This is a genomic window from Colwellia sp. RSH04 (assembly GCF_003545765.1).
Taxonomy (GTDB): domain Bacteria; phylum Pseudomonadota; class Gammaproteobacteria; order Enterobacterales; family Alteromonadaceae; genus Colwellia.
The window spans coordinates 1-57,671 of record NZ_QXIO01000009.1; the positions used below are offsets into that span (position 1 = coordinate 1).

Sequence of the window (57,671 nt, forward strand, 5' to 3'; positions counted from 1 at the left end):
TCAAATCGGACACGTAACAGTTGGCCATCGCTTCGCGATTATAGCCAATGTTACTTTGCCGTTTAATATAAACGTTAGTTGCTTAGGGAAATTTGGGTGTAAATATCCAATATAATGGAGTATCAATGAAAATCGACTCATCAATAGCCATAATTATTGGATGCACAATTATTGCTGCTTCAATCTATTTTAGTCTGACTGCTCATAAGTCATCATTTATGAAAAGCTGTAAAATTGAATTAGGCAAAAACTTCAAAGATAAGAATATACCTGTTTCACCACATGATTTACGCTGGACATGTGAAACTATGTTCTTAAATAACGGGAAGTTGTATTAATCAGCAACTAACAAGGCAATCAAGCAGGACTAAAAACAGTTGGCTCGCGCTCGTGCCTCGCTAATTTTAGCCAACAATTTTTAGCCTCTTATTGAGGCGTTATGTGTTACAAAGAGTTATGCGTAAAATTCTACTTTTAAGTTTTTTAACAGTGTTGTTATTCGGTTGTAAAACAACAGGCACTTACGAACAAACAAGTCTCGAATTAACTGGTTTAGAATTAATAGAACCACATTGGGGCTATCATAAATCATGGGCGCCACTGGGTAGTAAAGATGGTTATGATATGACTGATGCTCAAAAAGAGCAGCAAATAAAATCGTTAAATCAATGTGTCAAAAAACTAAAGAATTCACATACCAACAAGCCTACTCATGCTCTTCGCTCTGTTCAGCTTATAAGTTGCATGGAAAGCTTTGGCTGGCACTTGGTCGTAGAGGAACTGTTTATAACCACGTAACACATAACAAGGCGCTTAAGAACGGACAAAAAACAGTTGGCTTTTGCTCGTTCCTCGCTAATTTTAGCCAACAATTTTTTGCCGCTTAGCGTGGCGTTATATGCACTAAGGATAGTATGAAGCTTCACGATATCTTGCTGAAAGAACAAATCTCAGAGAAATTTAAATCGCCAGTTACTTTTCAACAGTATGGTGTGGATTACATAGATAAAATAGCTGAGAAAGACCCCCATATTTTATTTGAAATTGGTGCGCAAGCTTGGATGTTACATGTTGAATCAGGAGCTAAAGTTAATCCTCAAAAACTTTCGGGTGATTTTGATTCCTCAAATCCTATGCTTTATAAAAAAGTAGAAAAAATCATCAAGCGTAAAGTTATACAGGACATTTCATTTTCATACGCTGAAATAAATGATGACACAATAGATTCATCTGGTTGTATACAGTTATCACTTTGTAGGATGTGGCCTAACGATCTATATATTGCAGATGTGATCTTTTATAACCCTTATGAACCTGTTGCCGAAGACCAAAAAAAATATGAACTTCACTATTTTAAATCGTTAAATCTATTCTCAAATCATTTGGAAGTAATAAAAATTTACTGCAAAGAAAATAGAATACCAAGGATTACGTTAACAACATCGTCAAATGAGCAAATCCCATATTTTGAAAAGTTAGGGTTCAAAATAGAGAATAATAATTTTGCCAAAACAGCTTTGGAAATGGGGTTAAGCGTACCAATGTATTTAACGTGCATATAACAAGTCGTTTAAGCGGGACTTTTAACAGTTTGCCGAGTTTCGCTTCGCTCCACATTTTGGCAAACTATATAAAAGCCCCTTAACGAGGCGTTATATTACTAAATCAAAATGGAGTTCACTTCGAATATGGAAGTTAAAATTTTTACTAAATCATTAAAGCCAAAATTAAACTTTTGGATGAAACCTCTTGAAAATATCGATTGTGGCTTAGAGGATGATATTAATACTTGGTTATCGCTAAATCCTTCCATTGAAGTAAAAGAAATAATACAAACTCAAAGTGGTGGTTCATGGATGCCTTCAACAATCGTGGTAAGTGTTTGGTATCAAAAGTAATATAACAAGTCATTAAAGCAGGAAAATTTACAGTTGGCTGTTTTCACTGCGTTCAACATTTTAGCCAACTATAAATTTCCTCTTAATGAGGCGTTAGTTGCCGCAACTTGTTCGAGTTAATTTATTTATTAAACGTGCGGCATTTCACATCAAAGGATTGGTGTTTGTTTCCTTCCTTTGTTGTTTCAATTTTTAGTTTTATAAAGTCGATTTGTGCTTTTGGCTACACAGTTTTCGCCTTTGTTCTGCAAGGTAAAAACAATTAGCAAAGGCGTAAACGGCTCAAAGTTCACGTGTGGCGGCAAAGTTGCGGTGAGAGTTCTTTGATTCTTCCGTCTATTCCGTAAACGTGGTAACTTATTGTAAGTTATGTGATTTAACGCGCAGCAACTAACAAGGCAATCAAACGGACACGTAACAGTTGGCTCGGTTCCGCTTCGCTTCACATTTTAGCCAACAATTACTTTGCCGCTTATTGTGGCGTTAGGTTTAAATGAATATTCAGTGCCCAAATTGCCAAAGTATTTTGTTATCTAGAAACGACGTAAATAAGCTTTTACCTCTTAAACGATTTGGGTTATCTGAAATAAAGTGTAAAAGCTGTGGTAAATCATCCGTTTCAACGCAAACATCTAGAAGTATTTGGTTTGTTGTATTTATGGTTACCCTAATTGGTGTAATGCTTACAGGGAAACAAGTAGTAGAAGTTACAGGCCATAGCTCTGAGTTAAGCTTTATTGTTTTAGTTGTTGTTTATTTTTTTGTTAATTGGCTCTTTTCGTATATTTGGCCAAAAGTGATATCAATAGAGTTAAAGGACAGTTCGGAGTAAATTAAACCTAACAAGCAAATTAATCAGGACAAATAACAGTTGGTTTTTGCTCCTGCGTCGCTTATTTTAACCAACTGATATTTGCCCATTATTAGGGCGTTATATGCTAATAAAAATTAGCTTTAAATAAAGTGCTTTCTAGTTTAGTGTTTTACGCTAAAACTAGATTGCATCAGCATTAATAAGCATTGCCTCTTTTACCTTTTTCAAAGGTGGCAACGCTATTAATTTTTTTCAACCTTTCGTGTGTAGCGTAAAAGTTCACGGTCAGGTTTTTATATTACGGGTGACTTAAGTTCGTGCAGTGTTTGGCTACAACCACCGCTGCATATAACAAGTTGCTCAACAGGACAAATAACAGTTGGCTCGCGCTTCGCGCATTATAGCCAACCATTATTTGCCCATTAGCAAAGCGTTATGTTTTAAAGGAAAGATCGGCATGGAAGTCAACTTAATTCAAAGTGATACTAATGGTGGAAAAATAACTTCTGAGAAAATAGATTTGATTGCTAATTGTGATGAGGTTAGTAATTTAAAAATATCAGGGTTGCACCAAGACACACTTGAATATTTAATTAACAATTACGCTAGAAAAATTCATAAAATTGAATTATTCAAATGTCCTAAGGTTGAAGACCTTTCTCCTTTAGAAGATTTAATAAGCGCAAAGGTAATCGTAGTTTGGTGGAATCAAAAAGCGAAGACATTGTGGGATGTATCAAAAAATAAATGCCTTAAAAAATTACAGTTAACTGATCTTCAAAAGGTTCACAATTTAGATGAACTCAGTAATTCAACAACAATTGAAAATATACATATACAAAGTGGTATGTGGAAAGCGAACTTATATGAAACTATTGAACCGATCTCTAGTATAAAAAATTTAACTTCTTTTGGCTTTGCTGCAAATATACAAGATAACAGAATCGAGCCAATTTCTAAGATAGAAAAATTACAGGAGCTATGGTTACCACCAAAGCAATTTAAAATGGAACAGTTGACTTGGCTTAAAGCTAAATTACCAAGCAGTGTTAAATCTGATGTTTTAGCTCCATTTAAAGAAAATGCAGATTTGGGTGATGTAGTTTTATTTAATGGTAAGCGAAAACCATTTGTAAATAGAATTCAACACCCTGATAAGTTTAGGAAACTTATAAAAAAGTTTGAAGACTCTTATAATTTCTATTTAAAAAATCAAGATGCAATAGAGCCAATTTAAAACATAACAAGCCATTTCAGTGCGGGACTTTTTGCAGTTGGCTTCTCTCACTGCGTTCGTTATTTTAGCCAACAATAAAAAGCCCCTGAATGGGGCGTTATGAGTAAATGGAGTTATGAGTAGAATTTTAGTATTGGTTATAATCTTAATTCTACAAGGTTGCGGTGAATCCCAAGAACCTTGTGGTGAAGCTCGTCGATACTATGAAATAAATAATGTCACTATTTGCCCTGTTTCAATGATCAACTTGATTGCTACTCCTGAAAAATATGATGGTAAAGTTGTTTCTGTTACTGGATTTTACGCACGAGGTTTTGAACTTTCAGGTTTATTTTTTCATAAAGACGATTTAATCATCAGAAATAGGTTTAATGCCTTATGGGTTAATACAAGTTCTGATGATTCACTTCGTAATTGGGTTCCTGAAAAAGGTTCGGTGAATGAAGAGTGGTTAAGTGGTTTAGTAAGCAAAAAGGATGCAAGTGGCAACTATGTTTCAGCAATAGGTGTTTTTCGTGCAGGTGCTGCTGGCCACTTAGGAGCTTTTAGCGGGGAACTGGAGCTAATGGTTGACCTCGAACTTGTGAAGTAGTTTACTCATAACAAGCCAATAAAGATGGGACTGCTAACAGTTTGCTCGGTTCCGCTTCGCTTCACATTTTAGCAAACTATTATCAGCCCCTTATTGGGGCGTTAGGCTACTTTCATATACGGAGTTCAAATGTCAGAGTATTTTGCCAAAATCAATTGGGTTAGAGATAGCACTGAAAGTTATGTTGATAACAAATATAGCCGAGGGCATGAATGGGTTTTTGATGGTGGTGTAACCGTTCAAGCCTCTTCTTCACCTCACGTAGTTCCTTTACCTTATTCCGTTGAAGCAAATGTAGACCCAGAAGAAGCATTTGTTGCGTCTCTCTCTAGTTGCCACATGTTGTTTTTCTTATCAATCGCAGCCAAAAGAAAATATGTTGTAGATTCATATGTAGACGATGCTGTAGGTATTATGGAGAAAGATAGCGATGGTAAAATTTCAATGACTAAAGTTACACTTAGACCACATGTTCAGTTTTCGGGTGATAAAAAACCAACGATGGAGCAACTTGAAAAAATGCACCATCAATCACATGACCAATGTTTTATTGCTAACTCAGTAAAAACTGAAATTGTTACGGAAATCGTAGCCTAACAAGTCATTTCAAAGGACAAAAAACAGTTGGTTTTTGCTCCTGCGTCGCTTATTTTAACCAACTATTTTTTGCCTCTGAATGAGGCGTTAGCACTACAAGGAGATAGCGTGCGTAAATCCATATCATTTTTACTTCTAATTATTTCATTAGTTTCTTTTTCACTAAAAGCTGAAAATCATGATTACGAGGTAAATAAAGTCGAATATAAAAACTTAGTTGCTAACTTATATTTACCAAAAACTGAGAAAAAACTTCCTGTGGTAATTGCCTTTGGTGGCTTTGAGGGCGGATTAGATACTGGTAATGCTAATGGTGAAATGATCGCACCTCACGGTGTTGCTGTATTAGGATTAGCTTATTTTAAAGAAAAAGGTATTTCTCAAACGCTAGATCAAATACCAATGGAGTATTTCATTGATGCAATTAACTATTTAGAAACGCACCCTTTAATAGACTCATCTAGAATTGGTGTGGTTGGTGGCTCTAGAGGTTCAGAGGCTGCATTTTTATTAGCAAGTATGGATTCCCGTATAAAATCTATAGTTGTTACAACTCCAAGTAAGGTTGCTTGGTATGGCCTAACAATACCGAAGTCAGCTTGGACAATTGAAGGTCAAGATATTCCAGCTTTAGGCCTAGAGTTGGATTCAAATGCTAAGTTAATCGACAGATTTACTGTTGCATTAGAAAATAAAACTAACGTCAATAAGTCCTTATTTAAATTTGAAAATATTAATGGTCCAATACTTCTGATTTCAGCAGAAAGTGATCAAGTTTGGCCATCTTTTCAAATGTCTAAAGACATAGAGGTTTATTTAAAAAACAAGCATTTTAAGCATAAAGTAGTTCATAACTCTTATAAAACTGGTCACGGTTTCAGCCAAGATACAGCCCCAGAAATTAAAAAATCTATAATTAATCACTTTGTGAGTACATTGTAGTGCTAACAAGTCGTTTAAAAGGACAAAAAACAGTTGGTTTTTGCTCCTGCGTCGCTTATTTTAACCAACTATTTTTTGCCTCTTAGCGAGGCGTTATGTACTCAAGGAGAGTTAAGCACATGGATTCTAGTCCTAATTTTAATAACTACACACTAGATGAACTTTTAGATGTTCAAAATAATATTGATTCAAAGCAATACCCTGAAAGAGCTAAAGAAATTGAGCTAGCTATTTCTAATAAAATGAATGACCCAGCGGCTAAAGCCGAAATTGAAAAACTACAAGAATTAGATAAGTACGCTACATTTGGCCCTCGATTTTGGGCATCAATTATTGATGGAGTTGTTATCAGTGTTCTATCAGCAATTCTTGTTTTCTTAGGAACCCAAGCAGGAGGAGGAATACAAACAATATTAGGTTATATCGACACTGTGCAATTTGCCGTTTATTCAGTTGCTCTTCATACTCTTTACGGGCAAACCTTTGGTAAAATGGCATTAGATGTAAAAGTAGTTGATTATCTAACAGAAAATCACATTAGTTTTAAGCAGGCCTTCTTACGAGATTGTGTACCTGTCGTAATGTTAATCTTGTTATTGATTGCTTCTATATTTGTGCCAGCAGAACAGGCAGGTGAAACACCTGATTGGTTAATTTATGCAATGATGGCTTTTGGTATTTCATACTTTCTCTGGCACCTACTTGAAATAATCACAATGCTTTTCAATGAAAAAAATAGAGCGTTACATGACTTTATTGCAGGTACGGTAGTAATCCGTACATAACAAGAAAATCAACAAGGACACGTAACAGTTGGCTACGTTTCGCTTCGCTACACAATTATAGCCAACCATTACTTAGCCTGTTATTTAGGCGTTATATACCTAAAGGATTAATCAAAAGTTGCGAGTCAAACTAATATCATTTCTTAGCATCTTTATTTCAACATGGATTGTTTTGGCTGGCTCTATCGGCTTTTCATTTCGAGATGACTTTCAAATTGAACCTGATAAATCTTATTGGTTTATTTCGGTCGCTATTATTATTGCGTATTCGATTGGTTTTAAACTTATATACAAGGATTGGGGCTATAAAAAGACGTTTATTCTATTACACGTTTTACCAATAATTCTTGCTTTTATCTCTATGGCAACGCAGAGTATCGGTATATAACAAGCTAATTAATAAGGACAAAAAACAGTTTGCTGTTTTCAATGGTATGGACTCCTCACCTTTGGCCTAAATAGGTTAAGGTGAAGACGCCAATCTAAACGGAGCCCATACCATGAAAAATACTACCACTATCAGTATCGACTTAGCTAAAACAGTTTTCCAAGTCGCTTTATTTAATAAATATGGCGTATTGAAATCTAATAATAAAATGAGCCAATCTAAAATGGTTCAATTTATTGCTCAACACCCCGAAGCTTTAATTTGTATGGAGGCTTGCGGAACTGCCCATTTTTGGGGACGACGATTTCAGAAAAGTGGTCATAGAGTCTTACTAGTCCCAGCTCATATTGCTGCTAAGTATCGTACAGGTAATAAAAATGACGCTAATGATGCGCTAGCTATTTATGAGGCAATAAAACGACCTAAAACGTATTTTGTACAGGTAAAAAACCTTGACCAACAAGACTTAGCCAGCTTATTGAAATTACGACAAGGTTATATAAAGCAACGAACTCAAACCGTTAATCGAATAAGAGGTTTGGGGTTAGAGTATGGTATCAAGATCCCTAAAAGTATTGCTAAAGTACGTAAAAACCTTCCTTACTTTCTTGAAGATGCAGAAAATGAGCTAACCACATCAAGCCGGTTTATCTTAAGAGATTTATTAGATCAATTGTTGTTACTAGATACTCAGGTTGATAATGCAACGAATGCCTTGCTTACAAGAGCTAAAGAAATTCCAGTTTGTAGTCGATTGACGGCATTGCCAGGTGTTGCTTGGATAATTGCTAGTGCCTTGTATGCCAGGTTAGGTGATGGGTCAGCTTATAAATGCGGCCGAGATGCCAGTGCTAGCGTAGGTTTAGTGCCAGCTAATTCTGGGACGGGTGGTAATAATAAGTTGCTTGGTATTACGAAGAGAGGCGATAGAAGCCTACGTTCATTGCTTGTTCATGGAGCACGCTCAATTGTTAGTAGAATTAAAGATAAACAAGATGGTTTGAGTTGTTGGATAAGAGATCAACTATCAAAAAATCACTTAAATAAGACGACGGTTGCCTTGGCCAATAAGCTTGTCAGAATGGCGTGGGCTATTTTGAAAAGTGGCGAAGATTATCGAGCCCCTTTAGCTCAGTAGTGTTTGATAAACCTTGAAAAAGTAACTAAGTTAACCGAGTATAAGCAGTCGTAAAATAATATGTAAAGTGTATCAACGCACGCAAGGCAAAACCTGGGAGGAACAACGGTAGTAAAATACCTCGTTTTCGTTAAGGAGCCTTGTCAGTGGATTAAGCCATTAAGGTTCGGGGTAGCTCCCCATCAGAAACCGAATATACGTGAACTTGCTACATACATTTGAAATTAATTATTATAAACGGCTTGCTATGCAAGAGGAGTCCATATACGTTCCTCAACATTTTAGCAAACTATTTTTAGCCCATTATTAGGGCGTTAGATCGGTAACGATCTGTTGTGTGTGTTTATCGGTTAGATGATCTAATGCACTGTGTAAATAATCAGTATATTAACGCGCGCTGCTATGATGAGAAAATCTAACCGAAAAGTTGACACGCGCTATACTTCTTTCATTGTCCTTTAAGTGAGAGAACGTGAGCCTAGCGTGCCTTTGCTAAGGCGGAGCGACTCTCTCACTTAAAGGACAGCGCTTTGGGAGTATGTTCAGATCAATTTCGGTTAGTCGCGCGCTTAAGTGGTTGATTATCTGGAAAAGTTTGGTGGAGTTACCGTCTAAGTTACTTAAACGGAAAAATAACAGTTGGCCATCGCTCCGCGATTATAGCTAACCGTTATTTTCCGCTTAGCAAGGCGTTATATTTTTCACAAGGATAGGTGTTAATAATGATTAAAATATATGAACATTTTTTAAAATATTTTGTTTTAATGCTATTCACGGTGTTAGCATTCTCCGCATTTTCAGAAGAGACTTCATATAATGATGAACTTGATAGAAGGATTTACACGTTAAAAAATAAAGGACATTTCCCCGGAGTAGCTTTAGCGATTATTAAAAGTGGGATACCAACATATATCCGCACCTATGGAGAGGCTGATATAAGTAATAATATTCCAGTTTCTAGCAAAACCGTATTTGAATTAGCCTCTTTGACCAAACAGATGACTGCACTTGCTATCATGACGCTTGTTGAAGAAGAGCAACTGAGTATTGAGTCAAAATTAGTTACTTATGTTAAAGATGCGCCTAAGGAGTGGGAGAACATTACCGTTAATCAGCTCCTTTCCCATACAGCAGGTCTTTCCCATCGATTTGAAGAAACTGTAAATGGGACTTTACTCCTTGATTATAGCGTAGATGATATGTTGACTGCGGCTAAACAAACACCTATGCATGCAAAACCTGGAACTGATTGGAATTACTCAGATCAAGGCTATTTTTTACTTGGTATAATCATTGAGGCGGTTTCTCGTAAGACATTTGCTGAATATATGCATACGAAATTTTTCAAGCCACTCGGTATGAGTCAAACGCATCTTTTAGATCAGAAAAAGGTTGTGCCTTATCTTGCTCAAGGCTATGCATTGAAGAATGGTGAAATAGAACGAAATAGACGAGTTTGGCAATTTGGGTTAACTTCTCATTTTGGAGTTATGTCGTCATTAGATGATATGGTACGCTGGGAAGCTGAACTTGCTAATCCTAGCGTTATTAACCGAAAAGCATTAGAGGCAACCTGGAAATTACAGCGTACTTTTGATTCGGGCGACTCATGTGAATCATGGGGATACTCACGTGGATGGCAAGCTCATACAGTAGAAGGGCGACGAATACTTTCACACGGTGGTTATTCAGGCACTGCATATATTCGAGCCGTAGATCATAATTTCTCTATTATTGTGTTGACGAATCGTGAAGACACTCAAGACTCGTTATCCCCATTCGCACTTGGTTGGGCAGCAGCAAATTTTATAGAACCTACAATCAATGCCGACGGTTTAAGGTGTTGGGAATAGTTGCTAATAATTTTTGATCGCTTTTATCGGTAAGAGTAGATAGCGACTAATGTAATCAAAAAATATAACAAGGTATTTAAAAGTCGGACACGTAATGCTTGCTCGGTTCCGCTGCGCTGCACATTTTAGCAAACAATTATCAGCCCCTTAAATGGGCGTTATATAGCTAGGGATAGTTTTGAGTAAACTTCACTTTCATTTAATCTCATTCTTATTAATCGCTTCTTCATTTGCGCACGCTGCGACAAAGAATCAAATTGATGAATTAATCTATAAAGCACTTGAGCTCACCACTAAGAAAGAGTTTTCTAATTCTAAAACGGCATACACTGCTTTATTGAAGTACGAAGCTGATATGAATTTAAGCCAATTAGCTAATACATATAAATCACTTTTAGAGTTGAGCTATATCCTAAACAATAAAGAAGATGCTAAATACTTTGGTAATAAGCTTATCTCCCTAATCAAAAATGAACCTGATTATGTTCAATTCTATAAGCGGCTCAACTACCGCCTATGCTCTTCTGATGATTGGAGTAAATTTCAGTATGTATTTAACGATCATTGTGGTTAACTAGCTATCTAACAAGCAGTTAAAGCGGGACTTTTTACAGTTTGCTCGGTTTCGCTCCGCTTCACATTTTAGCAAACTTATAATTTTCCGCTTATGTAAGCGTTATATGCTTCAAGGAGTTTTAGCATGGTTTCCGAAATGGAGTTTCCCGTAGAAACAAAAATTAATGGTAAGGAGCAAAACTCATATTACCGTGATTCTTTTAGTGTTCAGGTCAATAAAACTAATCTTGAAGCTAAAAATGTATATCATAGCATCTTTGGTTTTTTGCCAAAACCAGTTCAAATAGCTTTATCTTTGCGTAACTCAATTGTTAAACACTTTGGATTTACAGCCAGTAACACTGAAATGAGTCTTCCTCTAGAAGATATCGAAGCTGGTAAAAAAGCAGGCTTCCTTATTATAGAAACTGTCGAACCGTCAGAAGTAATTTGTGGTGCTTATGAACCTAATATGGATATGTGGTTATCAGTTTTAAAGTTATCAGATCAAGAGTTCTCTATTTCTACTTTAGTTAATTTAAAAACTAAAACAGGCAAAGTGTATATGGCTTTTATTAAACCATTTCATAAATTAGTTGCCAAGTATTGTATAAAACAAGCACTCAAGGCAGGTCGCATATAACAAGAGACTATGGCGTCAATAGTTAATTTCATACTTTTGGCGCTTCCCACATTACTCCATCTCTTAGCATTGAATTTAAGATCACAATCATCTTTCTAATACATGCAATGATAGCCACTTTTTTAGATTTTCCTGCGTGTAGTGGTAGATTAATCAATAATAGTTAAGGTTTCCGTATGCTGTTAATGGAGACAAATACACTGCCCATTTGAAGCCTAAAATCTAGTTAATACCTTACCTTTAGAGAATTTAAAATGATTCCCTCTCTAATTTATTGAACGCTGATATTTTGTTGTTCGTTAACTGAGGTTCATAGCCCAATAAGCCCTTCCCTGCTTTGTCGAATATAATTTAGCTGATATAATTAATTCACCACACCCGACATATTGTATATGATATACCATTCGTGATACACTCTATTTAATGTGATTTTAAATAACAGGAAATATGATGGAAACAACTAGTACAGATTGGCGTTATACGGTTATGCCGGCCGTATTTACATGGCTAAAAGAATCAGAATCCGGTGCTCTTGAAATTGACCTTGAAGCAACACAACAATATGCTGCCGATATTTTAAAAGTTCAGGGGAAAAATGGTAGTAGAATGGGTGGGCTTGTCGGCTCTGGCACTCTAGGTGAGAATAGCTACTTAAGCTCTGCACAGCGTCTTTCTTTACTTAAAGCCCTTTCTGATGTTGCTAAAGAATACAATGTTCCATTGATCAGCGGCGCTGCAGCAGAAACTAAAGAAGAGCTTGCCATTATCGTTAAAGAACTAGCGACGGTTGGCGTAGATACCGTAATGGTAATGCCACCAAAAACTAAAGAAGCTCCTTCAGATGAAGAGATGTATGCATACTATGCACTTTCTGCTTCTGCGGCAAAAGAAGCTGGCGTAACAATTATGCCTTATAACAATCCTGATGCAGCCGGGTATCATGCGCTTTCAACTGATATTTTAAGAAGACTTGCTACTCTGCCTGAAGTGACTGCGCTTAAAATATCGACAACAGATGTTTCAACTATTGAAACACTAATGTTAGAAAATAAAGATTTGAAAATTTTGGCCGGTGTTGACACAGTAACTGTACATGCAGGGCTTGCTGGTGCATGCGGTGGAATTACAGGCGTAGGTTGTATATTCCCAAAAGCGAGCGTGACTATGCAGGAGTATGTTAATAATGGAGAATGGGCTGAGGCAAATAAAATTTCTCAGGCTATGAATTCCATATCATATCTTGATGCTCAGCCGTTACTTATGGAGTACCTTAAGTTTGCTTTTGGAATTCACCATAATGATACTGCTGGAGGGCTTCGCACTCTTGGTAAGCAATTAACTCAACAGCAAATTGATGATGTTAGTACAAGGTATATTCTGGCAAAAGAAAGGCTTGAAGCTCTAGATTTAATAGACTAATCCTTACAGATATATAAATAAAGCTCCGTTCACACGGAGTTTTGAGTTAACTTGGAGCCGTTTTGTTGAAATAATGAACCGGCTTTTTGTTTTGAATGCTTTTACTAAAACAGCATTGGCATTGTATCGCTACAATGTGCATATTTGGGTTAACAAATAATAACGTTTTATTTAGTATATTGGGATACCTCATACTTTGCCCTAAATTTTATATAAAAAAAGTGCCCTAGGGCACTTTTTTATACTTATTTATCTAAACTTTTGTCATTAAAATGCGTTAACTTGAACGCTATTTTTATTAAATTCAAACATATTAATTTTTCCACATTCCGCAAAATGGTTGTTTGAGCTGTAAGTGGTGTTATTTTGTGAAATATCACCTTCCCAACCTTGGCCATTTTTAACGAAAGCTTTCACTTCAAATTTATTATTAACACCTTTACTGCAATCCATGTTTACATCAAGCATCCAATAATGTTGACCCCAAAGATTCAATGCCTCTTCGCCGAAACCGTCGATGGCTGTTGTTCGTAAAGCGCCCCAGCTTGAAAGCCAAGCATTTGTTGTCCAATCTAAAGGAGTTCCTTCAGCATCACCACTTTGGTTTACTTCAGCGCCATACCAATCTAAGTAACTTTCGTTATTTTTCCAAGGGGTTGTTGTGGCATTGCGTAAATTGTTATGGCTAATTGGCATTGCACAATCAAAATTACTTCCAAGACAGTTTCTACCTAGTTGTGTATTGGCATAGTTGTGATCAATCCCGCCACGAATAAACATGTCTTGCCCGCTACTTGTTTGTGCTTTTATAAATATTATTGTACGTTGCCAATCGTCAGGGGTAATATCGCCTTCTACTTTGGCGTTTTTATGTATGGCAAAAGCATCCCACGGTGCAACATTGGCACTAATGGTTCCGTCATTATTCACGGTTATTGTCTCGCCATTACACGACTTCTCATCAGCAGATAATTCTGATTTAAGCACATTACAATAGATACCTGGTGCCATTTGAGTGCTTAAGGTGGTCGTTAAATTACTATCTTCCTTGTTGATAGCGACATAACCTGAGTTTCCTCTACCAAAGGCGATTTGATTATTACCATTGTCCCACCAATCAGTAGTACTCCAGTTATCTGTAGTATTGTTTCTGAAATCAACAGCGCCAGAAATGTAAGACCACCTATGTTCACATTGCCAGTTATCACCAAAGCATTCTACGTTGCCATTATTGTGAACAGAAACAGTAGGAGCGCCTCTATCAGTGTCACCATGATAGTCATAACTTGACATCACTTTTGGGTATCCATAGGGATAAGCGAGCATGAAAACATTCGCTAAATCATACAATCGGCCATCTTCGTAAGTGATCACATTACCACCGCCGCCATGACCACGTTGGTTATCATGATTATCAACAAAGACAACGGCTGAACTACTTGGCATAAACCCCCAAGCTTCACCAAAATTACTTAACCAAGCAAGCTTACCATTTTTAAAGGTATTACCCAGTTGAGTTGTATATTTAAATTCGGTGACAAGCCCAACCCCTGTGTATTCTGACGCGCTTATCGCTTCACCACCTTGGTCTATCACTTCTTGAAAAATAAGTGGAGAACTATTTACCTTTGATAACACGCCTTGGATATCTTCTACGGCCATATGCTTTGATGCGTCAAAGCGAAAGCCAGCTACGCCGATATTAGTCAAATCATTTAAGTAACCGGCTAAGGTTTCTTGAACATAAGTTGAGCTAGTATTTAAATCAGCTAAGCCAACGAGTTCGCAATTTTGTACCTGCCAACGATTACTGTAATTACTGATCGCACAGGTGCCATGGAAGTCTTGAGGTCCGTAATTCGGGAAGCTCTTGTTACCATAGGTGCTACCGGCGGTACCTATACCGCTGCCACTTGCCATATGATTAATAACCGCATCAACATAAATTTCGACACCAACAGCTTTACAACGATTAACCATATCAATAAATTGAGCGCGGTTACCGCCTCTACTTTCTAATTGATAACTTACTGGTTGATAGCGTGTCCACCATTGCTCTCCTTGAATATGCTCATTGGGCGGTGAAACTTGCACTGCGGCATAACCTTTTGGTCCTAAATGTTGTTCACACTCTTGGGCGATATCTAGCCAACTCCATTCGAATAAGTGTACGAATGTTGTGGGTTCTGCACTCGCTTTAAGAGGCATAACCGTTAAAACAGGTAGTGCAATAGCAATACTTAATTGTAAAAATCGTTTATTCATTATTTATCCTTATTTATTATTATTTTTTAAATTGTCAACTTTTGTTGGATATTTATTGTGTTTTATCGTTAGGGTATTATTAAAAAAGTTAATGGGGTGTAAATAGTTGCTTAAAAATTACGCAAAGTCATGAGAGGATTTGTTGAATACGTATGCAGTGTAAATATGAGCAGTGGGGATATAATGAGTCAGTGAGTTAAAAATTAAAGACGCTTTGCCACTGTTATTCGTGTGTGTTTTTGTAAAAATTAATAAAGGATTTCAGGCTATGGAGCTTTTACAATCTAGTTATAAAAAAATATCTTAGGAATAATTTGCGGAGTGACATTTCAACTAGGAGTATGTAATAAGTAAGTAAAGTCAGCCTGTAAAAATACTTATAATATTCTTTTTAACTACTTGTGTTAGTGGGTTATTACTTCACGATAATAACTCTTTCGAGGTTTGTTATTTTTTATTTAACTTTTAAGATGTCTGGCTGACCCAGTGTTAAAATTTTATTTGTATTAGGCTTTATTTGATACGACTTTCTCAATACGGAAAATCTAGGTATCAGAAAGCGTAACCGTTATTGTTAATTTTAACCTTGGGTAATACCAAGATATAAAATGTTCTAATAGAGAGGAAGCACCTAAAATAGAGAATAAAATTAAGTAAAGTAATATACAATAACTCTCAATCTAAACTTTATCATTTATAAAAAGTACTCTATAACGATGAAAAAATTATTATTAGTTTTAAGTGTTTTATTATTAACAAGCTGTTTAGGCATGCCTGACAAGGTAAAGCCGGTAAATAACTTTGAGTTAAATAAATACTTAGGTAAATGGTATGAAATTGCTCGGTTAGATCACTCCTTTGAAAGAGGTTTAAGTAATGTCAGTGCAAGTTATAGCCTGAATAAAGACGGCAGTGTAAAAGTGCTTAATAAAGGCTTTTTAAGCGCTTCCAATGAATGGCAAGAAGCTGAAGGTAAAGCCTATTTTGTCGATTCAACTGATGAAGGATATTTAAAAGTCTCGTTTTTTGGTCCTTTTTATGGCTCATATGTAGTTTTTGAGTTAGATCATGAAGGTTATCAGTATGCATTCGTTTCAGGGCCAAATAATGATTATCTTTGGTTACTCGCTAGAACTTCAAAAGTACCACCAGCCATTGTAGATAAGTTTATCTCAATGTCGCAATCGAGAGGATTCAATACCAACGAAGTTATATGGGTTGAACATGATCAATAGAAAATAACAATGAGAGCAATATGAACCAGGTTAAAGGCTTTACAATTTCAATTATTATCGTTTTGGTCGTTTTTGTGCTTACCGCTGTATCTACTGGAATTTTAATGGGATACATCGGTTTCTGGAAGAAACCATTTATCGGCGCCGTTGCCGCTTTTTCGGTAGTTGTTACTGGTTATATTTCAGCACCTAATCATAAACAAGTAGCTTGTATTGTATGGTTCATTATGGGGGCTTTAGGTGCTTGGTTTTTAGCGGGCGACTCTTTTTATCCTGAAGATCATGAGCATGCATACCAACTCTCTTACATTCCTCTTTTAAGCACTTATAGTTCGGGTTTTTTAGCGGTATTAATTTGCTTATTCTGGCATAAACAACCTAAGTAAAAGTTAAGTAATTTTGCTAACATAGCCTTGATTTAACTTAATTAAACATGTGCAACCATTTACATTAACCAATATAAAATAAAGAAAAGAAACAAAGTTACTATGAATCATTTACGTGTTTTCTTATCAATAACGTTATTCATTATCAGTGCGTATTTCCTCATTGATATTGTAATCTACAGCTTTGATTGGCTGCTTTTGTTACTGAGTATAATAGGCTTTTGTACTGCACATTATTTATGGCCAGCAAAGCATAACGATGAACAGACGTGGTACGATATATTTGAAATTGTAATTGAACTTCCCTTTAGAGCTATCGCGATGTTCTTTAGAGGTATTGGAAAGTTTTTTAAAAACTCGGATTCAAGTTTTGATATATAGTTCGGGTTTGCTATCTTTTATTAAATCAACATGTTAACAATAATTGTTTCAGATATTTTTGGTAGAACTGCTGCCTTGGAAAAGCTAGCATTAAGCATCTCAAGTAACAGTTTTATTATTGACCCGTATCAAGGCAGGAAAATGAACTTTGCAAGTGAGCAATGTGCCTATTCTCAGTTTACTAAATCACTTGGCTTAAACCAGTATAGTAAATGCCTTAACGAGTTATTATTAACGGTAAAGCAACCTATAAGGTTAATTGGATTTAGTGTTGGTGCAGCGGCCATTTGGAATGTATCAAACCAGAAATTTCAAGCTCCATATCAATTATATGAAGTTAAGCGCGCTATATGCTTTTATGGCGCTCAAATTAGACATAATACGAACATTCAACCCGCCTTCCCTATGGAATTAATTTTCCCTAAGCATGAAAATCACTTTTGCCTGCCTAAATTAATAAAGACATTATCAAATACGAGCCAACTATCTATTAGGCAAGTGCCTTACCTTCATGGCTTTATGAATTCGCATTCAATTCATTTTAATAAGCAAGCTTACGAAAGCGAAATACAGTTACTAAATAAAGAGAATAGCCACACAAAATAGTTGCATGGCTTGAGCGTGTTTGTCTTTGTTTCATATCAACAAAGATAAACAGCCCCTTTTAAAGAGTTTTATTTAGTAATGTGACTGCGCGCTTGATGCAGTTTTTTATAACTTTCTATTAACCTTAAATGTTTCTCTAACCCTTCAAGCTTCATACTTGTTTTGGTTAAACCAAAGAATTTCACCTCTCCTGAAACGGTGCCAACAACATTTTTCATCGTTTCTTCACCAAACATGCGGTTAAAATTATGAATAAAATGTTCAAGGGCTAAATCTTCCGCTAAAGTGACTTCCAAAACTGCATGAATAGCTTGATAAAACAAACCACGTTCAACAGTATTATCATTGTATTGCAGGAACTCGCCAACTAACTCAATGGCTTCTTCAAGCTCACCAAGCGCTAAATAAATGAGGATTTTAAGTTCAAGTATGGTGAGTTGTCCCCAAACCGTATTCTCATCAAACTCGATACCAATTAAGGTAATAATATCAATATAGTTATCTAATTGACTTTCTTCTAAGCGTTCTACTAGGCTAACAAGCGCATCATCATCAAGTGAATGAATATTTAAAATATCTTCACGATATTGCAGTGCTTTATTGGTATTATCCCAAATAAGATCTTCAGCAGGGTATACTTCAGAAAAATCAGGCACAAGAATACGACATGCTGTCGAACCTAGTTGATCAAATACCGCAATATAAGCTTCTTTACCGAGTTGTTCTAGTATTGAAAATAACTGCTGGCACTCTTCTTCGTTTGTCCCGGTAAAGTCCCATTCATTAAATTCATAGTCATGATCTGCACTGAAGAAGCGCCATGAAATAACACCTGTTGAATCAATAAAGTGCTCAACAAAATTTTCAGGCTCAGAAACCGCCATACTGTTAAACGTTGGCTTAGGTACATCATTTAACCCTTCAAAGCTTCTGCCTTGTAATAACTCTGTTAAGCTTCTCTCTAGTGCAACTTCAAAGCTTGGATGAGCGCCAAAGGAGGCAAAAACGCCGCCCGTTCTAGGATTCATTAACGTAACGCACATTACCGGAAATTGCCCCCCTAATGAGGCATCTTTAACAACAACCGGAAAGCCTTGTTCTTCAAGGCCTTTAATGCCTGCAACAATACTTGGGTATTTTGCTAATATATGCTCAGGTACATCAGGTAGAACAACTTCATCTTCAATAATTTGCCTTTTTACCGCTCGTTCAAAGATTTCTGACAAGCACTGTACTTTCGCTTCAAATAAATTATTACCTGCACTCATGCCGTTACTTAAGAATAAATTCTCAATTAAGTTTGACGGAAAATAAACTGTTTCACCATCAGAGTGACGTTGATAAGGAATAGAACAGATACCGCGTTCACTATTACCCGAGTTTGTATCGATAAGATGTGAGCCTTTAAGCTCGCCTTCTGCATCATAAATGCTTAAGCAATATTCATCGAGTATGTCTTGTGGTAAGGCATCGTCTTCATTTGGTTTAAACCACTTTTCATTAGGATAATGAACAAATTCACTGCTTGCGATTTCTTCACCAAAAAATTGGTCGTTATAAAAGAAATTACAATTGAGTCGTTCAATAAACTCACCTAACGCAGAGCATAGAGCGCTTTCTTTTGTTGCCCCTTTACCGTTAGTAAAACACATAGGAGAAGCCGCATCACGAACGTGTAAAGACCACACATTAGGAACAATATTTCGCCATGATGATATTTCTATCTTCATACCAAGGTCCGCTAACTTTCCCGTCATGTTAGCGATAGTTTCTTCTAAAGGTAAGTCTTTACCAAGAATAAAGGTGTTTTCGCTACCTTCTGGCTTAGCCATAAGCATAGCTTGGGCATCTTCTTCTAGGTTCTCTACTGTTTCAACTTTAAATTCAGGCTCTGTTTGAATCACTTTTTTTACAGTACAACGATCTATTGAACGTAAAATTCCTTGTCTGTCTTTATCTGAAATCGTGTCAGGTAATTCCACTTGAATTTGAAAAATTTGGTTGTAACGATCTTCTGGATCAACAATATTGTTTTGCGATAACCGAATATTTTCAGTTGGAATATCACGGGCATTACAATAAACCTTAACAAAGTATGCTGCACATAATGCTGAAGAAGCGAGGAAGTAATCAAAAGGGCTAGGTGCTGAACCATCACCTTTATATCGAATTGGCTGATCAGCTATCACTGAAAAGTCATCAAATTTTGCTTCAATTCTTAAGTTATCGAGATAGTTTACTTTGATTTCCATTGGAGTATTTCCGAAAATAATTGAGTGGTTCTAAACATTATTTATGTAAAAGCAACATGAATGTATGCGCAGAACAGAGGGTAAAAGTAATTGTCGTAATTATCGGCTTTTTTGAGGTAATAGTCTTGGTTTATTTGTGATCAAATATAATAAAGTTAAAGAAGTATCGTCTTCTAACCTACCACTTGGTTTCTACCAAATTGTTTGGCTTTATATAGATTTTCATCAGCCTTTTTTAACATTGCATCTAAATGTTGATCTTTATGACTATTAAAACCAATACTTACTGTCATTGATACTTTTGCTTCATCGCATTGTATTACTTGTTCAGATATTTTAACTCTAAAGTCATTTAAGAGGTTTGTTACCGTTTCGTCAGCTAAATCTGTAAATAAAATCACAAACTCTTCACCACCTATACGAGCGATTAAATCATTCTCAAAATATTCTGCTAATTGCTGAGAAAAATGTATTAATAGATCATCCCCTGCTTCATGACCGTACGTGTCATTAATTTGTTTAAAATGATCAATATCGAGCATAGCAACACTGAGATTAGTTCCATTGTCTACCGCGTTGTCATAAATATCTTTACCTTGTGAAAAAAAGTATCGACGATTATATAAGTTGGTCAGAAAGTCTCTATTAGCCGCGTTACGCAGTGCCTCCATATATTCAAGCATACTAATATTTTGATTAACTCGACATAACAACTCTTCGTAGCGAATTGGTTTAGCTAAGAAATCATTAGCGCCGTACTTAATAAATTGTGACCCTAAATCGGTATCACCACTAGCAGATAGTCCAATAATCGCTAACTGTTCTTTTGTGTAATTTTTCCTTAAATTTAGCGTTAACGAAAAACCATCCATATTTGGCATATGGTAATCAGTAATAATTAAATGAATGTCAGGTTTTTTTTTATATACTTCTAATGCTTGTACACCGTCTTCAGCAACCAAAACTTCAAAATTTTGCATGGCTAACATGTTCGCTACCATAGTACAGCTAATAGCAGAATCATCGACAACTAACACTTTATGATGACAATTGTTATATAAGCGACCAACAAGTTCTACAACATATTCATACGCATTAATACTATCTTTAACGATATAATCAATCACGCCTTTGGGAAGAATAGAAGTTTTGTCCCTTTCACCAAATGTACCTGTTAACGTTATCATTTTAACGTCAGCACGGTTTAGTAAGTTTATAATTTCACCATTGGGTGCGTCAGGTAAATGTAAATCACAAATTGCTAAATAATATTCATGGCGGTGCTTAGTTAATAACTGTTTAGCCTCGGCATAATTAGCCGCTGTATGAATTTCGATATTGTATTTGTCTTGAATGAGACCTTTTAGCATCAATAACATTGATTCTTGATCTTCAACTAACAATATAGGTTTATCTATAGATATTAAATGCTTAGAGCTTTCTTTACTTCTTACATTATCTCTAACTAGCACCATGAACGGACCTTTTACATACAAAATATAGTAATAATACTTTAAGTATAAGTTAACATTAAAATAATGCATAACAAACAAAACGTTATTATATTTTTTTATTAATGAATAAATCGGCTTAATACATCACATATGTTGCAACGACCGCGTAAAAGTGTATTTAAAGCGCACTTTGGTTTTATTATTAGTAAATCATCGCTATTATGATTTTAAACGACTGAACAGGTATATTACTAAAAAAGACATAAAAAACGCTGTGCAATCGCGATTACACAGCGTTTTTATGTCTTGGCAATGTCAAGCTACAAATTAAAGCAATAATTACTGGAATAACTCAATAATATTAGCTAAATCAGTTTTTCCTTCAGAGATTTCTTCAGGCGTTAAGCCAGAAAGTTCATGTGGGAAAACCAACCATTCGTCAGATTCATGCACATAATAATCAGGCTTTATGTCGACTTTACTGTTTTGTGGTTTATACCAAGGGCAAGCAATACGAACATCTGAAGGCATATTTTTACGAGTAAGTTTTTCTAATTGCTTGATCAGTGCATCAATACTTCTACCAGAATCAAATACATCATCAACAATTAATAAACCGTCACCCGCGTTAGCATTTTCAATAATGTAATGTAAGCCATGCACTTTAATTTCTTTACTTTGTTGATTAATGCCGTAATAAGATGATGTACGAACTGCAATATGATCAGTTTCTACTTTTTTAAAATCGAAATACTCCTGCACTGCAATACCTATAGGTGCCCCACCACGCCATATACCAACAATAAACTGTGGTCTAAAACCATCTTCAAATACTTTAGCGGCAACTCTAAATGAGTCTTCTAGCAATTCTTGTGCTGTGATAAATTTTTTCGACATACTAGTTGTTTCTTACGGTGAAATTAGTGTAATGTTGCGGATTATAGCAAAACTTGACCGAATGGTTAAGTAAAACGTAAAATATAATACTAGCATTTCGCGAGTATATATTGTCATTGTTAGCCTAAAGAACTTTTATGGTCACACCAATGAAAATATGTAAATATTTTTACCGCTCTTAATCAATGAGGTCTAACGAAGTATTAATGAAAAAGTCAATTTTAACAACTATCGCTTTGAGCGCTGGTTTATTCATGAACACAGCGGTACTTGCTGAAGATTTAAAAGTAGCTTCATGGAATATTGCCTGGCTTGGCTCACATGAATATAACGAAAGACATAGTGACGATTATAAAGCACTGGCTAAATATGCCTCGACACTTAATGCAGATGTTATCGCCTTGCAAGAAGTTGAAAGTGAATATTGGGCCAAAAAAGTGTTTGGCGATAACTACAATTACTACTTTTCAACTAAAGATTGGGTACAACGTGTAGGCGTCGCCATAAGAAAGGATATTGGCTTAACAGTTAAAGCGAGCGAATATAAAGCCTTAGATGTAGGAAGAGTTCGTCATGGTATGGATATTACATTATCAAGAAATGGTAAAACAACATCTTTACTCGCTGTACATTTAAAATCGGGTTGTTTCGCCAAGTCGCTAGATAAATCTACTGTTGCCGATATGCCCAGTTCAACAGAAAAAGAAGAAAAGAAAAAACTCGCTTGTCAATTATTAAGTAAGCAAAAAACGCCTTTATCTCAATGGATAGATAACAAGCAATCGCAAGGTGAAGCATTTATCATTTTAGGTGATTTTAATCGACGCTTCTCACAAGATATTGCGAACGATTTTTCTCATGAACAAGGTTTATGGCAAGCCATTAATGATGATAAAAAACAACAATTATGGACGCCGACTGCGAGTAAAAACTCAGATTGTTGGGGTGGATACTATAAAGATTATATCGATCATATTGTTTTTAACCCTGAAGCTAAAAAACATTATATTGATAATTCATTTAATCAACTTGTATTTAAAGAAAAATATACTCGTAAGTTGTCACAAACATTAAGTGATCATTGTCCTATTTCAGTAACTCTAGATTTTTAACAGTCTTAAAATTGTCTGTAATATTTTGCTAGCTAATCATTGAACAGATATAATTAACAAGAATTACTCGCGATAATAACATTGCTTTTGTTATAGCGGCTTTTTCATCGATTGGGCCTATTCCATGATAAACCACAAGCTTCCATTAATTGATTTACATCGACATTTAGACGGTAATATTCGTCCAGAAACTATTTGGCAACTCGCACAACAAAATAACATTGTCTTGCCTGAAAGCAATTTCACCGACTTTTTAGTACACACACAAGTTCAAGGCAGTGAAGCAAACTTAGTTGAGTTTTTAAAAAAGCTTGATTGGGGCGTCAATGTACTAAGCACGCTTGATGATGTAGTGAGAGTGGCTTATGAAAATGTTGAAGATGCTCACCTTGCTAACATCAAATATTGCGAATTACGCTTTTCACCTTTTTACATGGCCATGGCTCATGGCTTACCTCTTGATGGTGTTATTGAAGCCGTCATTGAAGGCATTACGCTTGGTCAGAAAAAATTCAATACAAAGGTTAACCTTATCGGCATATTAAGCCGTACGTTTGGTGTTGAAAAAACCTTTCTCGAATTAGATGCCTTATTACGCCATCAAGATAATTTAGTGGCTATTGATTTAGCTGGTGATGAATATAATTTTCCAGGTCAACTCTTTGAACCACACTTTGCTAAAGTGCGTGATGCTGGCTTAAAAATCACCATACATGCTGGTGAAGCGGCTGGTGCTGAAAGTGTATGGCACGCCATAGAAAAGTTAGGTGCTACACGTATTGGTCATGGTGTCGCTTGTATGAATGATGAAAAGCTCATGGCTTATATGAGAACACATCAAATAGGCATTGAGTCTTGTTTAACCTCAAATTATCAGACAGGTACGATTAACGATTTATCAAATCATCCGGTGAAAAAATTTTTAGAAAATGATTTATATGTTTGCCTAAATACTGATGATCCTGCTGTCGAAAATATTGAGTTACCCTATGAGTATCACCTTGCAAGTCAGGTAGTTAAATTAACCGAAGCGCAAATTACCCAATTGCAATTAAATGCACTGCAAATGAGTTTTATCAGCGATACTGAAAAACAGCAATTACTCAACGAACATAAAGCCAGTTTAACGTTCAATAATTAATGTGATACTAAAATATTTTCCACTAAAAATAACATTACATAACTACACAAAGGAGAAAGTATGGTTGAAATTTTAACCGCTTTAGGTACAGGCGTATTGGTCGGTGTGATTTTTTCACTGTTTAAACTACCACTACCTGCCCCACCTGTATTATCAGGTATTGTCGGAATTTTTGGTATTTACCTTGGCGGTATTGCTTATCATTGGATCCTTGAACGATTCTTTAGTTAGCATTATCATTAATACTCTATATTTCGTAAACTCAACGAAAGTAATAATTAAAATACAATATTTTCAGTAAAAAACCCTAGATAGCAGTTTGAATCATTCAGATTTGGCTTGAAACTTACTGAGTTAAACTTACCGTTAAAAGGATAACTCTTATGTCAACTCCTCATATTTCAGCACAACCAGGTGACTTCGCCGAAACCGTATTAATGCCAGGCGATCCACTTAGGGCAAAATTTATTGCTGAGAACTTTTTAGAAGATGCTAAATGTATTACTAGCGTACGTAATATGTTTGGTTACACTGGTACCTATAAAGGTAAACGTATTTCCGTAATGGGCTCAGGTATGGGTGTGCCTAGTGTTTCTATTTACGCAACTGAACTTTACAAAGATTACGGCGTAGAAAATATTATTCGAATTGGCTCGTGTGGCGCAGTACGTGACGATATAAAGATTCGTGATATTGTTATAGGTATGGCAGCAAGTACTGACTCTAATGTAAATAGACAACGTTTCAATAATCTTGATTTCGCGGCTTGTGCTGACTTTTCTTTATTAAAAAGTGTGGTTGATACCGCTGAAAAAATAGGTAAAGACGTGCGTGTAGGTAATATTTTTACTGCTGATTTATTTTACACACCCCAACCTGAAATGTTCTCAACCATGGAAAAATACGGAATTTTAGCCGTAGAAATGGAAGCGGCAGGTTTATATGGCGTAGCAGCTGAATATGGTAAAAAAGCATTAACCGTATTAACAGTGAGCGATCATATTAAAACGGGCGAGCAAACTAGCGCCGATGAACGTGAAACCACATTTAAAGATATGATGGAACTAACGTTAGAAAGCATTCTGTAATGCTCAAACAGTTAACGAATAGAGATCAAAACTCGTAATAAAAAAGGGGCTAACATCATGTTTTCCCCTTTAAGTTCGCACTATTAGTGTCTTTTAGAAGAAAGAAACTTTAAATTCAGCGCCGAAGAAACGTTCTTCGTTAACCATGCCTGAATTGTTATTAAAATCAACTCCACCGATAATTACTTGTTCATCCGTTAAGTTACGAACAAATGCAGAAATTTCATATTCATTATCACCCATAATCCAGTTATAACCAGTACGTGCGCCAAGCTCAACTAAAGACTCCCCTTCAAATTCTTTTGCACGATATAAGAAGAAGTCTACTTCACTACGATAGGTTAAATCAGAATGAATGAAAAACTCCCCATCGCCAATTTCTTTCGCATAACTTAATGTTAAGTTAGAAATCCACTCGGGGGAATTGGGTAAGCTATTTCCATCAATATATGCCATGGTGATTGGACCAAATCCACCTGGTACTTGAAAGGTTGGGTCAGTGACAGTACAAGTACCTGAACCGCACGTTGCCACAGCTAACCCAGGTTGATCAATTTCAGTTTTGTTGTAACTGATATTAAAAGTCGCAATAATATTTTCTGAAACGATAAATTCAGAGTCCAACTCAATACCATACCCTTTAGTCGTATCCGCATTCAATAATGTATTTGAATTCGCACTACCACCCACAGCGGTTAATTGCTGGTTATCCATATTAAAGTAATACACAGAAGCATTTAAACGACCTGCCCCATCTAAAATATCTGACTTAATACCGGTCTCGTACGAGGTAATGGTTTCAGAATCAGCCACACTGACATTTTGATCGTACAATACTCGCCCTTGAACACTCGGAGCCCTAAAGCTATTCGCTATGCGTGCATACCAGTTCATGTCTGGAGTGATCTTATAATTACTACTAATATCCCAACTTACGTGGCTATCGCTTGGATTAACAGATTCACTAAAATTACCTCCATCAGGCCCGGGAATGAAAGGGTGATCGATTAACTCTGCTGTAAACTTTTTTTCGTCATCAGAATAGCGAAGGCCTACGGTCACAGATAAATCATCACTTACGTCATAATCAACGGAGCCAAAAACAGCCCAAGCAGTCGTGTCTTGAAACTGTGTTGACTCACCATTTTGAGCACCATGTTCAGGGTCCGCAGGTGTTGAGTTAGCATCGCGAGTATAAAAATCATAAGTATTAATTGTTAACTCTTCGCTAAAATAAAAAACACCGACTTGATAATTCAACTTACCAGAGAAGTTTGATGCTAAACGTAGCTCCTGAGTATATTGCTCATGATCAGGGATTTCATCAGCAGTTTGAGCCCCCCACCATACTGCATTTGGATCCCCAGCTGGAGGGAAACCATTATAGCCACCGTCAACATCAGCACGAGAATATATTTCAGCGCTTTCCCAAGCAGTAATTGACGTTAACGTATGTTGACTGAAGTCCCATTCTAATTTTAAACTACTCCCTTGTGTTTCAACTTGTTGAGTCGCAAATTGTCCAGCATCTTGATACACCACATCAGATTTAAAACCACTTCGAATTTTGTTGCTACCTGGTGTGGCAATATTAGGATGAAAGGTAATCGGTGAACCATCTAAATCTCTAAAGTGATAATTAAATAAAGCGGTAAAGTCATTGCCTTCATATAAAAATTGAATACGCGCGGCATTTTCTTCATATCCACCTTGTTGATCTGCTTGTTCAAAGCCAACCGCTCTATTATCAATGTAATCATCTTTAGATTGGTGCAAACCTGAAATTCGCACAGATAAATTATCGGTTAATCCACCACCAAATGCAGCTGAACTATCAATACTGCCTCGGCTTCCGTAGGAAATTGCCGCATAACCATCAAAGATTTGCGACGGTTTAACTGAGTCAAACTTAACAAGACCTGCCGGTGTATTACGGCCAAAAAGCGTACCTTGTGGGCCACGTAAAACTTCAACTCGCTCTACATCAAACACAGGAAAGCCCTTTAAAATAGGGTTCTCTTGTACAACATCATCCACTACATAAGATACTGGTTGAGAAGCATTTAAATCAAAATCTGTATTACCTAAACCACGAATATAAAATCGCGGAAAACTACGCCCAAAAGAAGATTCAACCGCAAGACTTGGTATTCGTGCACTCATAAAACGAATATCCATACCTGCAGAGCTATATGCTTCAAGGTTCTCACCTTGTAAAGCAGAAACCGACACAGGTACTTCTTGAACATTTTCAACTCGTTTTCGTGCAGTCACTTCAATCACTTCAAGTTTTGTTTTATCAGCTTCTTCAGCCAAAGAAACAGGTGAAAAACCCGCGAGACCTACCATTGCTGAACTGATACACAAAGAAAGAGAGCTTCTCTTAAAAGAATTCATTTTTTATTCCCCAAACATCATTAATATTAAAGGTTTACCACTCTTATGGCGGTTAACAAACCTATTGAGTATAAGTTAAGATTTGAAATTTAGCTGAGTTAAAAAGCTTTTTCCGTAATTCATTGGGCTTACCTTGAATATTTCAGCAATAGTTTGCCCTAAATCAGCAAAGGTTGATCGTTCACCTAAATCAACAGAAGCTATATTATGATGATATGCAATAACGGGCACATATTCTCGAGTATGGTCTGATCCTGGCCATGTGGGATCGCAGCCATGATCAGCAGTTAAAAACAACAAATCCTCATCATTCATTGCCTGCATTAATTCAGGTAATCGCGCATCAAAAGCTTCAAGTTCTTGTGCATAACCTACAGCATTTCGCCTGTGACCATAATCTTGATCAAAATTCACCAAGTTAGTAAAAATTAAGCTATTATCTTGAGCGGTTTTAATATGTGAAATAGTTGCATCTAATAGGGCATCTAAGCCCGTTGCTTTTGTTTTTTCATCAATCCCTTGATGAGCAAATATATCTGCAATTTTACCAACGCTTATAACATGTGTACCTGATGCCGAAATTTTATCTAGCACTGTAGGCTCAGGGGGTAAAACAGAATAATCTCTACGATTTCCCGTTCGAGTAAAGTTATCAGCACTATCACCAATAAACGGTCGTGCAATAACGCGTCCAATATTTAAATCATCAAGTAATGATCTCACCTGTTCACAGTACTGATAAAGGTTTTCTAGACCAAAATGCTCTTCATGAGCCGCTATTTGAAAGACACTATCTGCCGAGGTATAACAAATTGGAAGCCCTGTTTTGATATGCTCTTCACCAAGGCGCGCTAATATTTCAGTGCCCGAGGCATGGCAGTTTCCTAACATCCCTGAAAAACCTGACTTTTCATTGATGCGTGCAATAAGATCTTTTGGAAAAGCGTTTTCTTTATCTGTAAAGTAGCCCCAATCAAAAAGTACAGGTACTCCTGCCATCTCCCAATGTCCGCTAGGCGTATCTTTACCTGTACTTATCTCTTGTGCGTAACCATAAGCACCTTGTTTTAAAGGATGCGATTGGTAAGGAAAGCTTTGCTTACCTGCATTTTCACAAGCTTTAATGACTCCTAATGCTGATAAATTAGGTAAAGAGAGCTTTTTACCTGTTTCGTCAAAATACGCAGTCGCAAGGTTTGCTAAAGTATTCGCCCCCACATCACCAAAATCTTTTGCATCGGGTGAAAAGCCAATACCAAAGCTGTCTATTACAATAACAATTGCTCGCGTCATACTAATTCCTGTATTTTTTGATCTATTCAATCAATTAGTCGATAAAAAATATGACCAAGTGGTCAAGATGTGTTAATTTAACACCTTTTAAAATATGGGTAAATAATCTATTTATTTTCTGACAAAAAATTAACCTAATCTTTTGTCAATAAATATTAATTATTCCCTTTATTATTCATTTATTTACTCATAAACTTTTGTTATTAACTATAACGCTTATCTCCTTAAGCATAGCTGAAACATTAGCTAACAAAGTAGCACGACCCAATAGGTATTTTGGAACTGATGAAACCAACAATAATCGCAATAGCTGGCCCTTCAGCCTCAGGGAAAACTCTTTTTGCTCAAACTATTCATGATGAACTCGTTGGCGAGCTAGGTGAAGATGGCATTTCTATTCTCTATGAAGACGCTTATTATCGAGATCAATCTCACTTATCAATGTCAGAACGCGAGCAAACCAACTACGATCATCCCGATGCGTTTGAACATCAACTATTAAGCAAACATTTAAGCTGTTTAGTCAATAATGAAACGATAAACAGCCCAGTATATTGCTATAAAACACACACTCGCATCAGTGAGACTCGTGAATTTTCACCCACTAAGATTATTTTGGTAGAAGGGATTTTACTCCTCTCTAATATGGAACTTCGCAAAAGATTCGATATTAAAGTTTACATGGATACACCATTAGATATTTGTTTAATTAGGCGTATACAACGTGACTTAATTGAAAGAAACCGTAGTGTTGAGTCAGTAACTAATCAATACCTTGAAACAGTTAGGCCAATGTACTATCAGTTTATTGAACCATCTAAAGCATGGGCTGATATTGTTATTACACGCGGTGGAAAAAATCGCATGGCCATTGAAGTACTCAAAGCTAAAATTCGTCAACTGTCAAAATTACCGCCACAACACTAATAATAAGAGGTATTTATGGAGTTATCAGCACTTAGGGGTGTAATAGGGATTTTTGTTCTACTAGCCGTTGCCTATTGGTTATCAAGTAGTAGAAAGTCTATTAATTTTCGCACTGTCGCCCTCGCCTTTTCATTGCAAATTTTACTGGGTGCATTCGTGCTCTACGTACCGTTTGGTAAAGATGTTCTGGCATCAATGACCAATGGTGTACAAAGTGTTATTGATAGCGCCAAAGTGGGTATTAATTTCTTATTTGGTGGTTTAGGCACTGATGCCATGTTCAGTAATGGTGTCGGCTTTGTTTTTGCTGTGCGTGTTTTACCCAATATCATTTTCTTTTCATCGTTAATTGCCGTGCTTTATTATCTTGGCATTATGCAATGGGTGATTAAGATTATCGGTGGCGGTTTACAAAAGTTATTAAAAACCAGCCGACCAGAGTCACTTTCTGCCACAGCAAATATTTTTGTTGGTCAAACAGAAGCTCCTCTTATTGTTAGACCTTACATTGCTAAAATGACGCAATCTGAGTTATTTGCCATTATGGTAGGTGGCTTAGCATCAGTGGCGGGCTCTATTTTGGCTGGCTACGCGGGCTTAGGCATTGAGTTAAAATACCTTATTGCAGCATCATTTATGGCGGCACCAGGTGGCTTGTTAATGGCTAAAATCATCTACCCAGAAACTCAAGCAAATGAAATAGTTAATGAAGCAGTTGATTACAATAGTGGCGATGACAAACCTGCGAATGTTATTGATGCAGCAGCCTCTGGCGCAGCTTCAGGCTTAAAGCTTGCGGTAAATGTTGGCGCTATGTTACTAGCCTTTATCGCGTTAATTGCTTTACTAAACACCATAGTTGGTGGTATTTCGGGTTTACTAGGTTATGAAGATATAACCATCGAATTATTACTAGGTTACTTTTTTGCTCCACTTGCTTACATTGTCGGTGTTCCAAGTCATGAAATGTTACAAGCGGGTAGCTTTATTGGCCAAAAAATTGTCGTTAATGAATTTTTTGCTTATGTTAATTTTGTAGAAATTAAAGACTCGTTATCTGCTCCCACTCAAGCCATTATTACCTTTGCTTTATGTGGCTTTGCTAATTTATCGTCTATTGCAATTTTACTAGGTGGCATAGGGTCTATGGCACCGAGTAGGCGTCATGATATTGCGAGATTAGGCATGAAAGCTATGATCGCAGCAACGTTAGCTAACTTAATGAGTGCGGCAATTGCCGGCGTATTTATTTCATTGTAGGATTTTTTATGACTGACTTTAAAACAACAGCGCAACGTGCTTTATCTCTAATGGATTTAACCAGTTTAACTGATAAAGAAACTGACCAAGAGATTATTGCCCTTTGTAACCAAGCTAAATCACCTGCAGGTGAAACAGCTGCTATTTGTATATTTCCACGCTTTATTCCTCTGGCGAAAAAAATATTAAAAGCACAGCAAACACCTCAGGTTAAGGTTGCCACAGTAACAAACTTTCCGCACGGTGGAGATGATATTGATATTGCGTTAGCTGAAACAAAAGCTGCTGTTGCCTATGGTGCTGATGAAGTTGATTTAGTCTTTCCCTATAAGGCCCTAATGAACGGCAATGAAAACATCGGTTTTGACATGGTTAAAGTGTGTAAGCATGCTTGTAATAATACCGCTAAGTTAAAAGTGATTATTGAATCTGGCGAATTAAAATCGGATGAACTCATTCAAAAGGCAAGCGAAATTGCCATTAATGCAGGTGCTGATTTTATAAAAACCTCAACAGGTAAAGTTGCTGTAAATGCCACACCACAAGCCGCTAAAATTATGCTTGAAGTGATCAAAAACAAAAATACCGACGTTGGCTTTAAACCCGCAGGTGGTGTTAAAAACGCTGAAGATGCTCAAGTATATTTAACGCTAGCTGATGACATTTTAGGCAAAGATTGGGCTGATGCTAAACATTTTCGTTTTGGTGCAAGTAGCTTATTAGCCAGCCTATTAGAGACGCTAGGTCATCAAAGCAAGCAAACTCAAACGACTCAATATTAAACGTGAAAATGATGTCTGACTTCGTCACTTATCTTAATGAAAAGTCAAATCAAGTAGTTTATTCATAACTCAAAATAAACGGCTTAATACAACCTACTTAATAATTAAAAGAACAAACAAATGGCTCAATTGTATTTTTATTATTCTTCTATGAATGCGGGAAAATCTACCCACTTACTGCAATCTTCATATAACTACCAAGAACGTGGTTTAACAACAGCAATTTATACGGCAAAAATTGATGATAGATTCGCCCAAGGAAAAGTTGCCTCTCGTTTAGGTATAGATGCCGATGCTTTTTTATTTGACGACAACAGTAATCTATTTAATCAAATCACGGAAAAACATCAAAGCAAAAAACTTGATTGCGTGCTAATTGATGAAGCGCAATTTCTATCTAAAGAACAAGTTAAACAACTTACCGATGTAGTCGATATTTTACATATTCCTGTTTTAGCTTACGGCATTCGTACCGACTTTTTAGGCCAAACGTTCTCAGGTAGCGCTGCACTTTTGGCTTGGGCAGATAAACTAATTGAGTTAAAAACTATTTGTCATTGTGGGAGAAAGGCTAACTTCGTCATTCGCAGAGATGCTAACGGCCAACCCGTAAAAGGGGGCGAACAAGTTGAGGTAGGCGGAAATGAAAGATACGAGCCTCTTTGTCGAGCTCACTTTAAGCAATTGGTCTGGCAATAGCACTGAATTGTTCTATTCTTTAAGCCATCATCATTAGGAATTTTTTATGCCTGTTTTTGAAAGTGCACACCCGCTTGTTAAACATAAAGTCAGTTTACTTCGTCATCACGATATTTCAGTTAAAGCTTTTAGAGAACTTACTCAAGAAATATCGATATTACTAACCGTTGAAGCCACGCAACACTTTGCTTTATTAAACAAACCATTAACTTGTTGGTCTGGTGAAATATCGGCACCCTCCCTAGCTGATAAACAACCTACCCTTGTGCCTATATTGCGTGCAGGCTTAGGTATGCTTGAAGGCTCACTAACCATTTTACCTTGTGCCAAAGTGAGTGTTGTCGGTTTACAACGCAATGAAGAAACTTTACAACCTGAAACTTACTATCAAAATATTGTCAGTGATATTGCACAAAGAACCGCGATAATTATTGACCCTATGCTTGCCACAGGTGGAACAGCTTTAGCGACAATCGAATTACTTAAAGCATCAGGCTGCAAACATATTATTGCTGTATTTTTAGTGGCCGCCCCAGAAGGAATAGATGTTTTGCAAACAGCTTACCCTGACGTTGATCTTATTATTGGCGTAGTAGACGAAAAGCTTAATGAACAAGGCTATATATTACCTGGGCTAGGTGATGCCGGCGATAAAATATTCGGTACTTTATAACCGTCTACTCTTTTAACTGCCTATTCTTATAACCTACTGTTTTAGTATTTCAATAGATTAAAGCCCGAACATCAATGAATATACTTATTGATGTTCGGGCTTTTTATTACATTGATTTAATAGAACAATTTACTAGGGGCTGTTGATCTTTCGGGGTTGTTGTTGCAGCTTTTTGTTGGATATTTGTACAAGGCAGAGTCTTTGTCATGTGGTTATTCCACATAAAAAGGCGATAACGCCGTAAAAATGATCAACAAACGCTGTCCGAAGGATTCGGCTAAAAGCATTTTACGCTTTGTTGAGTAGTATTTGCTTAGAATGACTAAGCTACACACGACTCGCCTCGAATAAAACGCTTTTAGCTCGAACAAAATTTAATCGCGAAAGTTCAACAGCCCCTAATAACTTAGGTATAAATAATTGGCGAAAGTGTCGGTGCTTCTTCGCTGTAGTGTATTGTTCGAGAAAATTGTTGACTCGCTAACTCAGCCTCATCATGACTTCTTGCATGAACGCGTGCAATCACTTCACCACGATTAACCTTAACACCTAAAGGCAAAATACGATCAAAGCCTACAGAATGCTCCACCGCTTGTCCTGGTGCTGTTCTTCCGCCCCCTAAACCAACAACCGCCATGCCAACAGCTCGCGTGTCCATTTGGGCTAAATAACCATGTTCAGTCGCTTTTATCTCAGTAATAACATTCGCTTTGTTCATTGCCCCCCATGGATTGTCAATAAAATCACTAGGGCCACCTAATGCAGCTATCATGCGTTCAAACACTTCAGCTGCTTTTCCTGATGTTAGCACGCGATCAATTTTTTCAAGTGCGTCATTATCTGAGCTTGCTAAGCCAGTATTTAGTAGCATCGCTTTAGCCAAAGCTTGTACCACTTTGTGTAGCCTAGGCTCACGTTGCTTACCCGTTAAATATTTAACCGTTTCATACATCTCTAAAGCATTACCTGCACTAGTGCCTAGCACTTGGTTCATATCGGTTATAATTGCCTGTGTTTTAACGCCTGCGCCATTAGCTACGCTGGTAATACTTTCAGCCAATGCCTTAGCATCAGCTAATGAAGTCATCATTGCGCCATTACCCACTTTGACATCCATCACTAAACAATCAAGTCCTGCAGCAAGCTTTTTCGATAAAATAGAGGCGGTAATCAGTGGAATAGATTCAACTGTGGCGGTGACATCTCTTATAGAGTACAAGCGCTTATCAGCAGGCGCTAAATTATCGGTTTGTGAAATAATCGCCATGCCAACATCTTTAACTATTGCTTTAAACTCTTTAATGCTTGGTTCAACGTTAAACCCTGCAATACTTTCAAGTTTATCTGATGTACCGCCTGTATGCCCTAACCCACGACCTGAAATCATCGGTACATAACCACCACAAGCACATACAATCGCCGCAAGCATAAAGCTGACTTTATCGCCAACCCCTCCGGTTGAATGCTTGTCAACAATAGGTCCATCGAACCCTTCCCAGCTTAAAATATCACCAGAATTCATCATACCTAAGGTTAAATTGACTTTTTCATCAACACTCATACCGCGTTGAAATATCGACATTGCCATTGCACCGACTTGACTATCAGAAAAGCTACCGTCAACTAAACCTTTAACAAAAGCTTGAATCGCTTGTTCATTTAGTTGATGACCATCGCGTTTAATTTTAATAATTTCTTGGGGTAATAACATGTTTGAAGATTGAGCATTCATTATTTCTTTGCTCCTATGCGTCTAATAAAAATTTTGGCGTGAAGGCATTAGGCAATAGTTCAGCTACCTGCCAAACTTGTTGCTCACCTTTATGGTTAAAGGCAATCACAGGTGCGTTTTGCTCGAAGAATTCAGCAATCACTTGTCTACAGGCACCACAAGGTGGCGTTAACTTATCCTGCTCGGTATAAATAATTATGAGCTGAAACACTTGCTTTCCTTGAATAACCGCTTGGCTAATACAGTTTCGCTCTGCACAAACGGTTAAACCGTACGAGGCATTTTCAACATTACAGCCACTCACAATAGTGTTATCACTCGTTAATGCTGCAGAGCCAACTTTAAACTGACTATAAGGTGCATAAGCATTGTTATATGCCGCCTTTGCAGCCGCTTTCAATTCATCTGAAATAACTAGTTCAGCAGATGTTAATGGGTTGTTTTTCATAAAACGTCATAACCTAATAATGTTATTAATCTATACCTGAGCATAACATTACTGACCATTTGGTCAAGTAATTTAATTTTAATTTTACTTAATAGAGTGGCAACAAAAAAGGCTGCGCAATGCAGCCTTTTGAATATCAAACTACTGATAAGTCAGTAGTTAGTCCTGAATAACCCTAGAAGCTATAACTAACACCTACACGGATTTCCCATAACGATGGTTTATTTTGAATGTCTTGCTCTTGGTTACCGTCATTGAATTCTTCAAAAACGTATTGACCTGCATCATTGCTTGATATTTCAACCATACGGTTACCTACAAATGACCCTTTGCTCATTACACCCCAGTCATCATTTAACATGTTACCAATGTTCTTAACGATAATGAAGGCACTACCTCGGTGGTCTGCAGATAAACCAGGAAGTTCTTGAGTGAGTTTCAAGTCAAACGTTGTCCACCAATCAGCATTGTGAGCATTACGACCTTGAATTTGACCACGTGCTAAACCTTCACTTTCAACAAAAGCGTCAAACGCTGCTTTGTCGAAACCGTCAGCGTAAACTACATTTGGATCATTTTCGGCAGGTACATAAAGTAATTGGCGTGAACCATTCCAGTTGTTATCGCCATAACCTCTGTCTGAGCTATCAAACGTGTAAGAGTATGGGCGACCAGCACTTGATTGACCAAATAAGCTAATACGTGTATTTAAACTGTCAATTAACTCAACATTATAGTTTAACGCCATAGTGAAACGATGAGGGATTTCATAATCAGACGTTGCAATTGCTGGGTTAATAGCGTCAGTTGTCGCTAAGTTACCGTAGTTAGAACCGGCTACTGCACTTGTCATTGGATTCGCATCTTCTGAGTTGGTGTAAGAGTAACCAAAGGTTGCATCTAAACCAAAATCAAACGACTTATTTACACCAAATGATAAAATAGTTGATTTACCATCTCTACCGCTGTTTGTTAATACGTACTCTCCTGAACGTCCTGCTGGTTCTTCATACAGAGGACGACCATCTGGCGCTACTTCACCTGAATAAGCAATACCAGCATCTTTTATAGTTGCTGAGTCAACTTTTTGGTTATATAACAAATCAGCTGTGAAGTTATAGCCGTTATTTGTAGTATAAGTACCACCGATTGAGTATTTCCATTCTGATGGCATTTTGAAGTTAGGATCAACAGCATTTACAGAGCCGTCACCACCTTCTTGAGGAATGCCTTGAATTTGGTCATACATTGCTTGAGGAACACCGTAAATTGGCGTACCTGGGCTTGTCCAGTTGTTCGCAAATAAATCGACTTTACCATCTTGCTCTACTAAATCAACTTTGTATTCACGAGTTGCGATTTGTACTAAACCATCGTTTGAATAAGAATTAGATAACCATACATTTGGGTTACCACCAGAATATAAACCAAAGCCAGCTCTAACAGATAAGTTGTCATCTACATTCCAACTGAAGCCAACACGTGGTTGGAATAAATCTACGCCATCAAAAGTAGAGTTATTTGCATAACCATATCTTTCTTCAAACTGAGCGTTATAACGAGGTTTATCAGAGCTTGTGTACATATCATAACGGAAACCAAACATTAAGGTTGCATCGATATCCGTAAACGTGTACTCATCTTGCAAGAAGAAAGTATGCACATCATAAGTAAACTCTTGGCTTGCATCTTCAGGAATGTTAGTACCTGCCGAGTTATTATAATAAATACGAGCTGCTAAACCTGCTTCATAATCATCAATAGAGTCAAATCTAAACTCACCGTCGGTATGCTGCATAAATAAGTTAAATGCGGTTAATGATTCATATTCATAGCCTGCAGTAATAGTATGATCATCTAAGTAGTAGTTACCTGAAACCTTAAAGGTTTGGTTATCCCAGTATAATTCGTTAGTTTGACGAGAATCATCAGGACCCAAGAATATTGTAGAACCACCGTGTCTGATTTGAACTTCACCAAAACCACTGTCAGCATCTAATGATTGTTGACGATTGTCTAAGTCCATTTGACCGTAACTAATTGACGTTGAAAAGTTGTCTGTCCAATCAGAATGTAATGAGGCAACAAATGATTTTAACTCAGCGCCTTTTTCATAAAAGTGGCTATCAAGTGTTAATGCCCAGTTATCAGATTGAGATAACTTAAAGCCATCATTATAGTTATAAACAAAACTTGCACGATGATCATCGTTGATATTCCAATCAAGTTTTAGAAGTAACTTTTCATCTTCTACTGGCATATTACCTGGCATGCCACCAGCATCGTAACCGTATACGTCTTTTGTAACTTGCACTACGCGGTCAACGTCTGCTTGTGAAATTTGGTTACCTAATGGTTGGTATTCAAATAACTCAACGCCTTCAAGTTTTTCATATGAAACAAATGCAAAAACTTTATCTTCTAAAATTGGGAAACCAACATTGAAGCCGTAACGTTTTTCACTGAACGAGCCTGTGGGTATATCCTTACCTTTTGCTTCATCACCTTTCATTGAGTCATTAGTGTAATCAAAGAATACACTGCCATGTACTTCGTTTGTACCTGATTTAGTTACCGCATTAATGTTACACGAAGTGAAACTACCGTATTTAACATCAAAAGGGGCTAATTCAACAGATACTTGATCAATTGAATCATATGAAAATGGAACACGAACCGTTGGATAACCATTATCATTTAAACCAAAATTATCATTCATCTTAGCGCCATCAAGCGTTAAGCTGTTAAAACGAGGGTTACCACCACCACATTGAATTGCATCATCGCGACTCTCATCAACATATATACGAGGATCAACTCGTACAATGTCCTTAAGATCACGGTTAATAGCAGGTAAACTTGCTAAATCTTCAGCATTAAAATGTGCTGCAGGGCTAGTACCCGTTGCAAATTTGCTAATTGCTCTACCTGTAACTTCGATAACTTCTGTTTCTAATTTTGCTTCTAATGCAACCGCTACAGGGAATGTTTGTCCCAAGGTTAAAAAAACATCGTTTAGCTCAGTATCCTTAAACTGGTCCGAATCAACAATAATTTTGTAAGGTCCACCTACTCTTAAACCTTTAGCAGTAAATAAACCAGAGTCATTTACCGTTGCTGTTTTAGTCGTTCCTGATGGCACATGAACTATAGTAATTTGAGTTCCAGCAGCAGGATTACCGTTAGGGCCACTAATATTACCTTTAATGGCGGATGTTGTTGTATTTGCTAAAGCTGAAGTTGAAAGTCCAAGCGCAAGTACTAACGCACCCGTAATGCGTGAGAGACGATGAGTTGTCATCTGTTATTCCTTGGTTATGTTTTAATCAGTAATGATATTTATTTTTATCAAGCAAACCGCATAAAAAAGTTAACCATTTGCTCGGTTTTTTAATTTCGATGCAAATTAGACCAGATTTTTATGTCAGTTTCATTACATTTTTTTACGCTTTTATTACTAGGGATAAACATTAGAGGTCTAACCAGGCTTAATATACTGCATACAAAAAAAGTTAAACATATAAAATACAAGACCTTAAAAGCTATAAATATTATTTATGTTTAAAAAAGAAGCAACAAATCATCTTTTATACATATTTGTTATTAATACTTATGTATATGGTAACATTTCATTATAAGTAAAAGCTAGTATACAAAAAACATAAAAAACACTTTTATATATAAAAATCAATAACTAAAACTAAAAATAAAAAAAAACAATTTAAATCAATTACAATTTAAAAAGTTTGATTATTTACTTCTCTATCAGGCATGCCAGAATTAGTGGACAAATCACAGTTAAACCCATTTGCTGCTATTCCAATGTACTTTTGATAACAAATACGCTACATTTCAATCCCATTTATTTGGATGTTCAATTTTTTCATAACGCTTTTCCTAACCAATTGGTTAACTGGCGTTATTTTTAAGTATCTACACAATAATATCTTTAAAAAATTAACACTAAGACTATTTATTAATAGAGTTTTCAGAATGACAGAAAATAATAAAGTTAAAAAAACAGGGAATATTAGAGCCAAAAGTCAGGTAAAAATTCTCACGGCTGCTACTACTGAGTTTGTTTTACAAGGTTATAAAGGTGCAACTGTGCAATCAATTGCCGATAGAGCCAATTTACCTAAAGCCAATATTCTTTATTATTTTAAAAATAAAGAAAATATTTATCATGCTGTACTAGAGCATACTCTTGAAATGTGGGATGAAGGCATAGGAGATATCGACCCATCTGAAGGTCCTAAGGCAGCCATTGAAAAATTTATTGAAGCAAAAGTAAGAATGTCTTTTAATCATCCTGAAGCCTCAAAGATTTATGCTATGGAAATTATTCAAGGCGCTCAGCATTTAAAAGAATTTGCTCGAACTTACCAAAGACAATGGGTTAGAGAAAAAGCGAAGTTATTTCAACAATGGATAGATAACGGTGAAATGGCTGATGTAGACCCTGTACACCTTATCTTCTTGATATGGTCTTCAACACAACATTACGCTGATTTTGAGACACAGATATTAACTATTATGAATAGAGCTGAATACGAAGAAGATGACGTTGAACAAGTTATTGCCTTCCTTTCTCAAATGATTTTACGCGGCTGTGGTTTAGCTTAACCTTATGAAATATTTAATTTTCCTCCTTATTTTAGGTGTTACTTTATTACCAATGAAAGATGCAAATGCTAAAACGATTAAAGTAGCGACATTTAATGTCAGTATGGAAGCGCTGAATTATATTGAACATAAACGCGGCAGTAATAGCCCTGTACCCAGCAGTACACTAGCAAACGCTTTACAAGAGAATAATTCGCAAATAAAAAATATTGCTGAAATAATTCAGCGAGTAAATCCTGACGTTATCCTACTTAATGAGTTTGATTTTTCTGATAATAATCAAGAAAGTAAGCATACTGCATTAAAACATTTTTTAAAAAACTACGTAGCAAAAAGCCAACAAGGCCAAACACCACAGCAATATCCTTATTTTTATCAAGGTCCTGTTAATACAGGCGTTAATTCTGGATTTGATTTAGATGGTAACGGTATTAGCGGTCAATTACCTGGTGATGGTTTTGGTTTTGGTTACTTTCCTGGCCACTTTGGTATGGCTATTTTATCAAAATACCCTATTGAGAGTGAAAAGATTAGAACCTTTCAACACTTCAAATGGTCTGATATGCCTAATGCACTACAACCGATTGATGTAAAAACAAATAAATCATGGTTTAAAGATAATGCATGGCAAAGTTTACCGCTCTCTTCAAAGTCTCATTGGGACATTCCTATTAAGATAAACGATACCACGGTTCATTTTTTAGCAAGCCATCCTACTCCACCCGTTTTTGATGGCCCAGAAGATCGAAATGGTAAAAGAAATCATGATGAAATACGTTTTTGGCATGATTACATATCAGATAAAAATAACCATTACATTTATGATGATAAAGGTCAAAAAGGCGGTATTGCAAAGCAAGCTTCATTTATTATTTTAGGTGACTTAAATGCGTCAAATGTTGATGGCGATGCTATAAATACAGGCATTGATGCGTTACTCAATCATGAAAAAATTAATGATGTGATGCCAAAAAGTGCAGGCGCAACAAAACATACACAAGATAATATAAACGCCCAATATCATACTGCCTTTTGGCGAATGCGTGCTGATTACGTTTTGCCCTCTAAGCTTGGTTTTAAGCTAGTAAATTCAGGTGTATTTTGGCCATTAGACAATGAGCCAACCTATCGATTAATAAAAGATAGAAAAGCATCATCCGATCATAGACTCGTATGGGTAGAGCTTGAACTCACTAAATAGCCTTAAACAGCGACTAATAACTAATTACTAAATAATTACTAACTTAACGAACTTATAGAAAGCTTATCATGAATAAACTGTTTACTTGTATTACGCTTACGCTTGCTTTATCAGCGTGTAACTCAACCGTTCACACAAATACGACGACCATTACCAATATTCCAGAACAAATCACTGACGCACCAAAAAATATAATTATGATCGTGGCTGATGGTATGGGGCCAGCTTTTACGAGTGCTTATCGATACTATAACGACGATGTGACTACCTCACACATTGAACAAACAGTATTCGACAGACATCTACTTGGATTAAGTAGTACATACCCTGCAAGAGAATCAGGTTATATTACCGATTCAGCGGCGGGCGCAACGGCACTATCTGCCGGTATTAAAACATACAATGGTGCTATTGCTGTCGATGTTAATAAAGAACCTGTGGGTACGGTTTTACAACGGGCTAAATCTCAAGGTAAAAAAACGGGTGTTGTCGTTACTTCACAAATTAATCACGCGACACCAGCAGCTTATATTACTCATAATGAAAGCCGTGAAAACTACAATGCTATCGCTGATAGTTATCTCGATAATGGCATAAATACTGACTTAATGTTAGGTGGCGGTTGGAAGTACTTTCTACGTGATGATAGAGATCTTGTGAGTGAATATAAGCAAGCTGGATTTCAGTATATTGACAATTATCAAGCTCTTAACCAGTTAAACGATAAAAAGCCTGTTTTAGGATTATTTGCAGATATTGGTTTACCCACAGCACTCGACGATAAAAACCCTCATCGTTTATCAATGATGACTAAAGTGGCAACAAATCAATTAACTAATGAAAAAGGCTTCTTTTTACTCGTTGAAGCCAGCCAAATCGACTGGGCTGGACATGGTAATGATATTGCTTCAGCAATGGCTGAAATGGACGACTTAGCTAAAACACTTGAATACCTTGAGCAATTTGTTGAAAGTAACCCTGACACATTAGTCGTACTAACAGCTGATCACAGTACGGGCGGTTTAACGATTGCGGCAAACGGCGAGTATATATGGCAACCTGCTTTATTACATAAGATTAAGCAATCACCGCGAATGTTAGCAAAGCAATTAGCAAAAAGTGATTTAACTCAAAATGAAATATCAAGTATTTTAAATTTTGAAGTGAGTGAACTTGAAGCGCAACAATTACAACAAGCAAAATATAAAGCCTATGAAAAGCGTGAACACTACAGAAACTTATCAAAAAGTGCTCAAGCAAAAATGAAAGAGCCAAATATTACCTATGCGATGAATAAAGCGGTGAAACAGTTAATTAATGAAAGAACAAATACCGGATGGACGAGCGGTGGCCATACAGGAATTGACGTGCCCGTTTATGCCTTTGGTAAACAGCATTTAACTTTTTCAGGCCAACTTGATAATACTGACATTGCCAAAAAAATGTTCTCACTTTTAGGCAAACAGCCATAATAGAAAGCTGAATGACAGTACCTAAAAAAGGCCTAAAAAAGAGCTAAAAAAAGCGAAACACATAAATGTTTCGCTTTTATCATTCTATAGGCCGGCTTTTTATCAATAAAAGAAAATGCCAAAGGTGAGTATTTTAATCACCTTCATACTCAAGTAATGCGTGAACAGAGAGTCCTAACGCTTTTAACTTTTCTTCGCCACCTAAATCAGGCAATGAAATAACAAATGCACTGTGCGTAGTGGTTGCGCCAACTTTTCTAATTAACTTAGTTGTCGCTTCAATTGTACCACCCGTTGCCAGTAAATCATCAACAATTAGCACATTATCATCTTTCGTTAACGCATCTTGATGTATCTCTAAGGTATCTGTACCGTATTCTAATTGGTAGTCTTGTGCATATGTCGCTCTTGGTAATTTACCAGGCTTACGCACAGGAACAAAACCTACACCTAATGCTAAGGCAAGTGGTGCACCAAATAAAAAGCCTCTCGCTTCTGTACCAACCACTTTGGTAAAACCTTGACCTTGATATTTTTCTTTCAAAAGATCAATGGTTAATTTGAACGCTTCAGCGTTATCTAAAATGCCTGTTACGTCTCTAAATAAAATCCCTTTTTTTGGGTAGTCTTCAATAGTGTGTACAGCATTGATTAGCGTGTTCTTTTGTTCTACATTCATAGTTTCTATAACATTTAACAGTTAAATTTTAGGGGTAAAATATATCAGCTTTTTCACAGGAGCGTAAGTCAGAACACAAAAAAAACATAACCAAATGGTCAAGAAGAAGATGTTTTATTCCTTTATAACGATTAAAGCGTTTTAGCCTGAAAGGAAGTCGGCAAAAATAATAAAAGCATGGCTCCAATTAAAGATGCAAATGCTGCTATATTAAAAGCATAGGTAGCGCCAGCACCGTCCAGCCATAGGTGGCCTGCAATATAGGCCCCTATCGCACCACCTAAACCATAAACTCCGCCTAGGTAAACCGCTTGACCCCGACCTTGTTCAGAGCGATTAAAATACTCTGATAAGAATTGCATACTTGCACTATGGTATATAGCAAAACTTGCTGCATGTAATAACTGAGTTAAGATAAGTAGCCATAATACATCACCGTAATTACCGGTAAAATACCAGCGAATGGCGGTAATAAATAAACTTAACAACAATAGCCATTTAACAGAAAAATATGTAAAAATTTTACCTGCAAAAATAAATACAATAACCTCGGCAACCACTCCTATGGAAATCAATAAACCTACCGCATAATCGGGATACTCTAAATCACGCAAGTACAAGGCAAAAAAACTATAAAAAGGGCCAAAACTTATTTGCAGTAAAATGCCCGAAATGAAAAAGATAATAAAAGGCAATTTAAACAGCCGAATAAAAATTGTTGTTTCACTGTTATGGGTAGTTAGCGTTTTTACGGGTTGTTTTAATCGTAAGGTTGATATCAATAAACAAATCAGTAGTAAACTACCTACAGTGATAAATGACTGATAAGTAAAAATACTCATCACTTCACCGGTAATAATAGCTAGAGCGATAAAACCTATACTCCCCCACAAACGGATTCTAGCGTAAATTTTGCCACTTCGGCGTACTGAGCTTAAAGTCAGTACTTCTAATTGAGGTAATATGGCAGTCCAAAACAAGCTGAATAATGCAAGAGATAAGGTAATAGGCCAAAAAGCATCTAGCCAATAAAGCAAAACAAAACTGAGTAATGCTAACAGCGCACCCAATTGAATAATAGCTAACTGACGACCACTTTTATCCGCGAGCATTGCCCAAAGGCTAGGCGCTATTATTTTTGTCGCCGTAATAATGGCAAGTATTTCACCTACTTCAAGAGAGTTAAACCCTTTACCATCTAGAAACACAGACAAGAAAGGTGTGACTAACCCTAACAAGGCAAAATAGAAAAAGTAACTACTTGATAAACGAGTAAATAATTGCAAAGTGATGAGTGAAGTATGTCAAAATAGTTGAGTAGTATACCCCACTATTTTGATTTTTGCTGACCAATTAGTCAATAAAGATAATTAATCAGCAATTTAAGTGTCGCTTTGATGAATGCCGTGAATAAGCCACGTACATAAGCTACATTAATTAGCTCATTTTCCGTTACTCTGTGATAATCGGGGTTTCACAATGTACGTCAGCATTTTGAGCACGATGGCGTAAAAAGTGATCCATTAATGTTAATGCTAACATTGCTTCTGCAATAGGAACTGCGCGAATACCTACACAAGGATCATGGCGGCCTTTTGTGATGATATCTGTAGATTCACCTGATAAATCAACCGTTTTACCACTTACGCCAATACTTGAGGTTGGCTTTAATGCTAAATGAGCAACTATTTGTTGACCCGACGAAATACCGCCTAAAACCCCACCGGCATGATTACTAGCAAAACCATTGGGCGTTAATTCATCTCTGTGCTCAGAGCCTTTTTGATCAACTACACCAAAACCATCACCAATTTCTACGCCTTTTACGGCATTAATGCTCATTAAGCCATGAGCAATATCTGCATCTAAACGATCAAAAATCGGCTCACCAAGCCCTACAGGTACATTAGTAGCAACAACCGTTACTTTAGCGCCGATAGAATCTTTTTCTTTGATAATACTGCGTAACAACTCATCTAATGGTTCAAGCTTGCTACTATCAGCGAAGAAAAATGGATTTTCTTCAACCGATTGCCAGTCAACCTTAGTTAAGTCAAACTCTTCATTAGCAATAGCTGAGGCTTTAACGTCGCCAATTTGAGTAACGCATGCTTGTATTTTCATGCCAAATTTTTCAAGTAAATACTTTTTCGCTACAGCACCTGCTGCAACGCGCATGGCTGTTTCGCGCGCAGATGAACGACCACCGCCTCGGTAATCACGTAATCCGTATTTTTGCCAATAAGTATAATCAGCATGGCCAGGTCTAAAGCTTTGGGCAATATTTCCGTAATCTTTTGAGCGTTGATCGGTATTCTCAATCATTAAACCAATGGGTGTTCCTGTCGTTTTCCCTTCGAATACGCCTGACATAATTTTAACTTCATCCGCTTCTCTTCGCGCTGTGGTATATCGTGAAGTCCCTGGACGTCGGCGATCTAAATCAACTTGTAGATCAGCTTCAGTTAGTTCAATACCTGGAGGACAACCATCGATAATTGCCCCTAAACCTAATCCATGACTTTCACCAAAAGAAGTCACTGTGAATAATTTACCGAAAGTATTACCTGACATGCTACAAACCGCCTGTATTTATATGCTTTATGTTTACCTAGTAATCAAGGTATTCAATAATGTTTAATGTTCTTTTTTCTATTCAACACTAATGTGTTTTAACTTTTCAAGGCTGCCTTAAAAAGTGTTCTATGCTTTACTAATTGCGTTTTAGTGAGTAAAAACACGCCATGGCCACCTCGTTCAAAGCTTAACCATGAAAAATCAACCTCTGGATAAAGTGCTTCAACATGTATTTGCGAATTACCGACTTCACATATTAGCAGGCCATCATCATTTAAATGCTCTGCGCTCTCAGCTAATATCACACGGACAATATCAAGACCATCTGAGCCACACCCTAACCCCATTTCGGGCTCGTGCGTGAACTCTGCGGGTAAACTATCAATGTCTTGTTGATCAACATAAGGCGGATTTGTCACAATTAAATCATACTTTTGCCCCTTAACCCCAGAGAAAACATCAGATTGAATTGGAATAACTTGTTCACTTAAGCCATGATTTTCAATATTTAATTGCGCAACATTAAGTGCATCAACCGATAGGTCAAGGGCATCAACGTCTGCTTCAGGAAAATAGCTTGCACAAGCAATAGCGATACAACCACTACCAGTACATAAATCTAATATACGTTTTGGTGGTTTTTCACTGTTGATATATGGCGAGAATTTATTCTCAATAAGTTCCCCTATAGGAGAACGAGGGACTAAAACGCGTTCATCAACATAAAAAGGTAGTTTAGCAAAATAAGCAAGGTTAGTTATATAAGGAACTGGCAGCTGCTCGGTAATACGTTGTTCGAACAGTCCTAATATCTGTTGTTTTTCATTCGTTAATAACCGGCAATTCATAACGGTTTCATCTAATTCATCAGGTAAAGATAACGCATACATTATCAACGTGAGCGCTTCACTGAAGGCATTATCGCTACCATGACCATAAAAAAGTTCAGCCTGATTAAACAAACTCGCACCGAAGCGAGAAAAATCAGCGACTGTATGTAATTGAGTAAGCGCTTCTTCTAGGTTATCTAAAGACACAGTTTGTTCCTATTAATTAACAATGTGGTTAACTAGCGATATGCTTGTATTTCACCACCAATGATTTACACTGCCGCCATGAAAGACAACGACTCATTACGCAGCTTACTTAAAAAGCAAAAGAAATCGCTAAAAAAAACCGTTTCAGAAAACGACAAATTATTGTTTAGCGATGCTATTGGTAAGGTCAAGCCTATGGTGGTGGACACCATACACCCAGTCAAAAAAAGCAGCAAGCCCAAAACCCATTTTGACGATAAAAAAAGTCACCAAGCTAAAGCTGAGTTTCATTTTTCAGATGAATTCGAGCCTAATTTGAATAAAAAAGGGCCTATGCAATATGTTCGTGAAGATGTAGACAGTTTTGAGGTTAAAAATTTACGTCGAGGCTATTATGCGCCTGATTTAATTCTTGACCTTCATGGCTTAGCTCAACATCAAGCAAAGAAAGAAATTGCAGCACTTTTATTTGCTTGTCAAAAAGAACATGCCCAATGTATTTGTATCGTACACGGTATAGGTTCTAACATTTTGAAAAATAAAGTACCACACTGGCTAGTACAGCACCCTGATGTAATGGCATTTCATCAAGCGCCATTAGAATGGGGAGGCAATGGTGCTTTGCTTGCGTTAATAGAGTTAAAAGATAAATTTAATAAGGCCTAAACGGCTAATTAATGACACAAGCAACCTTGAAGAAAACTCTCTTAGCACAAGTCTAATGGTGAAATGAGTCGCACAACTTCACCTGTCATTCTAGTTACGTCGTAATCTATTTCAATAATAGCTGCTGTTGCAAAAATGGGAGCGTTTTCAGGTGTGGTAAGCTCTGCAACTAAATAACTCACCAATGGCATATGAGAAACAATTAGAACGGCATGGGGCTCTTTTGTTGACTCACCACTCATTTGCGCGCAATACCCATCAATATAATCATGTACCTGTTTTGCACTGCCACTAGGTGTTATAAAATCTAACGTTGAAGACGCTATGTGCGCATTATGTTCAGCCGACTGTAAACTCGACAGCATAATAGCAGCAGTTTGCTGTGCTCTATCATAAGGACTCATAAATATTTCTTGAATATTCTTAGTTATATTAAGTAGCCACTTTCCCATTAACTGTGCTTCAAGTTGACCTTGTTTGGTTAACGTTCGATGAAAGTCACTTTGTGGCTGAAAACTTGAAATGGCTTGAGCTTCACCATGACGCATTATGAAAATTTGCATTTTTTCTCCCGCACTTCAAAAATCGCGGATAATATCAAAGATTTATTTACTTTCTAGTTAACAAATAGTTGAGTCTATGATTATTTTACAGCTATAGTATTAGCATTACGCTATATTCAATAGCAATGACTATTTATATTTTGAAGCTATTCTCTTCAAATAAATGCTATTTTAATCGTAATTAAATAATAATAACATCACTAATCTACGCTTTGCTGTATAAAGTGTTCTTAGGAGCCAAGGTTGAAGCAAAGCCCCAATGATTTAAAGAAATACCAACCGCTCACATTGCAAAATGGGTTACGGGTTCTTCTTATTAGTAATACTGAATCAGATAAAGCCGCTGCGGCTCTAGCCGTAAATGTTGGCCACTTTAATGATCCTAAAGACAGAGAAGGTCTTGCTCACTTTCTTGAACATATGCTTTTTCTGGGCACAGAAAAATACCCTGATGGCAGTGAGTACCAGCACTTTATCAGCCAACATGGTGGTAGTAATAATGCTTGGACAGCCACTGAACACACGTGTTTCTTTTTTGATATTCAATCTACGTTTTTAGCTCCTGCCTTAGATAGGTTTAGTCAATTTTTTATTTCTCCACTGTTAAGCGAAGAGTTTGTTCAGTCTGAGCGTCAAAATATCGACGCTGAATTTAAAATGAAACTCAAAGATGATATCCGTCGTCTTTATGATGTTCACAAAGAAACGATTAATCCTAAACATCCCTTTGCAAAGTTCTCTGTTGGAAATATAGATACATTACAAGATCGAAATGAACAAAGTATCAGTAATGAAGTTCGTGCTTTTTTTGAGCAGCACTACAGTGCACACCATATGACATTAGCCGTTGAAGGGCCGCAGTCAATAACAAAGCTTGAACAAATGGTTTGTGAACTCTTTTGTGACATACCTAATTCAAATACGTCTATTGAACCGATTACTGAGCCGCTATACCTACAAGAACATCAAAAAATTCAAATAAACGTTTGCCCTATCAGAAACGATCATCAATTGATCATTAGTTTTGCCATGGGCAGTATTGATGAATTATATAAAACTAAACCCGAATCAATACTCGCTTATCTACTGGGGCATGAAGGTGAAGGTAGTATTCTGTCTCTATTGAAAAAGCAACAATGGGGTATGGGCTTAACTGCTGGTTCAGGGATAAATGGTTCAAACTTTAAAGATTTTAATATCAGCATTTCACTTACCGAATTAGGTGAACAGCATATTGATGAAATAATTGATATTGTTTTTAGTTATTTGCATCAACTTAATGAAAAGGATATTGAAGGGTTTTATTATCAAGAAAAACAAAAAATATCTGATATTGCCTACATTTATCACGAAAAAATGCGCCCATTAGATAGTGTCAGTCAACTGGTTATTAATATGCACCACTACCCCGTTGATGACTATATTTATGGTGATTACATCATGGAAGAGTTTGTCCAAACAGACATCCGAACTTTGCTAAATGCGCTAACACCTAACAACATGCGAATTATTCATATTTCGCAGAATAACAAATTCGATAAAGCAAGTTACTGGTACAACGCGCCTTACCATGTAAAAACGATTAGCCAAAGTAAAATAAGCCAGTGGCAGAACATATTAGAGGCTTCGTCTGCAAAGACAGTGCCTTTACAAAAAAATTGGTATCAGCAGTTACATTTACCACAAAAAAACCCTTATATCGTTGCATCTCCTAAAGTTTATCCTAATCAGAGTAACACTTCTTTAATACCTGAAGTAATTGTCGATGAAAGTGGTATTAAGGTTTGGTATAAACAAGATAATACTTTTAAGGTGCCAAAAGGTTACCTTTATCTAGGAATAGACTCACCAAAGGCGATACAAAGTATTGAAAACATAGCCATGACTAGGCTATTCGTCGATTTATATACCGATACAGTGATAGAAAAAAACTATGACGCTGAGCTTGCAGGTATTCATTACCACCTGTATGCCCACCAAGGTGGCGTTACATTACAAATTTCAGGTATGAGTGAGAAGCAAAATCTCTTGCTTGAAAAATTATTAGTTAATTTAAAAAACCATCATGTAAGTAAACAACAATTCAATCTATTCAAAAAGCAATCAATAAAACATTGGAAAAATAGCGATAAAAGTAAATCTATATCCCTATTGTTTTCTCAATTAAGCTCACTGATGCAACCGAATAATCCAAATAGTGAGGCCTTAATCAATGCATTATCAAAGGTAAGCTATGATGATTACCTAAATTTTACCCAACAGTTATTTGCTAAAGTAACCATTGAAGCACTAATACACGGAAACTGGTTAAGTAATTCAGCACAAGAAATCGCTAAAAAAATACAGCAACACTTCAAAGATAACATTCATGAGCAATATGCCGTTCAATGCCCTGTTGTTGATATTAGTGATCAAGAAACGTTGTTTTTACCCATACATTTAACTGAACATGATTATGCCAGTGTTATATATACACCAATGCAAACAAAAGATAACTTAACCATTGCCTTAACCATGATTACTAGTCACTTGCTTTCTCCTCTTTTTTTTCAAGAAATGAGAACCGAGAAGCAATACGGTTATTTAGTTGGTGTCGGGTATGTACCTATTAATAGGTATCCTGGTATTGCTTTTTATATTCAATCACCACATACAAACGCTATTGATTTAAGTATCGCAATAGAACAGTTTATCGATACATGTTTAGATAACATTTCAACGATGGATAACGAGAAATGGCATAATTTTACTCACGGTTTAGCCAGTCAACTACAAGAAAAAGATCATAATTTAAGAATTAAAAGTCAACGGTTCTGGGCTTCAATTTGCAATAAAGACGATGAGTTTGCGCACAAAGAAAACTTGTTAAATACCATTTTATCGTTAACGCTAGAACAAGCTATTTGTTTTATTCGAGAAGAGTTATTTAGCACAAATTCACCTGACCGCCTCATTCTTTTATCTTCAAAAGCGAAAGATATCTCTTCAGAGCAAGGTTTTGAACAGGATATTTTAAATACACTAAGTGGAAAAATAATAACCAATCATTCAGATTTTACAAAAAATAGTCAAAGAAAATACTAAAATTGTCGATATAGCAATAACATAGATTGACTTAACATAACAATTGCTTGTAATGTTTAGATGATAATAGTTTGTAAGAAGTACTTTTATTACAACTGATGATCTTTTTATTTATTTGATTAGTAGAGTTAGCACTTGCGTATTTCATTTTTGAAAAATTGCTGTACAAGGATTGAACGACTTACTCGCTTAATGTCTCAATATTTACTTCATAACAGTAAAGTGAGACTTCGATGTAGTATCGCTTTACTTTTGTCTATTATTTCCTCTTCTGTTTTAGCTCAATCCACACCAACCTCGGAACAAGAACAAAACTTTGAAAGCATTCCTACTGGCACATTAAAATTTAGTCATCTGTCATCAAGTGATGGCCTATCAAGCAGTAATGTTTTTGCAATAAACCAAGATAAGCAAGGTTATTTGTGGATAGGCACAGAAGATGGATTAAATAGATATGATGGTCAAAACTTTAAGACCTATCGTCATCAAATCACAGATTCAAATTCAATAAGCGCAAACCTTATTAGAAAAATTTTTATAGATAGCAATAACACTCTATGGGTCGGTACCCAAAATGGTTTAAGTCGCTATAACCGTGAGCTGGATAACTTTGACAATTTTCATCACCAAGAAAAAAACCAATATTCCCTAAAAGACAATGTAATTTGGGATATTTATCAAGACAATAAGTTTAATATCTGGGTATCAACAGAAAAAGGTCTTCATACGCTAGAAGATAAAAACAATAATGTCTCTTTTAACAGAATAAGCATAGTCGGTCTAAATAAAGAACTCACTGAAATTAAAACCATTTATCATGATAAAGCTAATAATAATTATTGGTTCGGTAGTTTTGATAAAGGTATTCATATACTCAATGAGAATGTTGTTAATACAGATAGAATAAAAGATTCGTCTACTTATGCAGGGTCATTACAAAGCAAAAATAAACTAGGCTTAACTATTAATGCTGATTCGCTCTTTGAAATTCAAGCTATTGATAAAAAATTATGGTTAGCTACTGATAATGGTGTATATATCATAAAGGTTGATAGCAATAATAATTATACCCTCACCTCTCATATAACAACCGAGCACGGTTTATTATCAAATCATGTAAGAGCCATAGAGCAATACGATAATAATCATGTGTGGCTAGCAACAGATAAAGGTTTAAATGTTATCAGTTTGATAACAAATGAAATAACGTCTCATCAAAATAGCAGCGACAGCTTCTCTTTATCTGAAAACTGGTTAATGGCAAGTTTTAAAGATAAAAACAATACATTATGGCTTGCAACATATGGCGGAGGTTTAAATAAATACTCACCTTTAACCGCTAAGTTTCACCATGAATTATCGATTGAAAGTAAAAACTATAGAGTGGAATCTTTTGCTGAGATGCCAGATGGAACGATCTATATTTCAACAGAGCGACACGGTTTATTTAAGCTTAAAAATAATGAAATATCTCCAATAACCCTTTCAATAAAAGAGAATATTTGGCAAATAATTAGAATTAAATCACATTTATATTTAAGAACTGAATTAGGAAAATTATATAAGTTTTCAACAAAAACTAAGAGTGCTGAAGAAATTCCAATTTGGAATAAAAAATCTAAGTTCACGATTAATCAAAGATTAATCGCTATTAATAACTCAGCATGGTTTATCAATAAAGATAAAGTTCTAACAAAATTCAATACTATAAATTATAGCTTTCAAATACTACCTCACCTAAGCAATCTTATTACATTACAACGTGATGGTAATAATATTTGGTTAACTAACGAATCAAGAGAATTAATCGTTGTTAATACTCTTGATAGCTCTTCTATTAGTATGAAATTAACAATACCTAAAGGAATAGATGTAAAGCAAATATCTAGTATCGCTATTGGTAAAAAGTACATATGGTTAGGTACAAACTCTCAAGGTGTAATTTTAATTAATAAAGAAAGTAAGCAAGTAGCGATATTTAATGAAAATAATAAATTAAAGAATAACTATATAGCTTCAATATTAATTGATTCAGAAGATAGAGCATGGGTAGCTACAAATAAAAATATTTCTGTCATTTTTCCTGAAAAATCAGAAGTCACTCATTTTGATAGTGACTTCTTATTATTTGAACCTGAGTTTATAAAATATTCTTCATTTAAAGCTAGTAATAATGAAATTTTCTTTGGCAGCCCTCAAGGTTTTTATCACTTTTTACCCGAGGAGTTATTACAAGTTAAACAAAAGATTTCAACGCCTGTTTTAAGTAACCTTTATATTGCAAATAAAGAAGTCGTAATAAAAAAAGTTGACCATACAAATGTACCAGCAGATATCACTCTTTTAACAAAAATAAAGACTCTAGCTGAATTGCCTAAAGCTGCTAACAAAGCATTCTTTTTAAATAAACACCTAAACAGTCAAACGAGCATAAGCCTAAATCATAACCACTCACCTATTGGCTTTGAGTTTGTGTCACCTAACGCAAAAATACCAAGCCAGTTGAAATACCAGTATAAACTACAAGGGCTTGAAAAAGGCTGGGTTCAAGCAGATCCAAGGAATAACATAGCGACATACACTAATCTAGCACCTGGAAAATACGCTTTCATTATTGAAGCATTCGATGTACAAAACTCAACAAGTAAAAAAAGTAAAAGTATTAATTTAGAAATTTTACCTCCTTGGTGGTTAACCAACACAGCCATCTTTATCTATGCTCTCTTAGCTACACTTGCTATTAGTTTTATATTTCAACAAGTTAATAATCGTAGACTTTATCATTTGCGTATTCAGCAAAATGAAGAACGATTAAAGCTATCTTTATGGGGAAGTGGTGATGAAATGTGGGATTGGAATATATCCACAGGTAAGATTTATCGTTCGAATATCTGGGGAATGCTGGAGTTTCCACAAGACGGACAGCGAAATGAGTTTGGCAATGCTCAAGTTGCAGATAATTCAAGCCAATCTGACAAGACTAAAGCTAGCTCTTTCCCTTTAACTAACATTCATCATCATGATCTAAAACGAGTTAACCATACTCTTGATCAACACTTCTGTGACAGAACAGAACACTTTGAATCAACTTACCGAGTTAAAGATAAAAGTGGTCAATGGATATGGATATTAGATCGCGGCAAAATCGTTGAACGAGATGAAAATAATGCGCCTACACGTATGACAGGTACATTAAAAGATATTAGCAAAATAAAGCAAACAGAAGAAAGGTTAAAACTGTTTGCAAAATGTATCGAAAACATTTCTGACGCCATGGTAATTTACGATAAAAACTTCCAGTTAGTTGATATTAATAAAGCATTTACCAAAATTACAGGGCAACATAAAGAAGAAGTTATTGGTGAACCGCTTCAATTTCGCCTTTATCCTGAAAGCTTTACTTCTAATGTAAAAAAAGAATTATCTGAAAAGGGCTGTTGGCATAATGAAATAGAAAGTAAGCGTGAAAATGGCAGCACCTACATTACCGATCTAAATTTAGATGTTATCTATGATGAAAACCATAATATTTCTCACTATGTCGGTATTTTTTCCGATATTACTAAACGTAAATCGACAGAAATAGAATTAAGAAGGCTTGCTAATTCTGATACCTTAACAGGGTTACCTAATCGTTCTTTGTTTCAAGCAAATCAAACTAAATTAGTGAACAATAAAGACCGACACGCTTTACTTGTCTTTGACCTTGATAACTTCAAAAAAATCAATGATTCTTTAGGTCACCAAATAGGTGATGCGATACTATGTAAAATAGCTGAACGCCTCTTAAACTTAGGCAGAAAAAAAGATACCGTTTACCGTCTAGGCGGTGATGAATTTAGTATATTAATTGAAAAAACAAATGACATTCACACCATTACAACGATAGCGAATGAAGTTTTAACAACAATAGCACGTCCGTTTAAAGTTAAATCTCAAGAGATTGTTTTATATAGCAGTATTGGTATTGTGCTTTACCCCGATGACGGATTGGGCCCTCATGAATTATTAAAAAATGCAGATACGGCTATGTATCATGCAAAAAATGAAGGGGGCAATCGTTACCAGTTCTTTAGTGATTCTATGAATAAGAAAGCAGTACAACGCTTTAAGGTCGAAAATCTAATACGGTTAGGCCTAAAAGAAGATGCATTTACTGTTTTTTATCAACCTAAAATAGCAATTTCAACAGGGAAAATTGCCGGTATGGAAGCATTAGTTCGTTACGAAACGCCTTCACACGGATTTTTAAGTCCTGCTGAATTTATTCCTGTATCAGAAGAAACAGGGCAAATTTTAGAAATAGGTGAAGTTGTACTCAGAAAAGCTTGTTTCGCTACCAAGCAGTGGGTTGATAATAACTTATTTACTGGTCGCGTTGCTGTTAACCTTTCTGCCGTGCAGTTTAGCCAAGCTAATTTAGTTTCTATGATTGAAGATATTCTAAACGAAAGTCAATTACCTGCTAAATATCTTGAACTCGAAATTACCGAGGGTACGGTAATGGACTCCCCTCAAAAAGCAATAGAGACCATGCAACAGTTAAGAACCATGGGAATCAGCTTGTCACTCGATGATTTTGGCACAGGCTACTCTTCGCTAGCATATTTAAAACAGTTCCCGATAAATACCTTAAAAATAGATAAAGCTTTTGTTGATGATATTGAACAATCTGAGCAAGGAAGAAATATGGTCGCTACAATAGTTACCATAGCTCACAATTTAGATATGCAAGTAGTCGCTGAAGGTGTTGAAACGAATAGCCAACTCGACTTTTTATCCACCTTAGGTTGTGAGCAGTTACAAGGCTACTTATACAGTAAACCTCTTGCTGAAGATAAGTTTCAGCGATATTTACTGTCACATCAAATAACCCATAACTCTACTATATTCACGAATTAGCTTTAGTAAAAAATACATTAATACTGTCAAAAATATAACGCTTTTAAGTACTTTTAAAAGTTACCAATTTATTGAATTTTCCAGAATACAATCCTCCCCCCTCTAACACCAGTATAGATACTTAAAGCATACATTGACTTATGCTTACTTATCTTCAGATAAAATATACTTGGCATAAGTTTCGCATTAATTTGTCGTGATAATTATAAGAATTGATTCATCAATCAACCTAAATTCAAACCTCAAATAAAGGAAAACTTATGCTAACTTCAATTATTTTCTCTATGGCGCTTACGACTTCATCTTTTGCTGAACCAAATATTCAAAACTCAACATTACTCGAACTGAACTCCAAGCTTGATACTTTTCTAGTTGGAGATAAAAGAGGCTCAATCAGAATTGGGGATAAAAGAGGTTCTATCAGAATTGGTGATAAAAGAGGTTCTATCAGAATTGGTGATAAAAGAGGTTCTATCAGAATTGGTGATAAAAGAGGTTCTATCAGAATTGGTGATAAAAGAGGTTCTATCAGAATTTAATCAGTTTTGGAGTATCTATGCTTAAAATAATCAAATTATTCTTCGCATTGAATAAAGCAGAAAAAAAGAAAGAAAATCCAATAGCAAAGCGTATTGAAATAAAAGAAATGCCTGCTAAAACGTGGTGGTCATAGTGATATGATTAAGTTGAATGATTAACGCCAATCTTTTCAAGGTTGGCGTTTTTATCAAATCACGCGCGAAATAATACAGAATTAAATGAAGCAAAACGAGCGATATTAAGTCGCCTTTTCATCATAAACATCGGCCAAGCAAATGGTCCAAACATAAAGCCTGCAAATGCCCAGCGTTTTCTACTTAACCCTGAAAAAGTAGCCTGAAAATAAAAAAACATTGAGCAACAAAAAGCACTCAACAATATAGCTAAAAACAACATAACAATTTTACTACTCTTTTAGAACCCGTTGACCTTTAT

The 57,671-nt window shown here is 36.2% G+C and carries 49 protein-coding genes and 2 pseudogenes; 35 read left to right on the forward strand and 16 right to left on the reverse strand.

Annotated elements, in window-relative coordinates; translation table 11 throughout:
* Nucleotides 1-125: 125 nt before the first annotated feature.
* From D1094_RS13990 to D1094_RS14060, 14 genes are all read left to right on the forward strand, one after another.
* Nucleotides 126-338: a hypothetical protein gene (locus D1094_RS13990; RefSeq protein WP_118960740.1), complete on the forward strand. Its 213-nt coding sequence runs from the start codon at nt 126-128 to the stop codon at nt 336-338.
* A 118-nt stretch (nt 339-456) separates the two neighbouring features.
* On the forward strand, nt 457-798 hold the full coding sequence (locus D1094_RS13995; protein ID WP_118960862.1) for a hypothetical protein: 342 nt from the start codon (nt 457-459) through the stop codon (nt 796-798).
* A gap of 116 nt (nt 799-914) precedes the next feature.
* Nucleotides 915-1,562 (forward strand): hypothetical protein, encoded by a 648-nt coding sequence (locus D1094_RS14000; RefSeq protein ID WP_118960741.1) that lies wholly within the window; start codon nt 915-917, stop codon nt 1,560-1,562.
* Between the two features lie 126 nt (nt 1,563-1,688).
* A complete protein-coding gene (locus D1094_RS14005; protein ID WP_118960742.1) occupies nt 1,689-1,898 on the forward strand; it encodes a hypothetical protein in 210 nt (69 codons plus the stop codon).
* A 493-nt stretch (nt 1,899-2,391) separates the two neighbouring features.
* Nucleotides 2,392-2,730, forward strand: a complete 339-nt coding sequence (locus tag D1094_RS14010; RefSeq protein ID WP_118960743.1) for a hypothetical protein — start codon at nt 2,392-2,394, stop codon at nt 2,728-2,730.
* A 439-nt stretch (nt 2,731-3,169) separates the two neighbouring features.
* Nucleotides 3,170-3,949, forward strand: a complete 780-nt coding sequence (locus tag D1094_RS14015) for a hypothetical protein (protein ID WP_118960744.1) — start codon at nt 3,170-3,172, stop codon at nt 3,947-3,949.
* A 115-nt stretch (nt 3,950-4,064) separates the two neighbouring features.
* A complete protein-coding gene (locus D1094_RS14020) occupies nt 4,065-4,541 on the forward strand; it encodes a hypothetical protein (RefSeq protein WP_118960745.1) in 477 nt (158 codons plus the stop codon).
* A 129-nt stretch (nt 4,542-4,670) separates the two neighbouring features.
* The gene (locus D1094_RS14025) at nt 4,671-5,138 is read left to right on the forward strand and encodes an OsmC family protein (protein ID WP_118960746.1); all 468 of its coding nucleotides are present in this window, start codon (nt 4,671-4,673) and stop codon (nt 5,136-5,138) included.
* Nucleotides 5,139-5,246: 108 nt separating this feature from the next.
* Nucleotides 5,247-6,080, forward strand: coding sequence for a S9 family peptidase (locus D1094_RS14030; RefSeq protein ID WP_182440194.1), 834 nt, complete (start codon nt 5,247-5,249; stop codon nt 6,078-6,080).
* A gap of 119 nt (nt 6,081-6,199) precedes the next feature.
* A complete protein-coding gene (locus D1094_RS14035; protein ID WP_118960748.1) occupies nt 6,200-6,865 on the forward strand; it encodes an RDD family protein in 666 nt (221 codons plus the stop codon).
* Nucleotides 6,866-7,365: 500 nt separating this feature from the next.
* A complete protein-coding gene (locus tag D1094_RS14045) occupies nt 7,366-8,391 on the forward strand; it encodes an IS110 family transposase (RefSeq protein WP_118960750.1) in 1,026 nt (341 codons plus the stop codon).
* 776 nt (nt 8,392-9,167) lie between these two features.
* The gene (locus tag D1094_RS14050; RefSeq protein ID WP_182440195.1) at nt 9,168-10,244 is read left to right on the forward strand and encodes a serine hydrolase; all 1,077 of its coding nucleotides are present in this window, start codon (nt 9,168-9,170) and stop codon (nt 10,242-10,244) included.
* A 178-nt stretch (nt 10,245-10,422) separates the two neighbouring features.
* On the forward strand, nt 10,423-10,818 hold the full coding sequence (locus tag D1094_RS14055; RefSeq protein ID WP_118960752.1) for a hypothetical protein: 396 nt from the start codon (nt 10,423-10,425) through the stop codon (nt 10,816-10,818).
* A gap of 126 nt (nt 10,819-10,944) precedes the next feature.
* A complete protein-coding gene (locus D1094_RS14060) occupies nt 10,945-11,442 on the forward strand; it encodes a DUF2867 domain-containing protein (RefSeq protein WP_118960753.1) in 498 nt (165 codons plus the stop codon).
* 28 nt (nt 11,443-11,470) lie between these two features.
* Here D1094_RS14060 and D1094_RS14065 read toward each other — a convergent pair.
* Nucleotides 11,471-11,578 (reverse strand): annotated as a pseudogene (locus D1094_RS14065) (IS110 family transposase); the annotation flags it as partial.
* Between the two features lie 314 nt (nt 11,579-11,892).
* On the opposite strand from D1094_RS14065, the gene D1094_RS14070 reads away from it, so the two are divergent.
* A complete protein-coding gene (locus D1094_RS14070) occupies nt 11,893-12,861 on the forward strand; it encodes a dihydrodipicolinate synthase family protein (protein WP_118960754.1) in 969 nt (322 codons plus the stop codon).
* 267 nt (nt 12,862-13,128) lie between these two features.
* Here D1094_RS14070 and D1094_RS14075 read toward each other — a convergent pair whose 3' ends face one another.
* The gene (locus tag D1094_RS14075; protein ID WP_259337974.1) at nt 13,129-15,069 is read right to left on the reverse strand and encodes an alpha-amylase family protein; all 1,941 of its coding nucleotides are present in this window, start codon (nt 15,067-15,069) and stop codon (nt 13,129-13,131) included.
* Nucleotides 15,070-15,842: 773 nt separating this feature from the next.
* On the opposite strand from D1094_RS14075, the gene D1094_RS14080 reads away from it, so the two are divergent.
* From D1094_RS14080 to D1094_RS14095, 4 genes are all read left to right on the forward strand, one after another.
* Nucleotides 15,843-16,361 carry a lipocalin family protein gene (locus D1094_RS14080; protein ID WP_118960756.1) on the forward strand — a complete coding sequence of 173 codons (519 nt, stop codon included), beginning with the start codon at nt 15,843-15,845 and terminating at the stop codon, nt 16,359-16,361.
* 20 nt (nt 16,362-16,381) lie between these two features.
* Nucleotides 16,382-16,747, forward strand: coding sequence for a hypothetical protein (locus tag D1094_RS14085; protein WP_118960757.1), 366 nt, complete (start codon nt 16,382-16,384; stop codon nt 16,745-16,747).
* A gap of 102 nt (nt 16,748-16,849) precedes the next feature.
* Nucleotides 16,850-17,128 (forward strand): hypothetical protein, encoded by a 279-nt coding sequence (locus D1094_RS14090; RefSeq protein WP_118960758.1) that lies wholly within the window; start codon nt 16,850-16,852, stop codon nt 17,126-17,128.
* A 30-nt stretch (nt 17,129-17,158) separates the two neighbouring features.
* Nucleotides 17,159-17,734, forward strand: coding sequence for a hypothetical protein (locus tag D1094_RS14095; RefSeq protein WP_118960759.1), 576 nt, complete (start codon nt 17,159-17,161; stop codon nt 17,732-17,734).
* A 68-nt stretch (nt 17,735-17,802) separates the two neighbouring features.
* Here D1094_RS14095 and D1094_RS14100 read toward each other — a convergent pair whose 3' ends face one another.
* The 3 genes from D1094_RS14100 to D1094_RS14110 form a co-directional block, all read right to left on the reverse strand.
* Complete coding sequence (locus tag D1094_RS14100; protein ID WP_118960760.1) at nt 17,803-19,986, reverse strand: OsmC domain/YcaO domain-containing protein; 2,184 nt, start codon at nt 19,984-19,986, stop codon at nt 17,803-17,805.
* A 173-nt stretch (nt 19,987-20,159) separates the two neighbouring features.
* On the reverse strand, nt 20,160-21,461 hold the full coding sequence (locus D1094_RS14105; RefSeq protein WP_182440196.1) for a diguanylate cyclase: 1,302 nt from the start codon (nt 21,459-21,461) through the stop codon (nt 20,160-20,162).
* A gap of 318 nt (nt 21,462-21,779) precedes the next feature.
* A complete protein-coding gene (locus D1094_RS14110) occupies nt 21,780-22,337 on the reverse strand; it encodes a phosphoribosyltransferase (RefSeq protein WP_118960762.1) in 558 nt (185 codons plus the stop codon).
* A gap of 206 nt (nt 22,338-22,543) precedes the next feature.
* On the opposite strand from D1094_RS14110, the gene D1094_RS14115 reads away from it, so the two are divergent.
* The 4 genes from D1094_RS14115 to deoD all read left to right on the forward strand — a co-directional run bounded on the left by D1094_RS14115 (nt 22,544) and on the right by deoD (nt 25,678).
* Nucleotides 22,544-23,449, forward strand: a complete 906-nt coding sequence (locus D1094_RS14115; RefSeq protein WP_118960763.1) for an endonuclease/exonuclease/phosphatase family protein — start codon at nt 22,544-22,546, stop codon at nt 23,447-23,449.
* A gap of 124 nt (nt 23,450-23,573) precedes the next feature.
* Complete coding sequence (gene add / locus D1094_RS14120) at nt 23,574-24,590, forward strand: adenosine deaminase (RefSeq protein WP_118960764.1); 1,017 nt, start codon at nt 23,574-23,576, stop codon at nt 24,588-24,590.
* Nucleotides 24,591-24,650: 60 nt separating this feature from the next.
* Entirely contained in the window at nt 24,651-24,821 is a 171-nt protein-coding gene (locus tag D1094_RS14125) for a XapX domain-containing protein (RefSeq protein ID WP_118960765.1), read from the forward strand.
* A 152-nt stretch (nt 24,822-24,973) separates the two neighbouring features.
* Nucleotides 24,974-25,678 carry a purine-nucleoside phosphorylase gene (deoD, locus tag D1094_RS14130; RefSeq protein WP_118960766.1) on the forward strand — a complete coding sequence of 235 codons (705 nt, stop codon included), beginning with the start codon at nt 24,974-24,976 and terminating at the stop codon, nt 25,676-25,678.
* A gap of 93 nt (nt 25,679-25,771) precedes the next feature.
* Here deoD and D1094_RS14135 read toward each other — a convergent pair whose 3' ends face one another.
* Nucleotides 25,772-28,075, reverse strand: coding sequence for a TonB-dependent receptor (locus D1094_RS14135; RefSeq protein WP_118960767.1), 2,304 nt, complete (start codon nt 28,073-28,075; stop codon nt 25,772-25,774).
* A gap of 75 nt (nt 28,076-28,150) precedes the next feature.
* Nucleotides 28,151-29,368: a phosphopentomutase gene (locus D1094_RS14140; protein WP_118960768.1), complete on the reverse strand. Its 1,218-nt coding sequence runs from the start codon at nt 29,366-29,368 to the stop codon at nt 28,151-28,153.
* A gap of 285 nt (nt 29,369-29,653) precedes the next feature.
* Between D1094_RS14140 and udk the strand changes: the two genes are divergently transcribed.
* The 5 genes from udk (at nt 29,654) to upp (ending at nt 33,709) form a co-directional block, all read left to right on the forward strand.
* Entirely contained in the window at nt 29,654-30,295 is a 642-nt protein-coding gene (gene udk, locus D1094_RS14145; RefSeq protein ID WP_182440197.1) for a uridine kinase, read from the forward strand.
* Nucleotides 30,296-30,310: 15 nt separating this feature from the next.
* Complete coding sequence (locus D1094_RS14150) at nt 30,311-31,555, forward strand: NupC/NupG family nucleoside CNT transporter (RefSeq protein ID WP_118960769.1); 1,245 nt, start codon at nt 30,311-30,313, stop codon at nt 31,553-31,555.
* A gap of 8 nt (nt 31,556-31,563) precedes the next feature.
* On the forward strand, nt 31,564-32,337 hold the full coding sequence (gene deoC / locus D1094_RS14155) for a deoxyribose-phosphate aldolase (protein ID WP_118960770.1): 774 nt from the start codon (nt 31,564-31,566) through the stop codon (nt 32,335-32,337).
* A 120-nt stretch (nt 32,338-32,457) separates the two neighbouring features.
* Nucleotides 32,458-33,036, forward strand: a complete 579-nt coding sequence (locus D1094_RS14160) for a thymidine kinase (protein WP_118960771.1) — start codon at nt 32,458-32,460, stop codon at nt 33,034-33,036.
* Between the two features lie 46 nt (nt 33,037-33,082).
* Nucleotides 33,083-33,709: a uracil phosphoribosyltransferase gene (gene upp, locus D1094_RS14165; protein ID WP_118960772.1), complete on the forward strand. Its 627-nt coding sequence runs from the start codon at nt 33,083-33,085 to the stop codon at nt 33,707-33,709.
* Nucleotides 33,710-33,825: 116 nt separating this feature from the next.
* Here the strand turns inward: upp and D1094_RS18980 are convergent.
* The 4 genes and pseudogenes from D1094_RS18980 to D1094_RS14185 all read right to left on the reverse strand — a co-directional run bounded on the left by D1094_RS18980 (nt 33,826) and on the right by D1094_RS14185 (nt 39,190).
* Nucleotides 33,826-34,044, reverse strand: a pseudogene (locus D1094_RS18980) (hypothetical protein).
* A 71-nt stretch (nt 34,045-34,115) separates the two neighbouring features.
* On the reverse strand, nt 34,116-35,420 hold the full coding sequence (gene deoA, locus D1094_RS14175; protein WP_182440204.1) for a thymidine phosphorylase: 1,305 nt from the start codon (nt 35,418-35,420) through the stop codon (nt 34,116-34,118).
* A 34-nt stretch (nt 35,421-35,454) separates the two neighbouring features.
* Nucleotides 35,455-35,889 carry a cytidine deaminase gene (gene cdd, locus D1094_RS14180; RefSeq protein ID WP_118960774.1) on the reverse strand — a complete coding sequence of 145 codons (435 nt, stop codon included), beginning with the start codon at nt 35,887-35,889 and terminating at the stop codon, nt 35,455-35,457.
* A 175-nt stretch (nt 35,890-36,064) separates the two neighbouring features.
* Nucleotides 36,065-39,190, reverse strand: a complete 3,126-nt coding sequence (locus D1094_RS14185; protein ID WP_118960775.1) for a TonB-dependent receptor — start codon at nt 39,188-39,190, stop codon at nt 36,065-36,067.
* A 692-nt stretch (nt 39,191-39,882) separates the two neighbouring features.
* On the opposite strand from D1094_RS14185, the gene D1094_RS14190 reads away from it, so the two are divergent.
* From D1094_RS14190 to D1094_RS14200, 3 genes are all read left to right on the forward strand, one after another.
* On the forward strand, nt 39,883-40,515 hold the full coding sequence (locus tag D1094_RS14190; protein WP_118960776.1) for a TetR/AcrR family transcriptional regulator: 633 nt from the start codon (nt 39,883-39,885) through the stop codon (nt 40,513-40,515).
* A gap of 4 nt (nt 40,516-40,519) precedes the next feature.
* Complete coding sequence (locus D1094_RS14195; RefSeq protein WP_118960777.1) at nt 40,520-41,716, forward strand: endonuclease/exonuclease/phosphatase family protein; 1,197 nt, start codon at nt 40,520-40,522, stop codon at nt 41,714-41,716.
* 68 nt (nt 41,717-41,784) lie between these two features.
* Entirely contained in the window at nt 41,785-43,188 is a 1,404-nt protein-coding gene (locus tag D1094_RS14200; RefSeq protein ID WP_118960778.1) for an alkaline phosphatase, read from the forward strand.
* A 133-nt stretch (nt 43,189-43,321) separates the two neighbouring features.
* Here the strand turns inward: D1094_RS14200 and apt are convergent, their stop codons facing one another.
* The 4 genes from apt to prmB all read right to left on the reverse strand — a co-directional run bounded on the left by apt (nt 43,322) and on the right by prmB (nt 47,481).
* Complete coding sequence (gene apt, locus D1094_RS14205; RefSeq protein ID WP_118960779.1) at nt 43,322-43,867, reverse strand: adenine phosphoribosyltransferase; 546 nt, start codon at nt 43,865-43,867, stop codon at nt 43,322-43,324.
* Nucleotides 43,868-43,998: 131 nt separating this feature from the next.
* The gene (locus tag D1094_RS14210; RefSeq protein ID WP_259337970.1) at nt 43,999-45,153 is read right to left on the reverse strand and encodes an MFS transporter; all 1,155 of its coding nucleotides are present in this window, start codon (nt 45,151-45,153) and stop codon (nt 43,999-44,001) included.
* A gap of 166 nt (nt 45,154-45,319) precedes the next feature.
* A complete protein-coding gene (aroC, locus tag D1094_RS14215; RefSeq protein WP_118960781.1) occupies nt 45,320-46,441 on the reverse strand; it encodes a chorismate synthase in 1,122 nt (373 codons plus the stop codon).
* Between the two features lie 98 nt (nt 46,442-46,539).
* On the reverse strand, nt 46,540-47,481 hold the full coding sequence (gene prmB / locus D1094_RS14220; RefSeq protein WP_118960782.1) for a 50S ribosomal protein L3 N(5)-glutamine methyltransferase: 942 nt from the start codon (nt 47,479-47,481) through the stop codon (nt 46,540-46,542).
* 60 nt (nt 47,482-47,541) lie between these two features.
* On the opposite strand from prmB, the gene smrB reads away from it, so the two are divergent.
* Nucleotides 47,542-48,147: an endonuclease SmrB gene (smrB, locus tag D1094_RS14225; RefSeq protein ID WP_118960783.1), complete on the forward strand. Its 606-nt coding sequence runs from the start codon at nt 47,542-47,544 to the stop codon at nt 48,145-48,147.
* 41 nt (nt 48,148-48,188) lie between these two features.
* Here smrB and sixA read toward each other — a convergent pair whose 3' ends face one another.
* Nucleotides 48,189-48,710, reverse strand: coding sequence for a phosphohistidine phosphatase SixA (gene sixA / locus D1094_RS14230; RefSeq protein ID WP_118960784.1), 522 nt, complete (start codon nt 48,708-48,710; stop codon nt 48,189-48,191).
* 243 nt (nt 48,711-48,953) lie between these two features.
* Here sixA and D1094_RS14235 point away from each other — a divergent pair, with 243 nt between their 5' ends.
* The 3 genes from D1094_RS14235 to D1094_RS14245 all read left to right on the forward strand — a co-directional run bounded on the left by D1094_RS14235 (nt 48,954) and on the right by D1094_RS14245 (nt 57,235).
* Complete coding sequence (locus D1094_RS14235) at nt 48,954-51,794, forward strand: insulinase family protein (RefSeq protein WP_118960785.1); 2,841 nt, start codon at nt 48,954-48,956, stop codon at nt 51,792-51,794.
* A gap of 135 nt (nt 51,795-51,929) precedes the next feature.
* The gene (locus D1094_RS14240) at nt 51,930-56,696 is read left to right on the forward strand and encodes an EAL domain-containing protein (protein WP_182440198.1); all 4,767 of its coding nucleotides are present in this window, start codon (nt 51,930-51,932) and stop codon (nt 56,694-56,696) included.
* A gap of 260 nt (nt 56,697-56,956) precedes the next feature.
* On the forward strand, nt 56,957-57,235 hold the full coding sequence (locus tag D1094_RS14245; protein WP_118960787.1) for a hypothetical protein: 279 nt from the start codon (nt 56,957-56,959) through the stop codon (nt 57,233-57,235).
* The last annotated feature ends 436 nt before the right edge of the window (nt 57,236-57,671 follow it).

Excerpts from the sequence above, each read along its gene's own strand:
- D1094_RS14020 (WP_118960745.1), top strand. The coding sequence starts at position 4,065 with ATGAGTAGAATTTTAGTATTGGTTATAATCTTAATTCTACAAGGTTGC.
- deoA (WP_182440204.1), bottom strand. The coding sequence starts at position 35,420 with ATGTTATTACCCCAAGAAATTATTAAAATTAAACGCGATGGTCATCAA.
- add (WP_118960764.1), top strand. The coding sequence starts at position 23,574 with ATGATAAACCACAAGCTTCCATTAATTGATTTACATCGACATTTAGAC.
- D1094_RS14000 (WP_118960741.1), top strand. The coding sequence starts at position 915 with ATGAAGCTTCACGATATCTTGCTGAAAGAACAAATCTCAGAGAAATTT.
- D1094_RS14105 (WP_182440196.1), bottom strand. The coding sequence starts at position 21,461 with ATGGTGCTAGTTAGAGATAATGTAAGAAGTAAAGAAAGCTCTAAGCAT.
- D1094_RS14115 (WP_118960763.1), top strand. The coding sequence starts at position 22,544 with ATGAAAAAGTCAATTTTAACAACTATCGCTTTGAGCGCTGGTTTATTC.
- deoD (WP_118960766.1), top strand. The coding sequence starts at position 24,974 with ATGTCAACTCCTCATATTTCAGCACAACCAGGTGACTTCGCCGAAACC.
- D1094_RS14100 (WP_118960760.1), bottom strand. The coding sequence starts at position 19,986 with ATGGAAATCAAAGTAAACTATCTCGATAACTTAAGAATTGAAGCAAAA.
- D1094_RS13990 (WP_118960740.1), top strand. The coding sequence starts at position 126 with ATGAAAATCGACTCATCAATAGCCATAATTATTGGATGCACAATTATT.
- D1094_RS14095 (WP_118960759.1), top strand. The coding sequence starts at position 17,159 with ATGTTAACAATAATTGTTTCAGATATTTTTGGTAGAACTGCTGCCTTG.
- D1094_RS14185 (WP_118960775.1), bottom strand. The coding sequence starts at position 39,190 with ATGACAACTCATCGTCTCTCACGCATTACGGGTGCGTTAGTACTTGCG.
- D1094_RS13995 (WP_118960862.1), top strand. The coding sequence starts at position 457 with ATGCGTAAAATTCTACTTTTAAGTTTTTTAACAGTGTTGTTATTCGGT.
- D1094_RS14190 (WP_118960776.1), top strand. The coding sequence starts at position 39,883 with ATGACAGAAAATAATAAAGTTAAAAAAACAGGGAATATTAGAGCCAAA.
- D1094_RS14035 (WP_118960748.1), top strand. The coding sequence starts at position 6,200 with ATGGATTCTAGTCCTAATTTTAATAACTACACACTAGATGAACTTTTA.
- D1094_RS14090 (WP_118960758.1), top strand. The coding sequence starts at position 16,850 with ATGAATCATTTACGTGTTTTCTTATCAATAACGTTATTCATTATCAGT.
- D1094_RS14060 (WP_118960753.1), top strand. The coding sequence starts at position 10,945 with ATGGTTTCCGAAATGGAGTTTCCCGTAGAAACAAAAATTAATGGTAAG.
- D1094_RS14015 (WP_118960744.1), top strand. The coding sequence starts at position 3,170 with ATGGAAGTCAACTTAATTCAAAGTGATACTAATGGTGGAAAAATAACT.
- upp (WP_118960772.1), top strand. The coding sequence starts at position 33,083 with ATGCCTGTTTTTGAAAGTGCACACCCGCTTGTTAAACATAAAGTCAGT.
- D1094_RS14110 (WP_118960762.1), bottom strand. The coding sequence starts at position 22,337 with ATGTCGAAAAAATTTATCACAGCACAAGAATTGCTAGAAGACTCATTT.
- D1094_RS14080 (WP_118960756.1), top strand. The coding sequence starts at position 15,843 with ATGAAAAAATTATTATTAGTTTTAAGTGTTTTATTATTAACAAGCTGT.
- udk (WP_182440197.1), top strand. The coding sequence starts at position 29,654 with ATGAAACCAACAATAATCGCAATAGCTGGCCCTTCAGCCTCAGGGAAA.
- D1094_RS14150 (WP_118960769.1), top strand. The coding sequence starts at position 30,311 with ATGGAGTTATCAGCACTTAGGGGTGTAATAGGGATTTTTGTTCTACTA.
- D1094_RS14010 (WP_118960743.1), top strand. The coding sequence starts at position 2,392 with ATGAATATTCAGTGCCCAAATTGCCAAAGTATTTTGTTATCTAGAAAC.
- D1094_RS14125 (WP_118960765.1), top strand. The coding sequence starts at position 24,651 with ATGGTTGAAATTTTAACCGCTTTAGGTACAGGCGTATTGGTCGGTGTG.
- apt (WP_118960779.1), bottom strand. The coding sequence starts at position 43,867 with ATGAATGTAGAACAAAAGAACACGCTAATCAATGCTGTACACACTATT.
- D1094_RS14160 (WP_118960771.1), top strand. The coding sequence starts at position 32,458 with ATGGCTCAATTGTATTTTTATTATTCTTCTATGAATGCGGGAAAATCT.
- aroC (WP_118960781.1), bottom strand. The coding sequence starts at position 46,441 with ATGTCAGGTAATACTTTCGGTAAATTATTCACAGTGACTTCTTTTGGT.
- D1094_RS14085 (WP_118960757.1), top strand. The coding sequence starts at position 16,382 with ATGAACCAGGTTAAAGGCTTTACAATTTCAATTATTATCGTTTTGGTC.
- D1094_RS14045 (WP_118960750.1), top strand. The coding sequence starts at position 7,366 with ATGAAAAATACTACCACTATCAGTATCGACTTAGCTAAAACAGTTTTC.
- D1094_RS14195 (WP_118960777.1), top strand. The coding sequence starts at position 40,520 with ATGAAATATTTAATTTTCCTCCTTATTTTAGGTGTTACTTTATTACCA.
- D1094_RS14245 (WP_118960787.1), top strand. The coding sequence starts at position 56,957 with ATGCTAACTTCAATTATTTTCTCTATGGCGCTTACGACTTCATCTTTT.
- sixA (WP_118960784.1), bottom strand. The coding sequence starts at position 48,710 with ATGCAAATTTTCATAATGCGTCATGGTGAAGCTCAAGCCATTTCAAGT.
- D1094_RS14200 (WP_118960778.1), top strand. The coding sequence starts at position 41,785 with ATGAATAAACTGTTTACTTGTATTACGCTTACGCTTGCTTTATCAGCG.
- D1094_RS14075 (WP_259337974.1), bottom strand. The coding sequence starts at position 15,069 with ATGCCTCTTAAAGCGAGTGCAGAACCCACAACATTCGTACACTTATTC.
- cdd (WP_118960774.1), bottom strand. The coding sequence starts at position 35,889 with ATGAAAAACAACCCATTAACATCTGCTGAACTAGTTATTTCAGATGAA.
- D1094_RS14135 (WP_118960767.1), bottom strand. The coding sequence starts at position 28,075 with ATGAATTCTTTTAAGAGAAGCTCTCTTTCTTTGTGTATCAGTTCAGCA.
- deoC (WP_118960770.1), top strand. The coding sequence starts at position 31,564 with ATGACTGACTTTAAAACAACAGCGCAACGTGCTTTATCTCTAATGGAT.
- D1094_RS14070 (WP_118960754.1), top strand. The coding sequence starts at position 11,893 with ATGGAAACAACTAGTACAGATTGGCGTTATACGGTTATGCCGGCCGTA.
- smrB (WP_118960783.1), top strand. The coding sequence starts at position 47,542 with ATGATTTACACTGCCGCCATGAAAGACAACGACTCATTACGCAGCTTA.
- D1094_RS14025 (WP_118960746.1), top strand. The coding sequence starts at position 4,671 with ATGTCAGAGTATTTTGCCAAAATCAATTGGGTTAGAGATAGCACTGAA.
- D1094_RS14140 (WP_118960768.1), bottom strand. The coding sequence starts at position 29,368 with ATGACGCGAGCAATTGTTATTGTAATAGACAGCTTTGGTATTGGCTTT.
- D1094_RS14005 (WP_118960742.1), top strand. The coding sequence starts at position 1,689 with ATGGAAGTTAAAATTTTTACTAAATCATTAAAGCCAAAATTAAACTTT.